This window comes from Mycobacterium sp. NGS29 (assembly GCF_059812965.1).
Map to the genome: position 1 here is coordinate 1 of NZ_JCALDR010000004.1, position 55,277 is coordinate 55,277.

General features: G+C 67.4%; 61 protein-coding genes and 1 pseudogene (1 of these 62 running past the window's edge). 31 read left to right on the forward strand and 31 right to left on the reverse strand.

Features of this window, described 5'->3' with window-relative positions; all coding sequences use genetic code 11:
• The 5 genes from AC5Y5Z_RS06515 to AC5Y5Z_RS06535 form a co-directional block, all read left to right on the forward strand.
• Positions 1-473 (forward strand): alpha/beta fold hydrolase (locus AC5Y5Z_RS06515; protein ID WP_499924040.1); only part of this gene is annotated, 473 nt, incomplete at its 5' end.
• 112 nt (positions 474-585) lie between these two features.
• A complete protein-coding gene (gene nrdF / locus AC5Y5Z_RS06520) occupies positions 586-1,560 on the forward strand; it encodes a class 1b ribonucleoside-diphosphate reductase subunit beta (protein ID WP_463827773.1) in 975 nt (324 codons plus the stop codon).
• Between the two features lie 127 nt (positions 1,561-1,687).
• Positions 1,688-2,797 (forward strand): site-specific integrase, encoded by a 1,110-nt coding sequence (locus AC5Y5Z_RS06525; protein WP_499924045.1) that lies wholly within the window; start codon positions 1,688-1,690, stop codon positions 2,795-2,797.
• 251 nt (positions 2,798-3,048) lie between these two features.
• Positions 3,049-3,255 carry a helix-turn-helix transcriptional regulator gene (locus tag AC5Y5Z_RS06530; RefSeq protein WP_499924048.1) on the forward strand — a complete coding sequence of 69 codons (207 nt, stop codon included), beginning with the start codon at positions 3,049-3,051 and terminating at the stop codon, positions 3,253-3,255.
• On the forward strand, positions 3,252-3,494 hold the full coding sequence (locus tag AC5Y5Z_RS06535; protein WP_463827775.1) for a hypothetical protein: 243 nt from the start codon (positions 3,252-3,254) through the stop codon (positions 3,492-3,494). Before AC5Y5Z_RS06530 ends, AC5Y5Z_RS06535 begins: the two co-directional genes overlap by 4 nt.
• A gap of 398 nt (positions 3,495-3,892) precedes the next feature.
• Here the strand turns inward: AC5Y5Z_RS06535 and AC5Y5Z_RS06540 are convergent, their stop codons facing one another.
• The 3 genes from AC5Y5Z_RS06540 to AC5Y5Z_RS06550 are packed head-to-tail and all read right to left on the reverse strand — an operon-like array spanning position 3,893 to position 6,450.
• The gene (locus AC5Y5Z_RS06540) at positions 3,893-4,228 is read right to left on the reverse strand and encodes an Imm63 family immunity protein (protein WP_463827807.1); all 336 of its coding nucleotides are present in this window, start codon (positions 4,226-4,228) and stop codon (positions 3,893-3,895) included.
• A gap of 58 nt (positions 4,229-4,286) precedes the next feature.
• A complete protein-coding gene (locus AC5Y5Z_RS06545; RefSeq protein WP_499924050.1) occupies positions 4,287-6,104 on the reverse strand; it encodes a glycohydrolase toxin TNT-related protein in 1,818 nt (605 codons plus the stop codon).
• A 16-nt stretch (positions 6,105-6,120) separates the two neighbouring features.
• The gene (locus tag AC5Y5Z_RS06550) at positions 6,121-6,450 is read right to left on the reverse strand and encodes a hypothetical protein (RefSeq protein WP_473138993.1); all 330 of its coding nucleotides are present in this window, start codon (positions 6,448-6,450) and stop codon (positions 6,121-6,123) included.
• 768 nt (positions 6,451-7,218) lie between these two features.
• Between AC5Y5Z_RS06550 and AC5Y5Z_RS06555 the strand changes: the two are divergent.
• Positions 7,219-7,311: pseudogene (locus AC5Y5Z_RS06555) on the forward strand (hypothetical protein); the annotation flags it as partial.
• A gap of 6 nt (positions 7,312-7,317) precedes the next feature.
• Here the strand turns inward: AC5Y5Z_RS06555 and AC5Y5Z_RS06560 are convergent.
• Complete coding sequence (locus AC5Y5Z_RS06560; RefSeq protein ID WP_499924052.1) at positions 7,318-8,079, reverse strand: DUF1684 domain-containing protein; 762 nt, start codon at positions 8,077-8,079, stop codon at positions 7,318-7,320.
• Positions 8,080-8,107: 28 nt separating this feature from the next.
• The gene (locus AC5Y5Z_RS06565; protein ID WP_463827156.1) at positions 8,108-8,335 is read right to left on the reverse strand and encodes a hypothetical protein; all 228 of its coding nucleotides are present in this window, start codon (positions 8,333-8,335) and stop codon (positions 8,108-8,110) included.
• A gap of 152 nt (positions 8,336-8,487) precedes the next feature.
• Between AC5Y5Z_RS06565 and AC5Y5Z_RS06570 the strand changes: the two genes are divergently transcribed.
• The gene (locus tag AC5Y5Z_RS06570) at positions 8,488-8,880 is read left to right on the forward strand and encodes a DUF3349 domain-containing protein (RefSeq protein ID WP_463827195.1); all 393 of its coding nucleotides are present in this window, start codon (positions 8,488-8,490) and stop codon (positions 8,878-8,880) included.
• Here AC5Y5Z_RS06570 and AC5Y5Z_RS06575 read toward each other — a convergent pair.
• Both AC5Y5Z_RS06575 and AC5Y5Z_RS06580 read right to left on the reverse strand, forming a co-directional pair.
• Entirely contained in the window at positions 8,869-9,909 is a 1,041-nt protein-coding gene (locus tag AC5Y5Z_RS06575; RefSeq protein WP_463827155.1) for an NAD(P)-dependent alcohol dehydrogenase, read from the reverse strand. The genes AC5Y5Z_RS06570 and AC5Y5Z_RS06575 overlap by 12 nt on opposite strands.
• A 174-nt stretch (positions 9,910-10,083) precedes the next feature.
• Entirely contained in the window at positions 10,084-11,178 is a 1,095-nt protein-coding gene (locus AC5Y5Z_RS06580; RefSeq protein ID WP_499924057.1) for an iron-siderophore ABC transporter substrate-binding protein, read from the reverse strand.
• Positions 11,179-11,375: 197 nt separating this feature from the next.
• On the opposite strand from AC5Y5Z_RS06580, the gene ctaD reads away from it, so the two are divergent.
• The 15 genes from ctaD to AC5Y5Z_RS06655 all read left to right on the forward strand — a co-directional run bounded on the left by ctaD (position 11,376) and on the right by AC5Y5Z_RS06655 (position 27,182).
• Positions 11,376-13,136, forward strand: coding sequence for an aa3-type cytochrome oxidase subunit I (gene ctaD, locus AC5Y5Z_RS06585; protein ID WP_463827153.1), 1,761 nt, complete (start codon positions 11,376-11,378; stop codon positions 13,134-13,136).
• A gap of 15 nt (positions 13,137-13,151) precedes the next feature.
• Positions 13,152-14,387 carry a phosphoserine phosphatase SerB gene (gene serB / locus AC5Y5Z_RS06590; protein ID WP_463827152.1) on the forward strand — a complete coding sequence of 412 codons (1,236 nt, stop codon included), beginning with the start codon at positions 13,152-13,154 and terminating at the stop codon, positions 14,385-14,387.
• Positions 14,388-14,481: 94 nt separating this feature from the next.
• The gene (locus AC5Y5Z_RS06595; protein WP_499924060.1) at positions 14,482-14,805 is read left to right on the forward strand and encodes an ArsR/SmtB family transcription factor; all 324 of its coding nucleotides are present in this window, start codon (positions 14,482-14,484) and stop codon (positions 14,803-14,805) included.
• On the forward strand, positions 14,802-15,281 hold the full coding sequence (locus AC5Y5Z_RS06600) for an NADH-quinone oxidoreductase subunit B family protein (protein WP_499924061.1): 480 nt from the start codon (positions 14,802-14,804) through the stop codon (positions 15,279-15,281). Before AC5Y5Z_RS06595 ends, AC5Y5Z_RS06600 begins: the two co-directional genes overlap by 4 nt.
• Positions 15,278-17,218, forward strand: a complete 1,941-nt coding sequence (locus AC5Y5Z_RS06605) for a proton-conducting transporter transmembrane domain-containing protein (protein WP_499924062.1) — start codon at positions 15,278-15,280, stop codon at positions 17,216-17,218. The genes AC5Y5Z_RS06600 and AC5Y5Z_RS06605 overlap by 4 nt, the downstream gene beginning before the upstream one ends.
• 14 nt (positions 17,219-17,232) lie before the next feature.
• Entirely contained in the window at positions 17,233-18,183 is a 951-nt protein-coding gene (locus tag AC5Y5Z_RS06610; protein WP_499924570.1) for a respiratory chain complex I subunit 1 family protein, read from the forward strand.
• Positions 18,184-18,187: 4 nt separating this feature from the next.
• Positions 18,188-18,847, forward strand: a complete 660-nt coding sequence (locus tag AC5Y5Z_RS06615) for a hypothetical protein (RefSeq protein ID WP_499924064.1) — start codon at positions 18,188-18,190, stop codon at positions 18,845-18,847.
• On the forward strand, positions 18,848-20,314 hold the full coding sequence (locus AC5Y5Z_RS06620) for a proton-conducting transporter transmembrane domain-containing protein (RefSeq protein ID WP_499924065.1): 1,467 nt from the start codon (positions 18,848-18,850) through the stop codon (positions 20,312-20,314).
• Positions 20,311-21,789, forward strand: coding sequence for a hydrogenase large subunit (locus AC5Y5Z_RS06625; protein WP_499924571.1), 1,479 nt, complete (start codon positions 20,311-20,313; stop codon positions 21,787-21,789). Before AC5Y5Z_RS06620 ends, AC5Y5Z_RS06625 begins: the two co-directional genes overlap by 4 nt.
• 58 nt (positions 21,790-21,847) lie before the next feature.
• On the forward strand, positions 21,848-22,681 hold the full coding sequence (locus tag AC5Y5Z_RS06630) for an ABC transporter ATP-binding protein (protein WP_463827146.1): 834 nt from the start codon (positions 21,848-21,850) through the stop codon (positions 22,679-22,681).
• On the forward strand, positions 22,678-23,496 hold the full coding sequence (locus tag AC5Y5Z_RS06635) for an NUDIX hydrolase (RefSeq protein ID WP_463827145.1): 819 nt from the start codon (positions 22,678-22,680) through the stop codon (positions 23,494-23,496). Before AC5Y5Z_RS06630 ends, AC5Y5Z_RS06635 begins: the two co-directional genes overlap by 4 nt.
• Positions 23,493-24,260 (forward strand): enoyl-CoA hydratase, encoded by a 768-nt coding sequence (locus AC5Y5Z_RS06640; RefSeq protein WP_499924067.1) that lies wholly within the window; start codon positions 23,493-23,495, stop codon positions 24,258-24,260. Before AC5Y5Z_RS06635 ends, AC5Y5Z_RS06640 begins: the two co-directional genes overlap by 4 nt.
• Before the next feature lie 10 nt (positions 24,261-24,270).
• Positions 24,271-25,245 (forward strand): class I SAM-dependent methyltransferase, encoded by a 975-nt coding sequence (locus AC5Y5Z_RS06645; protein WP_463827143.1) that lies wholly within the window; start codon positions 24,271-24,273, stop codon positions 25,243-25,245.
• Complete coding sequence (locus AC5Y5Z_RS06650) at positions 25,203-26,420, forward strand: class I SAM-dependent methyltransferase (protein WP_463827142.1); 1,218 nt, start codon at positions 25,203-25,205, stop codon at positions 26,418-26,420. The genes AC5Y5Z_RS06645 and AC5Y5Z_RS06650 overlap by 43 nt, the downstream gene beginning before the upstream one ends.
• Before the next feature lie 72 nt (positions 26,421-26,492).
• Complete coding sequence (locus AC5Y5Z_RS06655) at positions 26,493-27,182, forward strand: esterase (protein ID WP_463827141.1); 690 nt, start codon at positions 26,493-26,495, stop codon at positions 27,180-27,182.
• Positions 27,183-27,230: 48 nt separating this feature from the next.
• Here the strand turns inward: AC5Y5Z_RS06655 and AC5Y5Z_RS06660 are convergent, their stop codons facing one another.
• Positions 27,231-28,490 (reverse strand): outer membrane protein assembly factor BamB family protein, encoded by a 1,260-nt coding sequence (locus tag AC5Y5Z_RS06660; protein WP_499924573.1) that lies wholly within the window; start codon positions 28,488-28,490, stop codon positions 27,231-27,233.
• 111 nt (positions 28,491-28,601) lie between these two features.
• Here AC5Y5Z_RS06660 and AC5Y5Z_RS06665 point away from each other — a divergent pair, with 111 nt between their 5' ends.
• Positions 28,602-29,339 carry an acyltransferase gene (locus AC5Y5Z_RS06665; protein ID WP_463827140.1) on the forward strand — a complete coding sequence of 246 codons (738 nt, stop codon included), beginning with the start codon at positions 28,602-28,604 and terminating at the stop codon, positions 29,337-29,339.
• Between the two features lie 83 nt (positions 29,340-29,422).
• On the forward strand, positions 29,423-30,055 hold the full coding sequence (locus tag AC5Y5Z_RS06670; RefSeq protein ID WP_463827139.1) for a hypothetical protein: 633 nt from the start codon (positions 29,423-29,425) through the stop codon (positions 30,053-30,055).
• A gap of 13 nt (positions 30,056-30,068) precedes the next feature.
• Here AC5Y5Z_RS06670 and AC5Y5Z_RS06675 read toward each other — a convergent pair whose 3' ends face one another.
• The 4 genes from AC5Y5Z_RS06675 to AC5Y5Z_RS06690 all read right to left on the reverse strand — a co-directional run bounded on the left by AC5Y5Z_RS06675 (position 30,069) and on the right by AC5Y5Z_RS06690 (position 34,603).
• Entirely contained in the window at positions 30,069-30,605 is a 537-nt protein-coding gene (locus tag AC5Y5Z_RS06675) for a DUF4333 domain-containing protein (RefSeq protein WP_463827138.1), read from the reverse strand.
• A gap of 79 nt (positions 30,606-30,684) precedes the next feature.
• Positions 30,685-32,025: a cryptochrome/photolyase family protein gene (locus AC5Y5Z_RS06680; RefSeq protein WP_499924071.1), complete on the reverse strand. Its 1,341-nt coding sequence runs from the start codon at positions 32,023-32,025 to the stop codon at positions 30,685-30,687.
• Between the two features lie 8 nt (positions 32,026-32,033).
• On the reverse strand, positions 32,034-32,513 hold the full coding sequence (locus tag AC5Y5Z_RS06685; protein ID WP_463827136.1) for a TspO/MBR family protein: 480 nt from the start codon (positions 32,511-32,513) through the stop codon (positions 32,034-32,036).
• Positions 32,510-34,603: an MMPL family transporter gene (locus AC5Y5Z_RS06690; RefSeq protein ID WP_499924575.1), complete on the reverse strand. Its 2,094-nt coding sequence runs from the start codon at positions 34,601-34,603 to the stop codon at positions 32,510-32,512. The genes AC5Y5Z_RS06685 and AC5Y5Z_RS06690 overlap by 4 nt, the downstream gene beginning before the upstream one ends.
• Before the next feature lie 56 nt (positions 34,604-34,659).
• Between AC5Y5Z_RS06690 and AC5Y5Z_RS06695 the strand changes: the two genes are divergently transcribed.
• On the forward strand, positions 34,660-35,169 hold the full coding sequence (locus AC5Y5Z_RS06695) for a MarR family winged helix-turn-helix transcriptional regulator (protein WP_499924072.1): 510 nt from the start codon (positions 34,660-34,662) through the stop codon (positions 35,167-35,169).
• A gap of 30 nt (positions 35,170-35,199) precedes the next feature.
• Here the strand turns inward: AC5Y5Z_RS06695 and AC5Y5Z_RS06700 are convergent, their stop codons facing one another.
• Both AC5Y5Z_RS06700 and AC5Y5Z_RS06705 read right to left on the reverse strand, forming a co-directional pair.
• Positions 35,200-35,604, reverse strand: coding sequence for a hypothetical protein (locus AC5Y5Z_RS06700; RefSeq protein ID WP_499924074.1), 405 nt, complete (start codon positions 35,602-35,604; stop codon positions 35,200-35,202).
• Between the two features lie 30 nt (positions 35,605-35,634).
• Entirely contained in the window at positions 35,635-36,057 is a 423-nt protein-coding gene (locus tag AC5Y5Z_RS06705) for an STAS domain-containing protein (RefSeq protein WP_463827133.1), read from the reverse strand.
• 484 nt (positions 36,058-36,541) lie between these two features.
• On the opposite strand from AC5Y5Z_RS06705, the gene AC5Y5Z_RS06710 reads away from it, so the two are divergent.
• From AC5Y5Z_RS06710 to AC5Y5Z_RS06720, 3 genes are read left to right on the forward strand one after another with little or no spacing between them, the layout of a single operon-like run.
• Positions 36,542-37,198: an SOUL family heme-binding protein gene (locus AC5Y5Z_RS06710; protein ID WP_499924075.1), complete on the forward strand. Its 657-nt coding sequence runs from the start codon at positions 36,542-36,544 to the stop codon at positions 37,196-37,198.
• Positions 37,199-37,204: 6 nt separating this feature from the next.
• Positions 37,205-38,251 (forward strand): type 2 isopentenyl-diphosphate Delta-isomerase, encoded by a 1,047-nt coding sequence (gene fni, locus AC5Y5Z_RS06715; protein ID WP_499924076.1) that lies wholly within the window; start codon positions 37,205-37,207, stop codon positions 38,249-38,251.
• Positions 38,252-38,265: 14 nt separating this feature from the next.
• Positions 38,266-39,564: a glycosyltransferase gene (locus tag AC5Y5Z_RS06720; protein WP_473138979.1), complete on the forward strand. Its 1,299-nt coding sequence runs from the start codon at positions 38,266-38,268 to the stop codon at positions 39,562-39,564.
• On the opposite strand, the gene AC5Y5Z_RS06725 is transcribed toward AC5Y5Z_RS06720, so the two are convergent.
• The 13 genes from AC5Y5Z_RS06725 to AC5Y5Z_RS06785 form a co-directional block, all read right to left on the reverse strand.
• Positions 39,487-40,065 (reverse strand): MarR family winged helix-turn-helix transcriptional regulator, encoded by a 579-nt coding sequence (locus AC5Y5Z_RS06725; protein ID WP_463827129.1) that lies wholly within the window; start codon positions 40,063-40,065, stop codon positions 39,487-39,489. The two genes, AC5Y5Z_RS06720 and AC5Y5Z_RS06725, sit on opposite strands and share 78 nt — an antisense overlap.
• 75 nt (positions 40,066-40,140) lie before the next feature.
• Positions 40,141-40,476 (reverse strand): DUF3140 domain-containing protein, encoded by a 336-nt coding sequence (locus tag AC5Y5Z_RS06730; protein ID WP_463827128.1) that lies wholly within the window; start codon positions 40,474-40,476, stop codon positions 40,141-40,143.
• Positions 40,476-40,694 carry a hypervirulence associated TUDOR domain-containing protein gene (locus AC5Y5Z_RS06735; protein ID WP_463827127.1) on the reverse strand — a complete coding sequence of 73 codons (219 nt, stop codon included), beginning with the start codon at positions 40,692-40,694 and terminating at the stop codon, positions 40,476-40,478. Before AC5Y5Z_RS06735 ends, AC5Y5Z_RS06730 begins: the two co-directional genes overlap by 1 nt.
• Position 40,695: 1 nt before the next feature.
• Positions 40,696-41,124, reverse strand: coding sequence for a DUF2784 domain-containing protein (locus tag AC5Y5Z_RS06740; RefSeq protein WP_463827126.1), 429 nt, complete (start codon positions 41,122-41,124; stop codon positions 40,696-40,698).
• A 30-nt stretch (positions 41,125-41,154) separates the two neighbouring features.
• Positions 41,155-42,156: a Rieske (2Fe-2S) protein gene (locus AC5Y5Z_RS06745; protein ID WP_499924080.1), complete on the reverse strand. Its 1,002-nt coding sequence runs from the start codon at positions 42,154-42,156 to the stop codon at positions 41,155-41,157.
• Positions 42,153-43,676, reverse strand: a complete 1,524-nt coding sequence (locus tag AC5Y5Z_RS06750) for an FAD-dependent oxidoreductase (RefSeq protein ID WP_499924084.1) — start codon at positions 43,674-43,676, stop codon at positions 42,153-42,155. Before AC5Y5Z_RS06750 ends, AC5Y5Z_RS06745 begins: the two co-directional genes overlap by 4 nt.
• Complete coding sequence (locus tag AC5Y5Z_RS06755) at positions 43,673-44,392, reverse strand: class I SAM-dependent methyltransferase (RefSeq protein ID WP_499924086.1); 720 nt, start codon at positions 44,390-44,392, stop codon at positions 43,673-43,675. The genes AC5Y5Z_RS06750 and AC5Y5Z_RS06755 overlap by 4 nt, the downstream gene beginning before the upstream one ends.
• Positions 44,385-44,705 carry a lycopene cyclase domain-containing protein gene (locus AC5Y5Z_RS06760; RefSeq protein WP_473138975.1) on the reverse strand — a complete coding sequence of 107 codons (321 nt, stop codon included), beginning with the start codon at positions 44,703-44,705 and terminating at the stop codon, positions 44,385-44,387. Before AC5Y5Z_RS06760 ends, AC5Y5Z_RS06755 begins: the two co-directional genes overlap by 8 nt.
• Entirely contained in the window at positions 44,702-45,025 is a 324-nt protein-coding gene (locus tag AC5Y5Z_RS06765) for a lycopene cyclase domain-containing protein (protein WP_463827121.1), read from the reverse strand. The genes AC5Y5Z_RS06760 and AC5Y5Z_RS06765 overlap by 4 nt, the downstream gene beginning before the upstream one ends.
• Complete coding sequence (locus AC5Y5Z_RS06770; RefSeq protein WP_499924089.1) at positions 45,022-45,987, reverse strand: phytoene/squalene synthase family protein; 966 nt, start codon at positions 45,985-45,987, stop codon at positions 45,022-45,024. Before AC5Y5Z_RS06770 ends, AC5Y5Z_RS06765 begins: the two co-directional genes overlap by 4 nt.
• A complete protein-coding gene (crtI, locus tag AC5Y5Z_RS06775) occupies positions 45,984-47,504 on the reverse strand; it encodes a phytoene desaturase family protein (RefSeq protein ID WP_499924091.1) in 1,521 nt (506 codons plus the stop codon). Before crtI ends, AC5Y5Z_RS06770 begins: the two co-directional genes overlap by 4 nt.
• Before the next feature lie 16 nt (positions 47,505-47,520).
• Entirely contained in the window at positions 47,521-48,657 is a 1,137-nt protein-coding gene (locus AC5Y5Z_RS06780; RefSeq protein ID WP_499924094.1) for a polyprenyl synthetase family protein, read from the reverse strand.
• A gap of 304 nt (positions 48,658-48,961) precedes the next feature.
• On the reverse strand, positions 48,962-49,402 hold the full coding sequence (locus tag AC5Y5Z_RS06785; RefSeq protein WP_463827117.1) for a hypothetical protein: 441 nt from the start codon (positions 49,400-49,402) through the stop codon (positions 48,962-48,964).
• 94 nt (positions 49,403-49,496) lie between these two features.
• On the opposite strand from AC5Y5Z_RS06785, the gene AC5Y5Z_RS06790 reads away from it, so the two are divergent.
• Entirely contained in the window at positions 49,497-50,174 is a 678-nt protein-coding gene (locus tag AC5Y5Z_RS06790) for a catalase family protein (protein WP_463827116.1), read from the forward strand.
• A 57-nt stretch (positions 50,175-50,231) separates the two neighbouring features.
• On the opposite strand, the gene mbp1 is transcribed toward AC5Y5Z_RS06790, so the two are convergent.
• Positions 50,232-50,462, reverse strand: coding sequence for a microaggregate-binding protein 1 (gene mbp1 / locus AC5Y5Z_RS06795; protein ID WP_463827115.1), 231 nt, complete (start codon positions 50,460-50,462; stop codon positions 50,232-50,234).
• Between the two features lie 238 nt (positions 50,463-50,700).
• Here mbp1 and AC5Y5Z_RS06800 point away from each other — a divergent pair, with 238 nt between their 5' ends.
• Complete coding sequence (locus AC5Y5Z_RS06800) at positions 50,701-50,922, forward strand: hypothetical protein (protein WP_463827114.1); 222 nt, start codon at positions 50,701-50,703, stop codon at positions 50,920-50,922.
• Here the strand turns inward: AC5Y5Z_RS06800 and AC5Y5Z_RS06805 are convergent.
• Positions 50,919-52,274 (reverse strand): TIGR01777 family oxidoreductase, encoded by a 1,356-nt coding sequence (locus tag AC5Y5Z_RS06805; protein WP_463827113.1) that lies wholly within the window; start codon positions 52,272-52,274, stop codon positions 50,919-50,921. The two genes, AC5Y5Z_RS06800 and AC5Y5Z_RS06805, sit on opposite strands and share 4 nt — an antisense overlap.
• A 62-nt stretch (positions 52,275-52,336) precedes the next feature.
• Between AC5Y5Z_RS06805 and AC5Y5Z_RS06810 the strand changes: the two genes are divergently transcribed.
• Complete coding sequence (locus AC5Y5Z_RS06810; RefSeq protein WP_463827112.1) at positions 52,337-53,296, forward strand: SDR family NAD(P)-dependent oxidoreductase; 960 nt, start codon at positions 52,337-52,339, stop codon at positions 53,294-53,296.
• 15 nt (positions 53,297-53,311) lie between these two features.
• Here AC5Y5Z_RS06810 and AC5Y5Z_RS06815 read toward each other — a convergent pair whose 3' ends face one another.
• Both AC5Y5Z_RS06815 and AC5Y5Z_RS06820 read right to left on the reverse strand, forming a co-directional pair.
• Positions 53,312-54,556, reverse strand: a complete 1,245-nt coding sequence (locus AC5Y5Z_RS06815; RefSeq protein ID WP_499924577.1) for a glycosyltransferase family 4 protein — start codon at positions 54,554-54,556, stop codon at positions 53,312-53,314.
• Between the two features lie 94 nt (positions 54,557-54,650).
• Positions 54,651-55,277, reverse strand: the 3' portion of a protein-coding gene (locus AC5Y5Z_RS06820) for a 1,4-alpha-glucan branching protein domain-containing protein (RefSeq protein ID WP_463827190.1). It continues 924 nt past the right edge of the window; the window shows 627 of its 1,551 coding nt (coding positions 925-1,551); its start codon lies off the right edge, out of view; its stop codon occupies positions 54,651-54,653.

Consider the following 55,277-nt stretch of genomic DNA (forward strand, 5'->3'; position numbering starts at 1 on the left):
CCGGAACGATGGTGGCGCTGGATCCCGGTGGGTTCTGGACCGATACCGAGGTGAGGGTGTTCGGCGCGACGGTGGGTGCGTCCATCGCGCTGGTGCGCCGGATCCAACCGCTGCTGCCCGCTCTGACGCGCAGCAGGGTCGGGCGCACGGCGCTGCTGGTGCAGTTCTCGGCCAAGCCGTGGCGACTGCCGCCCGCACTGGTCCTGCAGGAACTGCGCAGCTTTGCTCGCGCGACGCGGCTGGACGAGGCGCTGAGCACGTTGGTGCACGGTCCCAAGCAAGCGGGTGGCTCGGTCAACGGCCGGGTGGTGATCGGCTGGGGACGCAACGACCGGGTGACCTCGCCGCGCCAGGCCGAGCGGGCCCAGCGGGCCTTCCCGGATGCGACGCTGCACTGGTTCGAGGATTGTGGGCATTTTCCACACTGGGACCAGCCCGAACGCGCAGTTCAGTTGATTCTGCAGCCGACGTAGCGACACGCCCTCAACACAAGTTCTTGTGTTGCCACGGCTTGTTGGACCCCAGGGGTAGTGTCTGTGGCCTAAGCAACACAGCCCTATTCGTTTCGGTGAAGTGGAGTTCGGCGTGACTGGAAATGCAAAGCTGATCGACCGCGTCTCGGCGATCAACTGGAACCGCCTGCAAGACGACAAAGACGCCGAAGTGTGGGACCGGTTGACCGGTAATTTCTGGCTGCCGGAGAAGGTCCCGGTGTCCAACGATATCCCGTCCTGGGGCACGCTGACCGCCAACGAGAAGCAGCTCACCATGCGGGTGTTCACGGGTTTGACCATGCTGGACACCATTCAGGGCACCGTGGGTGCGGTCAGCCTGATTCCGGATGCGCTGACCCCGCACGAGGAAGCGGTGTACACCAACATCGCGTTCATGGAGTCGGTGCACGCCAAGAGCTACAGCCAGATCTTCTCCACGCTGTGCTCGACCGCCGAGATCGACGACGCGTTCCGCTGGTCGGAGGAAAACCCCAACCTGCAGCGCAAAGCCGAGATCGTGCTCGAGTACTACCGCGGTGACCAGCCGCTCAAGCGCAAGGTGGCCTCGACGTTGCTGGAGAGCTTCCTGTTCTACTCCGGTTTCTACCTGCCGATGTACTGGTCGAGCCGGGCCAAGCTGACCAACACCGCCGACATGATCCGGCTGATCATCCGCGACGAGGCTGTACACGGCTACTACATCGGCTACAAGTACCAGCGCGGTCTGGCGTTGGAGGATGCGGCCACGCAGCAGGAACTCAAGGACTACACCTACGAGTTGCTCTTCGAGCTGTACGACAACGAAGTGGAGTACACCCAGGACCTCTACGACGAGGTAGGCCTGACCGAGGACGTCAAGAAGTTCCTGCGCTACAACGCAAATAAGGCGCTGATGAACCTGGGCTACGAGGCGCTGTTCCCGCGCGACGAGACCGACGTCAACCCGGCGATCCTGTCCGCGTTGTCACCCAACGCCGACGAGAACCACGACTTCTTCTCCGGGTCCGGGTCGAGCTACGTGATCGGCAAGGCCGTTGTCACGGAGGACGAGGACTGGAACTTCTAACGGCACAGTTCAGAGCTTTAACAATTGCGGTGTGTGCATCGTCAGCTAACTCAATGCGCCCGCGCCTTTCCCGGCGTAGCGGTACTCTTGCCCACATTTTGCCCACATTCGAATTACCGTTGTGGGCATGGCGGTCGTGCAGGCTTACGAGACCAAGCAGGGTAAGCGCTACCGCGTTAGGTACCGCACGCCGGACAATCGGCAGACTGATAAGCGCGGGTTCAGAACCAAGCGCGATGCCCAGCGGTTCGCCAACACCGTCGAGGTGGCCAAGTTCAAGGGCGAGTACGTTAACCCTGCTGATGCCCGCAGGACGCTCGACGACCTCGGGCAGGCCTGGCTCGACCGGCAGAAGGGTTACCTCAAGCCGTCCGGTTACGCCGTCATGGAGACGAGTTGGCGCATGCGGGTCAAACCACGCTGGGGCCAGGTGGCGCTCGGCGACATCAAGCCGACCGCCGTTCAGGGATGGATGACTGAGCTGGGCCAGGCCACCGAGAGCACCAAGGCCCTCGGTCCCGCTGCGATTAAGCGCGCCCACTACGTGCTGTCCCAAATCCTCGCCGACGCCGTGACCGACAACCTGATCCCTAAGAATCCGGCAGCCGGTCTGAAGCTTCCCAAGACCTCGCGCAAGAGGCCGGTGTACCTGACCCATCGGCACGTTAACGACCTGGCCGACGCAGCGGGGGAGTACAGGACTCTGGTGTTGCTGCTGGCATACACCGGGATGCGCTGGGGTGAAGCCATCGGCCTGCGGGTGGCGGACCTGGATCTGTTGCGCAAGCGTGCCGTAATCCATGAGAACGCCGTGCAGTCGGGCAACAGCATCCATGTCGGTACGCCCAAGTCGCACAAGCAGCGTTCAATCCCGCTGCTGGAGTTCCTGGTGCCGCTGCTAGCGCGCCAGTGCGAGGAGAAGGGCAGGGGAGACCTCTTGTTCGGCGATGGCGATCATGTGCGCCGCCCGCACCCCGTGTCTGGGTGGCTCGCCAAGGCGGTCACCGCGTCTAAGGTGCCTCGGGTGACGCCGCACGACTTGCGGCACACTGCCGCCTCGCTGGCGGTCTCAGCTGGCGCCAACGTGAAGGCGGTGCAGCGGATGCTTGGTCACGCCAGCGCCGCCATGACGCTGGACTTATACGCCGACCTGTTCGACGATGACTTGGAAGGGGTCGCTGTTGCCTTGGACAAAGCCCGGACAGAAACGGTAACGAAGCATCAAGCGAGCACCTAATTACCTATAGCGGTTTGGCAAGTTCAATAAGGAAAATTGCTATCTTAAGACGTTTTCTCAATCGTTGGGAGCACGTAAATACGCAGGTCATAACTCGCCATACCTCAGCGCGACTACGTCCGAGCGACCAAAAGCTATAGTCACCCTGTAGCACAACATGTTTCGGCCTGACTCAGGGGTCTGAATCGTGTCGTAGCGTGTCTCTCAACAACCGCAGAAAATTTGCGGTTTGCGAATTGAGAGGACGTTATATGACCACCAATCGCACAGGCAGTCGCGAGCGCGAACCGTTGGTCAAAACTGCCCAAGTGGCTGAGTTTCTCGGCACTAAAAGCAATCAATTGATCCGATTGCGTTTTGAGGGTAAAGGGCCGAAGTTTGTCCGGCTCGGACGCTCTGTCCGCTACCGGTGGAGCGACGTCGACGCATGGGTCGCAGCGCAGGAAGTGTCGGCATGACCGCCCACGCCAGCCCCGCAGCCCGACAGGCTCGTCAGCTGCGCGAGGCCGTCAGCGGTGATTTGACGGGGCTTGAAGACCGTGCACGGCGGCTGGCCGAGCGCCTTGCTACTAGTACGCAGCAACTCGCCGCTGCCTACCAGGACTCTGCGCTCACGCGCACGAATCACGTTGCACGATTGAAGCGGCTGCGCAGCCAAATCGACGTCGGCATCAATGCCTTGGACGGTGTGCGATGAGTACACCTAGCCGCATCGAATTGGCTGACGTGGGTCGCATCGAAAATTACCTTCTTGCGAGTGGCGATCGCACGAGCGACAAGGAGGCGGTCCAGCCTATCGAGGGCGGGGAGGAGGAAGCGGACTCGGCCACGACCTGCGGCGACGATGACGCCGGAACGGGCGCTGACGGCGAGGAAGAGCCAGGCGACGATGTCGACGAGATGATCGGGTCGCTTCCTGGGCTCCCGGACGAGGACTACGGGCAGAGGTTCGAGGCTCCTGCTCCATCTCGGTGGTCGTTGCCGTGGTCCTGGTGCTCGGCGGCTACCGGCTGGACGAGGCGCAGAGGCCCGCTTTTCAGACAGGCCGAGGAACCCGCCGCCTCACCATATAGCTGTAGCTAGTTAATTGAACCGCTATAGGGTCTCGCCGATGTCGGGTAGTAAGGCAATATCCTGAACTTTTCCGTACCTGCGAAACATGTCAGCCGTCTCGCGGACGTTTCTCTTTGCCCAATCGACACTTAATTCGCTGAGCACTTGGTACTCGTACCTGAAACGCTCCGCTCGATCTCCGACCCGTTTGGCGGCTTGAGTGCTGACAACGCTTTGGCAATACCAATACAGAAGATCGTCGAGGCTGCCTGCACGGTCGAAGCCGAGTTTGCCGCGCTCGTAGTAAGTAAAGTGATAGGAACCGTCATCAGCCACGAAGATGTTCAGATCATCATTTGTCCTCAAACCTACTGGCATCGGGCGCACGCCTAATATTTCTGATAACCGGTTGATCTCGTACTGCAGATCGTCTGATTTAGCGTCCAAGGGGCGGTCCGTAGTTGTCCAGAATGCCTAACCTCACTAATTCATCAACAGTCGGTCTTACCCCGTCAGGAGCCAAGATCATGTATTGCCGGGCGCTCGGCGACGGCGTCTGGCCGAACCACGGTGCTACCGGCCCTTCCACAATTCTCCATCCCGGAGGCAAAGGCTCAGAGGTCACCATGTAGCGGTTGTAGTTGCCTCCCACCGATTCTGGCATCAGCGCACGATCTGCGAAAGGAGTGCCATCGGGTGCAAGGTACTGACCAAATGGGGAGCCGAAGCGGTCAATAATCGTTCCTTCGGGTAAATGGGCGGGTTGCGGGACGTAGCCAGGGGGGAACCCATCATTCGGCGGCCAGGGACGTGCTCCCGGAATGCCGAACTGAGTCTCAAAGTCGTGCCATGACAGTCCGCCTACAGGATCCCAGCCGCGCAGGACAGCTAGAGGTGCCCCGCCTTCGGTGACGATTTCGGCGGGAAGTCCGGCCCGCACCATTGCTCCTTCGCCACCGAAGAGAAGGGTCGGTGCGGTCATTGCCGCGTCGGCTGCGTGGCCTCCTGCGTAATAGGCAGGACTCGGTGAGTCGAGGAACCCGGTGACCTCGTTTCTGATTGCTGCCGCGGGCATACCGAGGGGATCGCTGAATTGTTGAGCTAGACCTTTCGCAAGCCCGGCCCAGGACTGGAGGACGCCCGGGTCTCCGGGCCCGCCCACCCCGAGCAGGTTGTGGATCATCCTTTCGTTGGCACGCCAGCGGTCTCCGAATGCTTCGGCGAAGCCAGGGCCTGGTGGCGCTGGCCCGCGTGATTGCGGTTGAGGAGTGAGGTTGTGGTGGCCGTACCCCCAGGCCTGCGCTTGGGCAACAACCGCGTTGAGTCGCTGTTCGATTTGCTCTGGTGGCACGCCCTCTTGGCGGAGTGCCTCGCGGATGATGCTCTTGGCGGCCTCAAGTTCCTGCGGTGATGGCTGCGGCAGGGTAGGGCGTGCCGCACCGGGTTGCAACAGCTGGCTATACGCTTCGCGGAGGCTGCCTGGCGGATGCCGCCTATCTTCTTTGCCATTGGGTCCGGGCGCTGGAGACGGCATTAACATGTCGCGCAACCCTGGTGGACCGTTTCCCGGTTCTGCACCTCCGGCCCCGAGCAGGTCTGCGAGCCCGGTGGGTTCACCTGTTTGCGGCTCGGTCGGGATCGGCGGATAGACAGCCTGTTGCGCGCCGGGCGGTGGTCCAGGAGGACGAGTCGGCGGCATCGCCCGGTGGGGATCGAACAGGGCGGCCCCGAAGTTGAGGTTGTTGCCGATGCTGGATTCTGCGTCCCGGATCTGGGTGGCGACCTCGTTCTCGGCGGCCCACCATTTAGTGGCTTCGGCCTTGAGTTCGGCCTCGGCGGCGGCGACGGTCTTGGCGTTGGCGTCGGCGGAATCCTTGCTGGTGCCTTCCGGTGGGGTGTAGCTGATCGATAAGTCTTCGTTGACGTGCACGCCCGCGTGGGACTCAGCGTTCTCGATGATGTGCTTGGCATTGGTCAGGGGCGGCATCAGCTTGGAGCTGACCGTGTTGCTGATCCGCTGGGCTGCGGCGTCTACGGCTTCGCGGACACCGACCACCGCTTGAAGGTCCTGGCTGGCACGGGCCTGGGCCGCTTCGGCAGTCCGCCCCTCCCAGGATGAACCTCCGGGGCGCTGAACACGGCGGAGGTAGTCTTCGGCGTGCTGTTCCAGGGCGGCAGCGGTGGACTTCCAGCCGTCGATCAAATCGAGAACCCGGTGTGGATCGGTGTGCAGGATCTGCGACTTGGTCGGCATTGACGAACAGAGCTGCTTAGGGACGGGGTGAGGGGCGCTGCAGAGTGGGAAGCGTGTTGACCGCCGTCAGGAGCTGTTCGTCGCTAGTGATGAAGCCTTGGCGGGCCAGTTCGATCATGTCGGCGAGCTTGCTGACCCGAGCCGCCACCATCACTTGGACGACCGGCAGGGTGCGGGTTGACATCTCCTGGGCGGCTGCCAGCGACGGCACCGCCCCGGCATCCACTGTCCCCCCGGTAGGGATCTCATGCGGTACTCCCTGGGCCACTTGCGCGGCCAATACCGTCAGTTCTGGGTGCAATCGACCCAAAGCATCCAAATCCGCTTGCAGCACCTGATCTGTCACACCGGTCCCCTCACGAACACTTCCCCTTAGCCGGTGAAGCTTACCGAGGAGCGGGGCACATTACGGCGAGAATGTTGAGTCGGGCGCTGCGGGCAGATGCCGTTACGCTTGGCAAGTGGGGATCCTCAGTCGGGTAACGGCGCGCCAGCGCCTCCGCCGGGCCACCCAGGAGAGCCTGACGGTACCCCCGTTCAACGCTCCGCCCGATTGCGCGCCCTGGGTGGTCGGAGGCCTGTGGCCTGTCGCGTTATCGCACCGCGTATCGAAACCGAATCCCTCGCAAGCTATCTCAAAGCCGACCTGCACCGGATCGCCCACTCGGCCAACGAAGATCTGCGGGCCATTGGACGAGCAGGGATGACGTATTCGGCGCGCCGCCAAGCCGAGGCCAGGGTGATCGAGGAGGCCCGTGCGCTGGCGGTGCGCCGTGTCGAGTCGACGTTGCGTCAGGTGCGCCAGGCAAACGGGCGCACACCTACTGATCACTCAGCTCGGCAACCCCGAGAGTCGTCCAACGCCCCTCGACCGGATCTGGCCAAGACGGAAATCTCGTCTCAGAACCGTAGCTTTGGAGTCTGCTGTATCCAGGGAGATATTTACTGAGCTTCGGATCCGGTGACTGTCCCATGGAAGACGGAGTGGATCTTCCTGGCCGACGATCCGTGCCCACATTTTGCCCACACTTTGCCGATAGTTACAGGTATCGGCAGGTGTCAGGAGGTGGGTATTTTTGCAGGTGAGAGTCCGTTGCGCCGCTCTGGCCAGGTGTCTGACGAGAACCACCACTTCTTCTCCGGCTCGGGGTCGAGCTACGTGATCGGCAAGGCCGTGGTCACCGAAGACGAGGACTGGGACTTCTGAGGTAGCTCAGCGCGGGTTCTGCTCGCCCGCCTCGACTGCCACCGAGAGCCTGTTCTGCGGCGGTGCCACCGGGCACGTCGCATAGTCGGTGAAGGAGCAGGGCAGGTTCGCCGCCCGGTTGAAGTCGAGTGTCACCTTGCCGTCGGGTGCCGGTTCGGCGATCGACAGCGACCGGGCGCCCGGGTATGTGGTCACGCCGCTGGTGGCATCGGTGAACAGCACCTGCAGCGCTCCTGAGGCCGCGCCGAACGCGACGAGTTGCTGAGCGACGCCGCCGAGTTCGAAGTCGATGACGCCCACCGCATTGAGACGGTGTTCGAGTCCTTCGACGACGGCGCCGGTCGTCACGGTGCGAGGTTGCTCGTACGGGGTGAATGTGCCTGGCACTGACCATCTTTCGTCCGGCGCATAGCTGGGGATGCCGGCGTAGGCCTCCAGGTGCGGCGACTTCGGGTCGTGCACCCGCAACGCGGCCGAACCGGTCCGGCGAATGACTTCGATGCGCCGATCCCCGGCGTCGACGAGCAATCCCGGTGCGCCCTCGACAGGCTCGAGCCGATCGGCGCCGTCGATGCCCTGCACGTACACCGCGTCCGCGTCGGCCCGCCAGCGACCCGGGAGATCTGCGACATCCTGGAATTCCCCGGTGAGCCAATACAACCCGGTGAGGCTCACCCAGCCCAGCGGGTCGGCGAAGTAGCGTTCCCGCTCGTCGTGCCAGCGCTGCCAGGCCGCCGCGAAGGTCTCGGTGTCAGGTGTCGCCGTCATATTTCCTCGAACCCGGTGTCTGCCCGGTTCATTCCCCGCGGGTGCTGCTGCCCAGGCCGTCGTCGGCCAGGTAGGTGACCACGTACCACCGGCTGCCCGAGGTGGGATCCTCGTCGGCCGCGGTTGCTCGCTCCAACCGGACGTCGGTCAGCTGGGGATGCTGTGCGCGCACAGCGTCTTCCAGTGCCGCGTGCAGCGCTTCACCGGCCAGCGATGCGCCGGCCGGCGCCCTTCCTTCGCGTCGTGTCCAACTCACGTCCGCTATCTTGCTCCGGCCCGCACTCCTGGGCGCCCGCGACTGCGAAACGCAGGTGTGCAGGTCGTGAACGCCGCGTGAAATGTCGCTGGGGCGTGCCCTCGCCGGTGGCGCCGGCGGCGGGCCGTCGTGAGACTGTGGGCGTGAACAATCTGGCGAAACCCACGTTCTCTCCGGTCAGCTTCCTCAATGCTGTGCTGCGGTGGTTGCAGCTCAGCTATCCCGAAGGGGTTCCCGCGACGGATCGCGTCGCGCTGTTCGCGCTGCTGCGCAGCACCCCGCTGACCGAGGAGCAACTCAACGAGGTGGTTGCCCACATCACCGCAGACGGATCGCCGTACCTGGCCGACGGCGTGATCGACCGCACCGAGATCGCCGAATCCATCACCGAGACCACCCACCGCGACGCCGGCCCTGAGAACATCGCCCGAGTGGCCGCCCGGTTGGCTGCGGCCGGTTGGCCGCTGGCCGGCGTCGACGTCAGCGAGGTCGACGCCAGTGACGAATACGGGGAAGCCGCCGAGGCGGCTGCCTCACATGCGTGAGATGTCGATCACGAAGCGGTAGCGCACGTCGCTGGCCAGCACCCGCTCGTAGGCTTCGTTGACGTAATCCGGTGCGATGACCTCGATTTCGGGCGTGACGTTGTGCTCGGCGCAGAAATCGAGCATCTCCTGGGTCTCGGCGATACCGCCGATGTTGGACCCGGACAGGCTGCGCCGCGCCAACGCCAGCCCGAACGCCGGCACCTCCATGGGGTGCTCGGGGATGCCGAGTTCCACCATGGTGCCGTCCACGTCGAGCAGGTTCAGGTACTGGCCCAGGTTGAGGTTCGCCGAGACAGTGTTCAGGATCAGGTCGAAGCTGCTGCGCAACTTCTTGAAGGTCGCCGGATCGGAGGTGGCGTGGTAGTTGCTCGCACCCAGCCGCAATCCGTCTTCCATCTTCTTCAGTGACTGCGACAGCACGGTCACCTCGGCGCCCATCGCCGCACCCAGCTTGACGCCCATGTGGCCCAGGCCGCCCAGGCCGATGATGGCAAGACGCGTGTCCTTGCCGGCCTTCCAGTGCCGCAGCGGCGAGAACAACGTGACACCCGCGCACAACAGCGGCGCCGCGGCGTCCAGGGGGAGCGAGTCGGGAATGCGGACCACGAAGTTCTCGTCGACCACCACCGCCTGGCTGTAACCGCCCTGCGTGGGTGTGCCGTCCTTGTCGATGGAGTTGTAGGTGAAGGTCGCGCCCTTCTTGCAGTACTGCTCGAGCCCGGCCTGACAGCTGCTGCACTGCCCGCAGGAGTTGACCATGCAGCCGACGCCGACATGGTCGCCCACCTTGTGCTTGGTCACCTCGTCGCCGACGGCGGTCACCACGCCGGCGATCTCGTGTCCAGGAACCACCGGGTAGTTGGGTTCGCCCCATTCGGCCTTGACGGTGTGGATGTCGGAGTGGCAGATGCCGGCGAACTTGATGTCGATCGCGACGTCATGCGGGCCCGGGTCACGGCGTTCGATGGTGGTCTTGGTCAGTGGTTCTGTGGCCGACGTGGCGGCGTAGGCGGAAACAGTGCTCATGTGCGGTATCCCTCTTCAGATCTGAGTCTCTCCCGAAAAGCTTAGCTAAGGTAAGGGTTTTTGGCCAACTGGGCTGGGTGGGCGAAGACCGCGATCGGCCCGCATTGGCTCTGCGGTGAGGTCACACGCTTCGCGCATTTCTGCGCCGTGGGCGCAGCGTCAACGCAGAGACGATTAGTTGATCGGGGCGTTGACCCAGCGCAGATCACTCACGATTCCCCGAGCGGCGATCAGGCCCTGGCCCGTCTGCCAGACCTCGTCGTTGACGACGAAGACCCGGTTGTCGCGGTTGGCGCCCAGCTTGCGCCACGGACCGCTGTCCAGCACGCTGGCGGCGCGGTCGGTGGCCTCCTGCGACGCGAACGACACATAGATGATGTCACCGTCGGCGGCCGACAGGTCCGGATCTTTGGCCAGGTCGGCGTCGGTGGCGCCGAACTCCAGGTAGGGCTTGTCGGTGAATCGCTGCGGTCCGGGCCGGTCCACCTTGACCGCGGCGAGCACGCTGGCCGGGAAGTTGCTGGCGCCGTAGACCCGCAGCGTAGTGGCGGTCAGTTGGACCACCGACACCTGATAGTGGGCCGAGTCGTGCTTGACGCCGACGTCGGTGGCGCGCTGGGTGAAGCCGTCGACCAAGGCGTTCACCGCGCCGCTGCGGGCAGTCGCGGCGCCGACCCCGCGCAGGTTGTCCAGCCAGGCCGCCCCGGGTGCGCCGGTGAACACCGTCGGGGCGATCGCCGCCAACTGCGGATACAACGCCGGCGTCAGCGCGACGGAGCCCAGGATCAGGTCCGGGTGCGCTGCGGCGATCGCCTTCAAGTCGGGCGCACTGCGGGGTCCGACCCCCGGCACGTCGTGCAGCACTTTGCCCAGGTAGGCGGGTTGGTTCGGAACCCCGTCGGGCATCGCGGCGCCGACCACCCGTGATTGCAGGCCCAGCGCGCACAACGCGTCGAGCTGATCACCGGAGAGCACCACGATGCGCTGCGGGTCCGCCGGCACCTTGGCCTCATCCGGGGTGCTGCCCGCGGCGTTGCGCGCCGCGCGGATCGGGGGTCCGGGATCGGGTGCGGCCGCGTCCCGCGCGCACGACTCGTCGGGCTTGCGGTCGTTGCCGAGCACACCGGCGCCGGCGATCTGGGTGGTGGGGTTGACCAGGGATCGCGAGGTCGCGGCAGAGGGATCATCAGCGCCGCAGCCGCCGCAGGTCAGCACGACAGCGGCCAGGATCACGACGGCCAGGCAGGGTCGCGAGCCGCCGGGTTGCATATGTTCGACGTTAACATCCGGCCTGCTCAGAGCAGCCGAGCCGGGTGGTGGACCGAGCGCCGGCGGACCAATTACGACAGTTTGTAGGACCAGACCTTCCGCCAACCTGATCGCGGGCTAAGATTCACGTAAGTACCGGGGATCGCGGCCCGGTACGGATTGTGGGCCCCTGTCCGGATGGATGTTTGGAGGAGCTGTTGACAGCCGAAGCGCCCCCGCGGGCAGAACTCGAGGCCGTCCGTCCCTACCCGGCCCGGATGGGTCCCAAGGGGAACCTCGTCTACAAATTGATCACCACCACCGATCACAAGCTGATCGGCATCATGTACTGCGTCACGTGCTTCGCGTTCTTCCTGATCGGCGGGCTGCTGGCGCTGCTGATGCGCACGGAGTTGGCCGCGCCGGGCCTGCAGTTCCTGTCGAATGAGCAGTTCAACCAGCTTTTCACCATGCACGGCACGATCATGCTGCTGTTCTATGCCACCCCGATCGTGTTCGGCTTCGCCAACCTGGTGCTGCCGCTGCAGATCGGTGCCCCCGACGTGGCGTTCCCCCGGCTGAACGCCTTCTCGTTCTGGTTGTTCCTGTTCGGCGCGCTGATCGCGACGGCGGGCTTCATCACTCCCGGCGGCGCCGCCGACTTCGGCTGGACCGCCTACACCCCGCTGACCGACGCGATCCACTCGCCCGGCGTGGGCGGCGACCTGTGGATCATGGGCCTGGCCGTCGCCGGTCTGGGCACCATCCTCGGCGCGGTCAACATGATCACCACCGTGGTCTGCATGCGCGCACCGGGTATGACGATGTTCCGGATGCCGATCTTCACGTGGAACATCTTGGTTACGTCGATCCTGGTGCTGATCGCCTTCCCGCTGCTGACCGCCGCGTTGTTCGGCTTGGCCGCCGACCGGCACCTCGGTGCCCACATCTACGACCCGGCCAACGGCGGCGTGCTGTTGTGGCAGCACCTGTTCTGGTTCTTCGGCCACCCCGAGGTGTACATCATCGCGCTGCCGTTCTTCGGCATCGTGTCCGAAGTCTTCCCGGTGTTCTCCCGCAAGCCGATCTTCGGTTACACCACGCTGGTCTACGCGACCCTGTCCATCGCAGCGCTGTCGGTTGCGGTGTGGGCGCACCACATGTTCGCCACCGGCGCGGTGCTGCTGCCGTTCTTCTCCTTCATGACGTTCCTGATCGCCGTCCCCACCGGGATCAAGTTCTTCAACTGGATCGGCACGATGTGGAAGGGTCAGTTGACCTTCGAGACGCCGATGCTGTTCTCGGTCGGCTTCATGGTGACGTTCCTGCTGGGCGGGCTCAGCGGGGTACTGCTGGCCAGCCCGCCGCTGGACTTCCACGTGACCGACAGCTACTTCGTCGTCGCCCACTTCCACTACGTGCTGTTCGGCACCATCGTGTTCGCCACCTACGCGGGCATCTACTTCTGGTTCCCGAAGATGACTGGGCGGCTGCTGGACGAGCGGCTGGGCAAGGTGCACTTCTGGCTGACGTTCATCGGCTTCCACACCACGTTCCTGGTACAGCACTGGGTCGGCGACATGGGCATGCCGCGTCGCTACGCCGACTACCTGGCCACGGACGGGTTCCAGCCGTACAACGTCGTCTCGACCATCGGGGCATTCATCCTCGGGGCGTCGATGTTCCCGTTCGTCTGGAACGTCTTCAAGAGCTGGCGTTACGGCGAGGTGGTCACCGTCGACGATCCGTGGGGCTACGGCAACTCGCTGGAGTGGGCGACCAGTTGCCCACCGCCGCGGCACAACTTCACCGAACTGCCCCGCATCCGTTCGGAGCGTCCGGCGTTCGAGTTGCACTACCCACACATGGTGGAGCGGATGCGCAAGGAGGCCCACATCGGGCGTCACGCGACTGCCGGTGAGTCGCCCAAGGGATTCGGTCCGCGGACTGAACCGGACCGTGCGACCCCTGAGCAGTAACGGCGGCAGTCCCGGGTGATCTCCACACCCAAGGTGTCGGTGCTGATCACCGTCACCGGCGTCGACCAGCCCGGTGTGACGTCCGCTCTTTTCGAGGTGCTGTCCAAGCACGGCGTCGAACTGCTCAACGTCGAACAGGTGGTGATCCGGCGGCGGCTGACGCTGGGTGTGCTGGTCTCGTGCGCGCAGGATGTCGCCGACGGCGCCGCACTGCGCGAGGACGTCGAGGCCGCCATCCACGGGGTGGGACTGGACGTCACGGTCGAACGCAGCAACGACGTACCGATCATCAGCAAACCCTCCACCCACACCATCTTCGTGCTGGGCCGCCCCATCACCGCCGGAGCTTTCGGTGCGGTGGCCCGGGAGGCGGCCACCCTGGGCGTCAACATCGACTTCATTCGGGGCGTCTCCGACTATCCGGTGACCGGCCTGGAATTGCGGGTATCGGTGCCGCCCGGCGCCTTCGCCCCGCTGCAGACGGCCCTGACCGAGGTGGCTGCCGACGAGCGGGTGGACGTGGCCGTGGAGGACTACGGCCTGGCGTGGCGCACCAAGCGGCTCATCGTCTTCGACGTCGACTCCACCCTGGTCCAGGGTGAGGTGATCGAGATGCTGGCGGCCCGAGCGGGTGCGCTGGGCAAGGTCGCGGCGATCACCGAGGCGGCGATGCGCGGCGAACTGGATTTCGCTGAGTCGTTGGAGCAGCGGGTAGCCACCCTGGCGGGCCTGCCGGCCTCGGTGATCGAGGAAGTCGCCGGCCAGTTGGAGCTGATGCCCGGTGCACGCACGACCATCCGCACGTTGCAGCGGCTGGGTTTTCGTTGCGGTGTGGTCTCGGGTGGCTTCCGGCGCATCATCGAACCGCTGGCCGCCGAACTGAAACTGGACTACGTCGCAGCCAATGAGCTGGAGATCGTCGACGGCAGGCTCACCGGCCGAGTGGTGGGGACGATCGTGGACCGGCCGGGCAAAGCCGAAGCGCTGCGTGAATTCGCCCAGCAATACGGCGTGCCGATGGAGCAGACGGTCGCCGTGGGCGACGGCGCGAACGACATCGACATGTTGGCGGCGGCGGGAATGGGGATCGCGTTCAACGCCAAGCCGGCGCTCCGCGAAGTCGCCGACGCGTCGTTGAGCCATCCCTACCTGGACACCGTGCTGTTTCTGCTGGGTGTCACCCGCGGGGAGATCGAAGCGGCCGACGCCGTCGACGGCGTGCTGCGTCGCGTGGAGATTCCCGCCGACTAGGTGTGTGCGGAGTCATACCCGGCTGGGGTGCCAGCCTGCTTAACAGATGATAAATTCTTCAATTGTTAAATCGTTAAACTCCGAGCGAGGTCTGGTGTCGCAGCCGCTGTACACGCTGAAGGCAGAGTTCTTCAAGACACTGGGTCACCCCGCCCGGGTCCGGATCCTGGAGCTGCTCTCCGAGCGCGACCACACCGTGGCCGAACTGCTGCCCGAGGTCGGCCTGGAAGCCTCCAACCTGTCCCAGCAACTTGCCGTGTTGCGCCGCGCGGGCGTCGTCACCGCTGCCAAAGAGGGCAACAGCGTGACCTACTCGATCACCTCGCCGCTGATCGCCGAGCTGATGGCCGTCGCGAGACGGGTGCTGACCGGGCTGCTCAGCGGCCAGGTCGCCATGCTCGAGGACTTGCGCGAATGAGCTGGCTGGGCAGGATATTTCGGCTGGGCCGGGTCGCCGAATGCGCCGGCCCCCGGCCGGATACACCGGCGGTGCCACCCGCCGGAGTGGCTGGATCGCTGCAGATCCGGCACGTCGACGCCGGTTCCTGCAACGGCTGCGAGGTGGAGATCGCCGGGGCGTTCGGACCGGTCTACGACGCCGAGCGATTCGGCGCCCGGTTGGTGGCGTCGCCGCGGCACGCCGACGCGCTCCTGGTCACCGGAGTGGTGACGCGCAACATGGTCCAGCCGCTGCGCAATACCTTGGCAGCCACGACGCAACCGCGGGTGGTGATCGCCTGCGGCGACTGTGCCATCAACCGGGGGGTGTTCGCCGACGCCTACGGGGTGATCGGTGCGGTCGGTGAGGTGGTCGCGGTCGACGTCGAAATCCCCGGCTGCCCACCTTCGCCGGACCAGGTGGTCGCGGCTCTGCGGTCGGTGACGGGGCGGTGACGCGACCGTTGTCCCACTCGGGGACGGGTGCGGCCCTCAGTGGTGTGGCGACGGCTGGAATCGGTGCCACCGGGGTGGTGCTGGGGCTGGCCGCGCTGTCCGGCGGGCAGACCCGGGTGCGCGTGCCCTGGCTGCTGCCGCTGTGCGGCGTGGAGTTCGACGTCGGCCGGTTGGGCGGCTACTTCATGGCCCTGACGGGCGCGGTCGCTGTCGGCGTCGGCATCTACAGCATCGGATACCTGCGACGTGAGCGGCTCGGTCGCGTCGTACAGGTGACGCTGCCGCTGTTCGTCGCGACGATGCTGCTGGTGCCTGCCGCGGGATCGGTGAGCACCTTCTTGCTGACCTGGGAGCTGATGGCACTCACGTCGCTGATCCTGCTCGCCACCGATCACCAGCGCGCCGAAGTCCGCTCCGCCGCAGTGTATTACGTGGTGCTGACACAACTCGGTTTCGCCGCGGTGCTGCTCGGACTGATGGTGTTGGGCGCGGCAGCCGGTACGGAGCGGTTCGCCGACATGTCCGGGGTGCCGGATGCGGCACGAACTGCGGTGTTTCTGTTGACGCTGGCGGGTTTCGGTTCCAAGGCCGGCCTGCTGCCGGTGCATGCCTGGTTGCCCCGCGCGCACCCGGAGGCGCCGAGTCCGGTGTCGGCATTGATGAGCGCCGCCATGGTCAACCTCGGTATCTACGGGATCATCCGGATCGACGTGCAGATACTTGGTCCTGGGCCGCGGTGGTGGGGTGCGACGCTGCTCGCCGTCGGTGCCGTCTCCGCGCTGTACGGGGTGCTGCAGGCATCGGTGGCCGCCGATCTCAAACGCCTACTTGGATATTCGACGATCGAGAACATGGGTCTGGTGGTGTTGGCATTGGGCGCGGCCACCTTGTTGTCGGCGTCCGGGGCAGCTGCTGCCGCCGTTGTCGCGATGACGGCAGCGTTGCTGCACCTGGTGGCGCACGCCGCGTTCAAAAGCCTCGGGTTCATGGCCGCCGGGTCGGTCCTGGTGGCGACCGGTCAGCGCGATCTGGACCGACTGGGTGGTCTGGCCCGCAAGATGCCCTACACCACAATGCTTTTCGCACTGGCTGCGCTGGGCGCGTCCGGTCTGCCGCTGGGTGCGGGATTCGCCAGCGAGTGGCTGCTGGTGCAATCACTGATCCACGCCCGTCCCGAACACACCTTCCTGGGCCTGGTGACACCGCTCGGCATCGGCGTGGTTGCGCTGACCGCCGGCCTGGGGGTGGCCGCGATGGTGAAGGCGTTCGGCACCGGCTTCCTGGCGCGGGCGCGGTCGGCGGGCGCCGAGCAGGCATGCGAGTCGCCAGTCAGCTTGCTGGCCGGCATGGCCGTCGCAGCGATCGGTTGTGTCGCCGTCGCCGTCGTGCCGTTCATACTCACCGGCACTCTGCAGTCGGTGCTGGACACCATCCCGTCCTTCCGGCGCGCCGACCTCACCGGCCTGGGCGTGGTGCTGCGACTGCCCGGCTTCGGCAGTTCGATCGCGCCCACCCTGCTCGCCGCCGCGTTGGCCGCGGCGGTACTGATCGTGCTGGGCCTGGCCCGCTGGGGATCGCGGCACCGCCCCGAGTCCCGGCAGTCACCGTTGTGGGCCTGCGGATCCGATCAGTTGAGCCCTCGGATGCAATACACCGCAACAGCTTTCGCCCAACCCCTGCAGCGGGTCTTCGAGGATGTGCTGCGGCCCGACACGGGCATCGAAGTGACCCACCTGGAAGAGACCCGCTATCACGTCGAACGCATCGCCTACCGCGCCAGAATCTCCGACGCCATCGAGGACCGGCTGTACGCGCCGGTGTTGGCCGCCGTCACGGCGTGCGCCGAGGCGGTGCGGCGCGCCCACAACGGCAGTGTCCACCGCTACCTGGGCTACGGCGCGTTGGGCGTGCTGGTCATCCTGGTGGTGGCGCGTTGACCGCCGTGACCGCGCTGTCCGTGGCGGCCGGTGCAGCACAGATCGGTGCCGTGCTGGCCGGAGCGCCGCTGGTGCTCGGATTGATGCGCCAGGTCCGGGCGCGATCGGAAGGTCGTTGCGGCGCAGGCGTTCTGCAGCCCTGGCGCGACCTGCGCAAGCTGTTGCGCAAACAGCAGATCACGCCCGAGGGCACTACCTGGGTCTTCGCCTGCGCGCCAGTGGTGTTGGCGGCCACCACCGTGCTGATCGCTGCGATCGTTCCGCTGGTGGCGATGGGTTCGCCGCTGGACCCGGCCGCCGATCTGTTCGCGGTCGTCGGGTTGCTGTTCCTGGGCACCGTCGCCCTGGCGCTGGCCGGAATCGACACCGGCACCGCCTTCGGTGGGATGGGCGCCAGCCGCGAGCTCACTATCGCGGCGCTGGTGGAGCCGACGATCCTGTTGGCCATTTTCGCGTTATCCGTCCCCGCTCATTCAGCCAATCTGGGTGCGATCGTCGGCTTCACCCTGGGCAATCCCGGGACGGTGGTGTCGTTGACGGGCGTCCTGGCGTTCGTCGCGCTGGTGATCGTCGTCATCGCCGAGACCGGACGCCTGCCCGTGGATAATCCGGCCACCCACCTGGAGCTCACCATGGTGCACGAGGCTATGGTGCTCGAATACGCCGGGCCCAGGCTCGCTCTCGTGGAGTGGGCCGGCGGCATGCGGCTCACCGTGCTGCTAGCGCTGCTGGCGAATCTGTTCATCCCGTGGGGGATCGCCGGAGAAGACCCGACGCTGCTCGGAGTCGGGATCGGCATCGTGGCGATCAGCGTGAAGGTCGCCGTCGCCGCGGTGGTGCTGGCCGGCGCGGAGGTGTTCATCGCAAAGCTGCGACTGTTCCGGGTTCCTGAATTGCTGGCCGGTTCCTTCCTGTTGGCGCTGTTGGCCGTCTGTTCGGCGAACTTCTTTGCGGCGCAGGGGTGATGACGTGACCGATACTTTCGTCGAGGTGCTCGACCTGGCACCGGGTGGGCTGGTGCTGGCCGCGGTGTTGATCGTCTGGCGACGCGACCTGCGTTCCATCGTGCGGCTGCTGGCGCTGCAGGGCGTCGCGCTCGGCGCCATCCCGGTGATTCTTGCTGTGCGGCAGCATCATTGGGAGCTCCTCGCGGTCGGGGTGGCGCTGATCGCGCTGCGCGGGGTGGTGCTGCCGGTGCTGCTGGCGCGTGCACTGGGCGCCGAGCAATATCACCAGCGTGAGGTGACACCGTTGGTGAACACCACCGCCTCGCTGCTGATGGCGGCGGTGCTGACGGTGATCGCGCTGGCCGTCACCCGGCCACTGGTCGACCTGTATCCCGACGCGGCGGTGTCAACCGCACCGGCCGGATTCGCGGTCGTGTTGATCGCTCTGTTCGTGATGGTCACCCGCCAGCACGCCATCTCGCAGGCCGCGGGATTTTTGATGCTGGACAACGGAATCACGGCGACGGCGTTCCTGCTCACCGCCGGGGTGCCACTGATCGTGGAACTGGGCGCCTCGCTGGATGTGCTGTTCGCGCTGATCGTGCTGGGGGTGTTGACCGGCCGGCTGCGGCGCACCTTCGGCGGTGCCGAACTGGACCGGCTGCAGAGATTGCGAGACTAGATGACGGGGGTGATTCTGGCGCCGATACTGGCGCCCGTGCTCGCCGCGCTGATCGCGCTGGTGGGCGGATGGCGGCGGGTCACCGCCGTGCTGACCATGCTGTCCGCCGTGGTCATCCTGGTCAGCGCTGTGACGCTGGCGGTGCTGACCGGTGCCCGACAGCACCTCGCGCTCGGCGGTGTGCTGCGCACCGACGCGTTGTCGCTGACCATGCTGATCGTCATCGGTGTCGTCGGCACCCTGGCCACTTGGGCGAGCATCGGCTACATCGACGCCGAACTCGCCCACGGTCATACCGACCACCGCGACGCGCGACGCTACGGAACCCTGGTCCCGGCGTTCCTGGCCGCCATGGCAGTTGCGGTGTCGGCCAACAACATCGGCGTGATCTGGGTTGCGATCGAGGCAACCACGGTGATCACTGCGTTTCTGGTGGGGCATCGCCGTTCCGCCACGGCGCTGGAGGCCACCTGGAAGTACGTGGTGATCTGCTCGGTCGGAATCGCGGTGGCTTTCCTCGGCACGGTGCTGCTGTACTTCGCCGCCCTGCACAGTGGCGCCGACGCGTCGAGCGCGCTGAACCTCGACGTCCTGGCTGCCCTCGGCGCACACCTCAACCCGGCGGTGACCCGCCTGGCCGGCGGTCTGCTGCTGATCGGGTACGGAGCCAAGGTGGGGCTGGTGCCGTTCCACGGCTGGCTGGCCGACGCGCACAGCCAGGCGCCGGCGCCGGTATCGGCGTTGATGAGCGGGGTGCTGCTCTCGGTGGCGTTCTCGGTGCTGATCCGGCTGCGGCCGATCGTCGACGCCGCGGTGGGCCCGGGATTCCTGCGCGCCGGACTGTTGACCGTTGGGCTGGCCACGGTATTGATCGCCGCATTGTTGCTCTCCGTCGCAACCGATCTCAAACGCATGCTCGCCTATTCGTCAATGGAGAACATGGGGCTGATCGCGGTGGCCGCCGCCGCGGGAACCAAGCTGGCGATCGCCGCCCTGCTGTTGCACGTGCTGGCCCACGGCGTGGGTAAGACGGTGCTGTTCCTGGCCGGTGGGCAGTTGCAGGCCGCGCACGACTCGTCGGCCATCGACGACATCCGTGCCGTGCTGGCGCGGTCCCGGCTGATCGGTCTGGCGTTCGCTGTCGGAATCGTCGCCCTGCTGGGATTGCCGCCGTTCGCGATGTTCGCCAGCGAGGTATCCATCGCCCGGTCGCTGGCCGACGCGCGGCTGTCCTGGGTGCTCGGGGTCGCGCTGCTGCTGATGGTGGTTGCATTCGCGGCGCTGGTCGGCAAGGCGCAGCGCATCCTATTGGGCGCGCCGGACCCGGGCGCGCCGCCGATCGCCGTGCCCGCCACGGTTTCGGCCGCCCTGGTCACCGGGATAGTGGTGTCACTGGCGCTGGGCGTGACCGCGGGTCCGCTGACCGGACTGTTCACCACGGCCGCCGGCCAGTTCGGTGTGGGCTGATGCAGCCGCAGAGACTGCGCCGCGAGGTCCCTGCCGGTGAACTGGCGCAAGCCGTAGGGGAGTTGCTGGACAACGGGTTTCGGCTGGCCCTGGTGGCCGCCCACGACGTCGGCGACTGCCTGCGCGTGGTCTACCTGTTGCTGGCCGCCCGGCCGGACCGCCGGGTCGAGCTCACCCTGACCACCGGTAAGAACAACCCGTCGGTGCCGTCGCTGGGACACCTGTCCATCCCGGCGGGCCGCTTCGAGCGGGAGATGATGGATCTGTACGGGGTTGTGCCCCAAGGACATCCGCAGCCGCGACGGCTGGTCAAACACGCGCACTGGCCGCAGGACTGGCATCCGATGCGGCGTGCCGCCGGACGGCCACCGGAGTTCGCGACGGTAGGCGGGTTTCCGTTCGTGGACGTCGACGGGCCGGGGGTGTACGAGATTCCGGTCGGACCCGTACATGCCGGCCTGATCGAGCCGGGCCACTTCCGGTTCTCCATGATCGGTGAATCCGTGCTGCGGCTCAAGGCGCGACTGTGGTTCGTACACCGGGGGATCGAAAAGCTCTTCGAGGGCCGGCCCGTCGACGCCGGCGTCGAACTGGCCGGACGTGTCAGCGGCGACAGCGCAGTCGCGCACGCCCTGGCGTACAGCCTTGCGGTGGAGGAGGCGCTGGGAATCGAGGTCCCGCAACCCGTGCACGCGCTGCGCGCGGTGCTGGTCGAACTCGAGCGTCTCTACAATCACGCCGGCGATCTGGGCGCACTGGCCAGCGATGTGGGTTTCGCGCTGGCCAACGCCCATGCTCAGCGCATCCGCGAGCGCCTGTTGCGCATCAACGGACGCGTGGCCGGCCACCGGCTGTTGCGCGGCACCGTCACCCCCGGAGGTGTTGTCCTGCAAGCGCTTCCCGATACCGGGGAATTGCGCGCACTGGCCCGCGAGGTGGCCGAGATCAGCGAATTGACGCTGCGCAACTCCGGGATCTACGACCGGTTCGCCGAGACCGCGGTGCTGGCCGGGGCGGACGCCCGCGCCATGGGGTGCCTGGGATACGTGGCGCGCGCCAGCGGCATCGGCACCGACGCGCGCGTCGATCATCCGACGATGGCATTGCCCGTCACCACGGTGATGCGCACCGACGGTGACGTGCTGGCCCGCTACCTGGTTCGGCGCGACGAGTTCGCGGCGTCGGTCGCGTTGCTCTGTGCCGTGCTCGAGCAGCAGGACGGCCCGCTGCGGTATCAGGCGTCGCTGCCCGAAACCGGCGGCAGCGGCGTCGGGATCGTGGAAGGGTGGCGCGGCACGGTGGTGCACCGGGTCGAGATCGACGCCTCCGCCGGGGCGATCACGCGGTGCAAGGTGGTGGACCCGTCCTGGTTCAACTGGCCGGCCCTGCCGGTCGCGATGGCCGACACGATCGTCGCGGACTTTCCGCTGGCCAATAAGAGTTTCAACCTGTCCTATGCCGGCAACGATCTGTAGCTCCCGGGGAGGGCGACCCGGCAACCGAGGCGGTGCCCGGGTACGGCACCATAATCGGGTGGCCGAACTGGACGCCGATCCCGATCTGCTGATCGACTTCAGGAACGTGTCGCTGCGCCGGGGCGGACGCACGCTGGTGGGCCCGCTGGACTGGGCGGTCGAACTCGACGAGCGCTGGGTGATCATCGGCCCGAACGGGGCCGGCAAGACATCGTTGCTGCGCATCGCCGCCGCCACCGAGCACCCGTCGACCGGTGTCGCGTTCGTGCTGGGGGAGCGGCTGGGCCGCGTCGACGTCTCCGAACTGCGATCGCGGATCGGCCTGAGCTCGTCGTCGCTGGCGCAGCGGGTGCCCGACAACGAAGTGGTGCGTGACCTGGTGGTCTCGGCCGGCTATTCGGTGCTGGGGCGGTGGCGGGAGGCCTACGAGGAGCTGGACTACCGGCGCGCGCTGGACACCCTGGAGAGCCTGGGCGCCGAGCACCTGTCCGACCGCCGCTACGGCACGTTGTCCGAGGGGGAGCGCAAACGGGTGCTGATCGCCCGCGCTCTGATGACTGACCCCGAACTGCTGCTGCTGGACGAGCCCGCCGCCGGCCTGGACCTCGGGGGCCGTGAGGAGCTGGTGGCGCGGCTGACCGACCTGGCCGCCGACCCCGACGCGCCGGCGCAGGTGCTGGTGACTCATCACGTCGAAGAGGTGCCGCCGGGTTTCAGTCACTGCCTGTTGCTGTCGGAAGGGCAGGTGGTCGCCTCGGGTCTGCTGCCGGACGTGCTGACCGCCGAGAACCTGTCCGCGGCATTCGGACAGCGGATCGCGCTGGACGTGGTGGACGGCCGGTACTTTGCGCGCCGGGTCCGCGCGCGAGCAGCCCATCGGAGACAACAGTGAACGAACCACAGGTGCCCCTGACACCGCGCCCGGCGTCGACGGTGATGCTGGTGCGCGATGCGCCCGCCGGCCTGAACGTCTTCCTGATGCGCCGGCACTCGCAGATGGAGTTCGCCCCCGGGGTGATCGTCTTTCCCGGCGGCGGGGTCGACGACCGCGACCGCAACGCCGATATCGGCTGGGCGGGACCGCCGCCGCAGTGGTGGGCCGACCGGTTCGGCATCGCCACCGACCTGGCTGAGGCGCTGGTCTGTGCCGCGGCGCGGGAAACCTTCGAGGAGTCCGGTGTGTTGTTCGCCGGGCCGGCCGACGATCCGGACGGCATCGTCGGCGACGCCTCGGTGTACGGCGACGCTCGTCGTGCCCTGGCCGACCACACGCTGTCCTTCGCCGACTTCCTGCGTCGGGAGAACCTGGTGTTGCGCGCCGATCTGTTGCGGCCCTGGGCGAATTGGGTGACCCCGGAAGCCGAGCGCACCCGGCGCTACGACACCTACTTCTTCGTCGCGGCGCTGCCGGAGGGACAGCGCGCCGACGGCGAGAACACCGAGTCCGACCGGGCCGAATGGGCGCTGCCGCAGGACACCATCGCCGATTTCGAAGCCGGCCGTAACGTGCTGCTGCCGCCTACGTGGACGCAGTTGGACGCGCTGGCCGGTCGGACCGTCGCCGACGTGCTGGCCGTGGAGCGGCAGATCGTCGCGGTCCAGCCGCTGCTGGAAAAGCGCGGCGACAACTGGGTGTTCGAGTTCTTCGACTCCGACCGTTATCACCAGGCACGCACAGCGGGCGGCTTCATGGACTGGCCGCTTTGAGCGAATTCGTGAGCGTGGTGGTCAGTGACGGCTCGCAGGATGCCGGGCTGGCCATGCTGCTGCTGTCGCGGGCACCGACCAACGGGCTGACCCGGCAGGTGTACCGGGAGATCATCGCCGCCGCCGACGAACTGGGCCGCCGCGACGACGTCGCCGCGGTGATCCTGTTCGGTGGTCACGACATCTTCACCGCCGGTGACGACATGCCCGAGTTGCAGACCCTGGACGCCGCCGAAGCCGGTACCGCAGCACAGGTCCGGTGCGACGCGATCGACGCGGTTGCCGCCATCCCCAAACCCACCGTCGCCGCCATCACCGGCTACGCGCTGGGCGCCGGCCTGACGCTGGCCCTGGCCGCGGACTGGCGGGTGAGCGGCGACAACGTGAAGTTCGGCGCGACCGAGATCCTGGCCGGCCTGGTGCCCGGCGGCGGCGGGATGGCCCGGCTCACTCACGTCGTCGGCTCCAGCCGGGCCAAGGAACTGGTGTTCAGCGGGCGTTTCTTCGACGCCGAGGAGGCGCTGGCGCTGGGCCTGATCGACGACATGGTGGCCCCCGACCACGTCTACGACGCGGCGGCGGATTGGGCCAGACGCTTCCTGGACGGTCCGGCGCCGGCTCTGGCAGCGGCCAAGGCCGGGATCAACGACGTGTACGGCGCGCCGTCGGAAGCCGAGCGGTTGACCGCCGAACAACGCCGGTACGTCGAGGTGTTCGCCGCTGGTCAGGGCGCCCGGACCGCGGGCAGTCACCGCGCCCGTTAGGCTGCCCTGCATGACGAGGAGTACTGAGGTCCCCGCGCCCAATCCGCACGCGACCGCGGAGCAGGTGGCCGCCGCACGTCACGACAGCAAACTCGCCCAGGTGCTCTACCACGACTGGGAAGCCGAGAGCTACGACGACAAGTGGTCGATCTCGTATGACCAGCGCTGCATCGACTACGCGCGCGGCCGATTCGACGCGATCGTGCCCGACGAGGTGATCAACGAGTTGCCGTACGACCGCGCCCTGGAGTTGGGTTGTGGCACCGGCTTCTTCCTGCTCAACCTGATCCAGGCCGGCGTGGCCCGCCGCGGATCGGTCACCGATCTCTCGCCCGGCATGGTCAAGGTCGCCACCCGCAACGGCCAGTCGCTGGGCCTGGACATCGACGGTCGCGTCGCCGACGCCGAAGGCATCCCGTACGACGACGACACCTTCGACCTGGTGGTCGGGCACGCCGTCCTGCACCACATCCCCGACGTCGAACTGTCCCTGCGCGAGGTGATCCGGGTGCTCAAGCCGGGCGGGCGGTTCGTGTTCGCCGGGGAGCCGACCTCGATCGGCAATGTCTACGCGCGCGAGCTCTCCACGTTGACGTGGCGGGTCGCCACCAACATCACCAAGCTGCCCGGTCTGGCCGGCTGGCGGCGACCCCAGGAGGAGCTCGACGAATCGTCGCGGGCCGCGGCCCTGGAAGCGGTCGTCGACCTGCACACCTTCGCACCGGAAGACCTCGAGCAGATGGCCGCCAACGCTGGCGCGGTCCAGGTTGAGACCGCCAGCGAGGAGTTCACCGCGGCCATGTTCGGCTGGCCGGTGCGCACCTTCGAGGCCTCGGTGCCGCCCGGGCGTCTGGGTTGGGGTTGGGCGAAGTTCGCGTTCAACGGCTGGAAGGCGCTGAGCTGGGTGGACGCCAACGTGTGGCGCCACGTGGCGCCAAAGGGGTGGTTCTACAACGTGATGATCACCGGGGTCAAACCCTCCTGAGCCTTTTCGACCTGGACGCCGTCCGTTATCTGCGGTCGGAGTCCGGTGCCGCCGCGCTTGCGGTGGTCGCCGAACTGGAGTTGAGCGACGCCACCCGGATCACCGATGTCTCCGCGGTGCGCGCCCGCTTCGGTGACCGCGCTGCGGTGCTGGTGGAGACGACGCTGCTGCGCCGCAAAGCGCAGCAGAAGCTGGGCGCGCTGGGCGATGTCGCGGGCTGGCTATGCACCGACGAGGCGTTGCAGCAGGCCACCGCGGCACCCGTCGCGCTGCACCGGGCCGCCCGCCTGGCCGGGCGCGTCGTGCACGACGTGACCTGTTCCATCGGCACCGAGCTGGCTGCTTTGCGCGGTGTGGCGACGCGGGTCATCGGCAGCGACATCGACCCGGTCCGGCTGGCCATGGCCGGCCACAACCTGGGTGAGCACGCCTACCTGTGCCGTGCCGATGCGCTGCACCCGGTCAGCCGCGACGCGGCCGTCGTCGTCGACCCGGCGCGGCGCGGTGGTGGCCGGCGCCGATTCGACCCCCGCGACTACCAACCGGCGCTCGATCAGGTGTTGCAGCGTTACCGCGGCCGGGATCTGGCCGTGAAGTGCGCGCCGGGAATCGATTTCGACCAGGTGGGCCGGCTCGGGTTCGACGGCGAGGTGGAGGTGACCTCCTACCGCGGTTCGGTGCGGGAGGCCTGCCTGTGGTGGGGCGGGCTGGCCGAGGCGGGCGTACGGCGCCGCGCCACCATCCTGGACCGTGCCGAGCAGATCACCTCGGCCGACGCCGACGACTGTCGGGTCCGGCCGGTAGGGCGGTGGATCGTCGACCCCGACGGCGCGGTCGTGCGGGCCGGGCTGGTCCGCCACTACGCCACCCGGCACCGGCTGTGGCAGCTCGACCCCGACATCGCCTACCTGTCCGGAGACCGACTGCCGCCGGGCGTACGGGGGTTCGAGGTGCTCGAACAGGTGGCGTTCGACGAGCGGCAGTTGCGCCGGGCGCTGTCCGCGCGGGACTGCGGCGCGCTGGAAATCCTGGTCCGCGGTGTCGCGGTGGATCCCGACGCGTTGCGCCGCCGGATGCGGTTGCGGGGCGGCGAACCGCTCTCGGTCGTCATCACTCGCATCGGTGCGCGGGCCGGCGGCGCCGCGGTGGCATACGTTTGCCGGCCCTCCCGGTAACGCCGGGTACGCTGACGGCGATTATCTCGATATGGCATCACCGCCATTTTGATCTCGAGGACAGTGACGACGATGCGTTATCTAGTTGCCGCCGCGACGCTGGCTGTCGTGGCGCTGGCGGGCTGGCCGGCCTCCGACACCGCCGCCGCGCCGCCGTCGTGCGCGAGTCTGGGTGGCGCGGTCGAGGGCGCCCAGATCTGCCACATCCACCAGTCCGGTGCCACCTACACGCTGGACCTCACGTTCCCCGTCGACTATCCCGACCAGCAGGCGCTGACCGACTACATCACGCAGAATCGCGACGGCTTCGTCAACGTCGCGCAGGGATCAGGACGGCGCGACCAGCCCTACCAGATGGATGCCACCAACGAGCAGCACAGCTCCGGCCTGCCGCCGCGCACCCGCAGCGTGGTGCTGAAGTTCTTCCAGGACGTCGGCGGGGCCCGGCCGTCCAACTGGTACAAGGCTTTCAACTACAACCTGAACACCAAGCAGCCGATCACCTTCGACACATTGTTTCCGCCGAACAGCAATCCACTGGACGCCATCTTCCCGATCGTGCAACGCGAACTGGAACACCAGAGCGGGATGGGCGGGGGAGTGTCGCCCGGGGCCGGTCACGACCCCACCAACTATCAGAACTTCGCGATCACCGACGACGCCGTGATCTTCTACTTCGCCCAGGGCGAGCTGTTGCCGTCGTTCGCCGGCGCCACTCAGGTCCAAGTGCCGCGCAGCGCGATCCCGCCGCTGGCCGTCTAGGTCCGCGGGAGCCCGGATGGGCCGCGCTGACCAGGGACGATCCCGGGCCTAGGCCGGGTCGAAGGTGTAGACCTGACCGTCGCTGGTGGTAACCACCACGCGGCGGTCCTTACCGACCGCGACCCCGACCGGAGATCCGGTGGCCGCCGGGAGCGGATAGCTGGAAGTCGTGTGTCCGTTGGTCGGGTCGAAGATCAGGACCGACATGCCGGGCTCGCCCTCATGCGGGGCGGTGACCGTGTACGCCACGCTGTCACCGGCCAGCGTCGACGTCGACAGCGGAGCGACATCCTCGCGCCGCCACAGCACCTCGGCGTGCTCACCGGCATCCCGGAAGGTGACCAGCCGGGCGTCGGGGCCACCGCCGGCCACGATCAGTCCCTGCGGGGAGACCGACGGTGGTGTCTGCGCCAGAAACCCCAGCGGCGCAGACCATTTGGGTTTGCCGTCGGCAGCATGCAACGCCCACAACCGTTGGTCGCGGCCGTTGACGTAGATGGTTGATCCGTCCGCGGACAACACCGGACTGGCCAGCGCGCCACCGCCGACGGCCTCGCTGGTCCACTCCCGGGTGAGCTGCCCCCCGTGGTACTTCAGGCCGACCAGACCCGCTGTGGGAGCTCCCGGCTGCCACACGCCGACCACCACCGTCTCGGTGGCCGCGGAGAACGCGGGAGCCGCCGCGACCGGGCAGGCCGGGCGGGCCGGGGCGCAGTCGGCCAGCCCGCGCGTGGCGTCGGCGGGGTCGACACCCTCCACCAGATCCAGCGAGCTGCCGACCACGGCGCCCCGATGGGTGTCGAAGACCAGCAACTGGCCCAGGTGGGTGCTGACCAGCAGGTGGCCGTCACCCAAAAGTCTTGGGGTGCTGGGCATTCCGATGACAGGTTCGCGCCAGCGAGTCCACTGCGTCGGCGGAAAGGAGATGATCGCGCCCGGCTGACCGACGTACAGGTTGTCGAAGCTGTCGAAGAGCGGCCCGCCGAAACCGCCACCCTGGATCAGCCGGATGCACCAGCGCTGGCGCCCGTTGCCGATTTCCCACTCCATGACGGAGCAACCGCCGGGTGTCTGCGCATTCAGGGCGAGAAAGCCTCGCGCACCCAATGCCGGACCGGCTGCCAAGCTGCCCTTGACCGAACGGGTCCAGCGCAGGCTGAGCTTGGTGGCACCGGCCGTCGCGGTGTAGCTGCTGTTGGCGGCGTCGCCGTACTGCGCGGGCCAGCCCGGTGCGGGCGCTGCGTTCACCCACGAATCGGTATTGCCGCATCCGCCGAGGCCGATGGTGAGCACGGCTGCTGCAACGATTGCCAGGAGACGTCGGACGAGCACTCTTTCCTTTCGGCAATCCTTCAGTGGCAAGCAGAGACCGAGTACAGGTGAGGGTAACCCGTAGCTCCACGGGTAGGCTTTCGGGCCATGACGAGCATGTGGGGAGCTCCGCTGCACCGCCGGTGGCGTGGCGCCCAGCTTAGAGACCCCCGCCAAGCCAATTTCCTGACGCTGGCGTCGCTGAAATGGGTGTTGCGCAACAAGGCCTACACGCCGTGGTACCTGGTGCGGTATTGGCGGCTGCTGAAGTTCAAGCTGCAGAACCCGCACATCATCACCCGGGGGATGGTGTTCCTGGGCAAAGGTGTGGAAATCCACTGCACGCCCGAGCTGGCCCAGCTGGAGTTCGGCCGGTGGGTGCACATCGGCGACAAGAACACCATCCGCGCGCACGAAGGATCGCTGCGGTTCGGCGACAAGGTGGTCCTGGGACGCGACAACGTCATCAATTGCTACCTGGACATCGAGCTCGGCGAGTCCGCGTTGATGGCCGACTGGTGTTATGTCTGCGATTTCGACCACCGGATGGACGACATCACGCTGCCGATCAAGGATCAGGGCATCATCAAGTCGCCGGTGCGCATCGGACCGGACACCTGGGTGGGGGTGAAGGTTTCGGTGTTGCGCGGTACCTCTGTCGGACGGGGTTGTGTGCTGGGTTCGCATGCGGTGGTGCGCGGCGTCGTCCCGGACTATTCGATCGCAGTCGGCGCCCCGGCCAAGGTGGTCAAGAACCGGAAATTGTCGTGGGAGACCTCTGCGGCGCAGCGCGCCGAACTCGCTGCCGCCCTCGCCGACATCGAGCGTAAGAAGGCGTCGCGCTAGTCCGGGTTGCCGCGGTTGCGGTGCCGCCCGCCATGCTGTTCGATCAACGGTGGTCGAATCGACAACAGATGACGGGAGCGCCAATGAAGACGCCGACCATTGCGGTGCTGAGTGCGGCCGCGGCGATAGCCCTTGGCGCGTTGGTCCCCGCGTGTGACAGCAAGGACGAAAAGGCGCCGGCTTCGTCGACGACCACATCGGCCGCCGGCTCGGGCAGCGCCAGTTCGTCGCCCGCTGCGACGTCGGGCACGGTCGCGCCCACCGACTACACGAACTTGCTGGTACCGCTGAGCGACCTACAGGCGCTCTCGGGTGACCCGCTCGAGGTCGGGCAGCCGCCCACCCCGTCCAGTGGTAACCCCGGCGTGGACGGCACGTTCCGGAATGCCAAGGGCGACAACATCATCAGTGTCAGCATCGCCGTCCTGCCGGATGCTGCGGCTGCGGTCGAAGCGATGAACGGCACGACGGGGACGCTGAACAACTGGGTGATCGACGGCACCCCCCAACCCGTGGCGGTCGGTAACGGCGGGACCGTGGTGCTGGGCACCTCGCCGGACAAGTCCAAAGCCGTGACGCTGCTGGTGTTCACCGAAGGCAAGGCGTCCGTCACGCTGCATTTCGAAGGTCCCCCCGGCGACGCCGCACCTGTTGATTTCGCCACCGCGGTGGCGCAGAAGCAGGACGCGACCATCAAGAAGAACCTGCCGGCCTGACCACGGCCGGATTTCACTGGGGCTGGTCGTCGATTTCGAAGTTGAAGTTGACCCGGGGCCCGGGCACGTCGGTGACCACCACGTTGACGCCGAATGTTCTGTTGCCGTTGATGAGTTGGCACCGCAGTTTGGTGCCGACCAGACCCTTCAATTCCTCGGGACACGTGACCGACTCGTTGCGTTGCTTGTTGCGGATCATCTTGGCGACCCGATCCTGATCGATTGATTTCAGGAAGTGGTAGATCACCGTCTTGCCGTCGATGTTGGTGACGGTGGCGGTGACGTTGACCTCGTCGGGTGGGCCGTCGATCTTCATCTTGCATTTGACCTGTGCCCCCACCTTGGCCGGCAGACCGGCCGGACAGGCCACCGCCTGCGGCTTGTCGGTGCTGGAGTCGGTCATGTGCGATGCGATCTCGTTCTCCAGCACATGCCTGTCCACCTCGCGAGCGCGCGAGTCACCGTCAGACGAGTGGCAGGCGCCTGCGCCGAGCACCAGACCGGCTGCGGCGCCAGAGACGATCAACATCCGACACAGCGACTGGCTCATACCACCCTCCGGGCTCTGGCGACCGTTGAAACCGTGAACCGGCTGATAATGGCACGGCGCACAGCCTTTGCCCAAGCCTTTAGCTGATGTTGCTGTAACGCCGCAGCGCCTCGGTCCGTTCGGCGGCATGGTCGACGATCGGTTCGTGATAGCTGGCCGGGCGGTCCCCCTTCCGCAGATGCGCATCGGTCGCGGCATCCAGCTCAGGCACCCAGCGGCGAATGTAATCGCCTGCAGGATCGAACTTTTCACCCTGGGTGGTGGGATTGAACACCCGGAAGTAGGGGGCGGCATCGGTGCCGGAGCCCGCGCACCACTGCCACCCGTGCTGGTTGTTGGCCATGTCGCCGTCGACGAGTTGCTCCAGGAACCAGGCCGCGCCCCACTGCCACGGCAGGTGCAGATCTTTGACCAGGAAGGAGGCGACGATCATCCGCGCCCGGTTGTGCATGAACCCGGTCTCGCGCAACTGCCGCATCGCGGCATCGACCATCGGGTATCCGGTCTGGCCGGCTTTCCAGGCCTCGAACCGGCGCTCGGCCTGAGCGTCGGTGTCGGTTTGGATGGCGTCGAAGTGGCTGTTCCAGTTCCACCAGACGCTGTGCGGCCAGTGATGCAGTACCGCGGCGTAGAAATCCCGGAACGCTAACTCCCGCAGGTACGCTGAGTCGCCTTTACGGCGCAGGTTCAGATCCGCGACCATGGTCCGGGGGTGGATGGTGCCGAACTTCAGGTGCGCCGACATCCGGCTGGTGCCGGGCAGATCCGGCCGGTTGCGATCGGTCTCGTAACGCGAAATGCCGTCGTCGATGAATGCCGACCACTGCGAGAGTGCGGCCGCTTCACCGGCTTTCAGGTCGAGTTCGACGCCGCGGTCCGGAATCTCGCACGTCCTGATCTTGACTGCCGACGGGTCGAGCCAGTGTGCGGATTCGGCACCGGTTCTGGCTGGGTCCCGCCATCCCGCGTCGCGCCACCGGCTGAAGTACGGGGTGAACACCTTGTACGGGGTGTCGTCGTCCTTGGTGATCCGTCCGGGCGAGACGAGATACGGAGATCCCGTGGCCACCAGCGGAACCGAATCCAGTGCAGCGCGCACCTTGTCATCGCGGCGGCGGCCGAACGGCGCGAAGTCTTCGGTGATGTGTACTGCGGAGGCATCGATCTTCGTGACGATCTCGGGAATTCGCTGCTCCGGCCGGCCGCGCACCACCAGCAGGCGACCGTCGAGGTCGCTGCTGAGCTGTCGCAGTGAGTCGCCGAGGAACTGCAGCCGGCGCGGCCCGGAGGATGCCTCCAGCCGGGGATCGAGCACGAAGCAGGCGAGCACCTCGCCGGCCGCGTCGTTCTGGGCCGCGGCGGCCAGTGCCGGGTGATCGCGCAGCCTCAGGTCCCGTCGAAACCACAACAGGGTGGGCATGACGCCTCCTAACGGTTGAGTCGCCAGATGTGGGTGGACAGCACGGTGGCGAACCCGCACCACAGCGGATACGGCGCCAGCGCCAGTCCGGCGCGGGGATCGGCTTCGGCGGCGCGTCTGGCGAGATCGGTGCTGCTGGCCGTGAGTGCGGCGGCACCCAGGGCGGCGGCACCTAGTTTGTGGTGGTGGAAGAACAACCAGCTCCAACCGGCGTTGAGCACCAGGTTGATGCCCAGCGCGGTGGCGTACCGGCGGGCCTTGTCCGGCTGCCCGGCCGCACGGAACCGGTCGATGGCCACCGCGGAGGTGGTCGCGATGTCGGTGTAGAGGGCGGTCCAGGCCACCGGGAACACCACGCTGGGTGGCTGATAACGCGGCTTGCGAATTCGGGCGTACCACAACGGCGTTCGGCCCGGACTTGCGATGGCGCCGGTGCCGGCCGCCGCGGCGACGGCCAGTCCGGTCCCGGCCAGAGTTGACTTATTCACGTTGATTCCCTTCGGTTTTGACCCTCGACGTCGGGTCGGGTTCGCCAGACGGCCGCCGGCCACCAGATGCGGTCCCCGCTCAGCGCGAACAGTGCGGGGATAACCAGCGTGCGCACGATGAAGGTGTCCAGCAGAATGCCGAGACCGACGATGATGCCCAGTTGGGTCATCACGATCAGCGGCAGCACGCCGAGCACGCAAAAGACCGCAGCCAGCACAATTCCCGCGCTGGTGATCACCCCGCCGGTGGCCGACACGGCACGAACCATTCCGTCCCGGGCCCCGTGGCCGGCGGCCTCCTCGCGAGCGCGGGTGACGAGGAAGATGGTGTAGTCGACGCCCAGTGCGGCCAGGAACAGGAACGCGTAGAGCGGAGTGGTGTTGTCCAGGGCGGGAAACCCGAACACCTGCATACTCGACCAACCGCCGAGACCGAGTGCAGCCAGCGCGCCCAGGATGGTCGCCGCCAGCAACATCGGCGGCGCCAGGGCCGACCGCAACAGGACGTAGAGCACCAACAGGATGACCGTGAGGATCGCCGGAATCAGCACCGTCCGGTCGCGGGTCGCGGCATCGCGCACGTCGAGGGCCTGGGCGTCGGGTCCGCCGACCAAAGCCGCCGAGGTCACGGATTTGGTCGAATGCCGCAGCGCGGCAATGGTGTTGAATGCTTGCGGGGAGGACGGCGGGGCGTCGATCACCACCGAGCATCTGCTCAACCCCGCCGCCGGAGCGCCTGCAGGTTCGGCCGAGACGACGCCGGGGGTGGCGGAGATGGCCTGCTGCACCCGGGCGGACTCTGCGGTGGGGGCGATGACTTCAGTCGGATTGGCCGAACCGGCCGGGAAATGCGCCGCGACGATGTCGAACCCGGTCACCGAATCCGCTGTGACGCGAAACTGTTCGGTCTGGGAAAGGCCGATGCGCACGGTGAACAGCCCGGTCGCCAGCACGGCCAGCAGCAGGATCGTGGTGGACGCGACCAGTGCCGGTCGACGGGCGACGTGTGCGGCAACCCGGTGCCAGAGTCCGGTATCGACGGCGGTGGTGTGGTCGGGTTGCGGGATGAACGGCCAGAACAGCCGCCGTCCGAACAGCGCCAGCAGGGGTGGCAGCAACACCAGCACCGAGACCGCGGCGACGACCAGACCGCACGCCGCGAGTGCGCCCAGACTGCGGGTGCTCGGTGTGACGGCGAAAATCAAGGTGAGCAGCGCCAGCACCACGGTGGCATTGCTGGCCACGATCGCCGGACCGGCCGTCCGGACGGCTCGGCGTAGCGCGTCGCGGTGCTCGGCGTGCAGCCGAAGTTCCTGCCGGTAGCGCGAAATCAGTAGCAGCGCGTAGTTGGTGCCGGCGCCGAAGACCAGCACGCTGGTGATTCCGGACGTCGCCCCGTCGAAACTGAGGCCGGTCATGGACGCCACCGCGGTTCCCACCGCCGCCGCGACCCGGTCGGCCAAGCCGATCACAGTCAGCGGTACCAGCCACAGCACCGGCGAGCGGTAAGTGGCGATCAGCAGGAACGCCACCACGGCGGCGGTCACAATCAGCAGGGTGATGTTGGCATTGCTGAACGCGTTGGCGATATCGGCACCGAAGGCCGGCCCGCCGGTGACATGAGCCGAAAATCCTTCGGGCAAGCCATTGTTGGCTGCGGTGCGCAACGTGGCGACAGCATCGTGCAGGTCCAGTCCGGAAAGGCCGGCACTGATCGGCACCACCCCAATGCCTGCCTTGGCGTCAGCCGAGACGAATGCGGGCACCGGAGCCGTTGCCGGTCGGGCGACGGCACGCATCCGATCGCGGGCCTGTTCGGTCGCGCGCTGCAGCGCGGCGGGGTCGGGTGCACCGGCCTCGGGACTGCTGACCACCACGATCAGCGGTACCTGGTCGCCACCGGGAAACTGGGCGGACAGTTTGGCTACCTTCGCTGAATCCGAATCTGTCGGCACCGATGACGGCGCCTGGCTTGCCGCTGCGTTCCCACCGATGAGTGCCATGAAACCGGCCGCCAGCAGAAAGACCCCTAGCGCGAGAATCCACGAGCGTCGGGCGGTCACTGTCGCAGCGAGTCTATCCCACACCAGCCAAGCATTTCAGTCGCTGAAACATTAATCAACTGAACTGAGGGCCGAATCGCGCTATGCTCCGGATCGCCATGGATCCGCACGTGCAGGCTGACGGACGCGACGCGTTGGAGTCGCAGATTTCGGCTGACCTGCGGGAGCTGACGAACGAGTCCGACCAGATCGGCCGGCATTTCGCGGTCTCCCATGATGTGCGCCCCAATGATTTTCGCGCCCTGCTGCACATCATGGTCGCCGAAACCGCCGGCGAGCCGATGACATCGGGTGACCTGAGTCAGCGCATGGGCCTCTCGGGTGCGGCGATCACCTACCTGGTGGACCGGTTGATCGACTCCGGTCATGTTCGCCGCGATTCCCATCCCGACGATCGGCGGAAGGTCATCCTGCGCTATGCCGACCCGGGTCTGGTGACCACCCGTTCCTTCTTCACCCCCCTGCGCCGGCACACGCAGTCGGCCCTGACGGACCTGCCCGACGCCGACCTGGCAGCCGCGCACCGGGTGTTCACGGCACTGATCGCCGCGATGCGCCGCTTCCAGCAGGAGATGGGATCCCCGAAATCCTGAGTCAAGGCGTTGTCGCGCAGACAGATTCGATCAGGTGCGGTCGTCCGCGTTGAGGCTCGCAGCGAGACCTTCGGGGTCGGCGACGGTCACCGTGAGCGCCGAATGGTCCTTGAGTCCGATGACGCGCGGGATGCTCGGCTCGAAGTGGATGCACACCCCGGCCCGGGCGTTGGTCCCGAAGGTCAGTCCGTCGTCGACGAACGACAGGCGCGGCCCGACCGCGGTCCACCAGCGGTACGGGCCGGCCACGTGCGCCTCCCGCACCCAGGAGAGCGGCACGTCGACGCGAAACGGCCCGTAGCGCGCCAGGAATCGGCCGTCGTCGGTCAGTGTCACGCCCTGGCCGCCCGGCCACCGGAAGGGCAGCCAGAGTGCTGCCAGCCGGCCGTCGTAGCGGTAAGGGAAATGCCGGCCGGGCTCGTCCTGGAATTTCATCGCACCACTCCGATCACAGTTCGCGGACGGTTACCTGGCCAGTCGCTGAAGCATCTGCCGGCGCCCCACCAGGGCGTCGTCGATGAATTGCAGTGCTTCGGGCACTGATCTGACCAGTGAAAGACCGTGGTCGCCGACGATCCGCAGCAGCGGACGCAGGGCGACACCGCTGACGATGCCGCAGTAGAGGCCTGCGGTGTGGTGCTCGTGGTGCAGAGCCAGCAGGCGCTGGAAACCGTCCAGGCCCAGAAACCGCAGCCGGCTCAGGTCCAGAATGAGTGGCGTGCCCACCTTGGTGAATCGGCGCAGTTCCATGGCGAAGCGGTCAGCGTTGGCCGCGTCGACTTCGCCGTCGACGCACACGACGGTGGCCAGGCCGCGCGAATACACGAACAGGTGCGCCTCGCCGCAGTCGACGACGTAGCGGAGACGGTTTTCGGCGGGTGAATTCACAGCGTGCATCGGTGGGCCTATCGAGTGGTTTTGAGAATTAAGGGGCCGGGCGGGAAGTCTGCTCGTCCCGTGGATGTCAGCTGCGTACTCAACTGTGTACAGCGTAGCCGCAGTTGCGGAAGTGCGACCGGCCGGCGCTGCGATATATGCGCAATAACGCTGCCGCACAGCCAATTACGGAGATATGAATGCAGAGCCGACCGCCGCGGCAGTTGTCGGGGAACGATGCCGCGGCGGACGGCTCTGGGCAACTGAACGGCCCCCGGCTGCGGGGTCGGTTTCAGTCATCGCCAGCATAATCAAAGTTTCTTAACCGTTCAACAAATTAACAGCTGTCCGAAGTGCCGGGTAGGGTTGATTTCGGCGCACCAACGCCCAGGGCCGGGGTCGGCCCGCTCGCCCGCAGTACTCGCGTCAGGGCTGGGTCTGTCCCGTTCGAGAGTGGGTACTACCAGATGATGGACGGTGGGGAAACGATATGTCGGTGTTCGGATCACTCGGATCGATGATCGGTCAGATCATCGAGGGTGTGGGCTCCGTGGTGGGTTACCGCCGCGGCACTGAGGAGCCGGCTTACAGCGCGCAGAAGCTGTCCGACGCCGTGGAGATCCGTACCTACGGAGCGCGCATCGCCGCGCAGACGACGGTCACTGCCGACGAGGAGGCGGCGCGCAGCATGGGCTTCCGTCGGCTCGCCGGGTATATCTTCGGGGCGAACCACGTCCGCGAGAAGATCGCGATGACGGCCCCGGTAGCGCAGCAATCCGCCGGCGCGCAGCGGACACGGAGCGGTGCGAAGATCCCGATGTCGGCGCCGGTCGCGCAGGAGTCCGCCGGTGAGGGCGAGTGGGTGATCCGGTTCTTCATGCCGTCGGCGAAGACGATGGACACGCTGCCGGAGCCCGACGACGACCAGATCTCGTTGGTCACGGTGCCCGAGCAACACATCGCGGTCCGCCGCTTCAGCGGCAGCCCGGCTCGCCGGGAGGTTGCCGCGCAGACCGCAAAGTTGTTGAACACGTTGCGCGAGTTCGGATTCGAACCGACCGACGCGCCGGCGGCATGGTTCTACGATCCGCCCTGGACCATTCCGGCGCTGCGCCGCAACGAAATCGCCGTGCCCGTCAGCGCGAGCGCCTGAGGTCCCATGACCGGTGACCGGGGTGAGATGAGGACGCGAAAACGTCGCCACATCGACGTGTGCCTCGCCGAGGACGTGTCCTACCACCAGGTGACGACGGGGCTGGAACGCTACCGCCTGCCCTACAACGCGTTGACCCAGACCAACCTCGAGGACGTCGACCTGTCCGTGGACTTCATGGGCAGCCGTCTGTGCGCGCCGGTGTTGGTGGGCGCCATGACCGGCGGTGCCGAACTGTCCGGGATCATCAATCGGAATCTGGCCACCGCCGCGCAGCGGCTCGGTATCGGAATGATGCTCGGTTCACAACGGGTGATGCTGGACAGTGCGCGGGGGGAGCGGGCAGCCGGCAGCTTCGCGGTGCGCGACGTCGCGCCCGACGTGCTGCTGTTCGGCAACATCGGGCTGTCGCAGTTCACCAAGGACGCGGTGCCCGACATCGTCGGCGCGCTCGACCGGGTGGGAGCCGATGTGCTTGCGGTACACACCAATCCGTTGCAGGAAGCGATGCAGCAGCACGGCGACACCGACTTCGCCGGGTCACTGGACCGGCTGCACGACGTGGCCCCGATGCTGGACTATCCGGTGCTGCTGAAGGAAGTCGGTCACGGGATCGGGGCTGCGGCCGTCGCCCAATTGCTGCGTTGCACGGGTGAGCAGCCGGTGGCGGGCATCGACGTCGCGGGCGCCGGCGGCACCTCGTGGTCGCGCGTCGAGCAGTTGGTCCGCTACGGCGAGTTGCGCCATCCCGATCTGGCCGAGTGGGGCATCCCCACTGCCCAGGCGCTGCTGGAGGTCCGTGCGGCGCTGCCGGAGATCCCGTTGGTTGCCTCCGGCGGAATTCGCACCGGGATGGACGCCGCCAGGGCGCTCGCGCTGGGCGCCGACGTGGTGGCGGTGGCGCGGCCGCTGCTGGGCCCGGCGATCGAATCTGCCGGTGCCGCAACGGATTGGCTGCAACGGTTCATCGACGAGCTGCGGATCTGTCTGCACGGTTGCGGGGCGGGGGATCTGCGTGCACTACGCGGCCTCGGCGCGCGGCTCGTCATCTGAGGTATGGCCACGGTATGGCGGTAATCCTGGCTTACGGCTCGCCGGCCCTGGGGCACCTGTACCCGATGGCCGCGCTGCTCGTCGAACTCGTCGCGCGCGGCCATCAGGTGCACGTGCGCACCATGGCAAGCGAAGTTGTCACCATGCGCCGGGTCGGCGTGCGGGCCGAGGCGGTCGACCCCCGCATCGAGTCCGTAGTAGCCCACGACTGGCTGGCCGGCGGTGCTCTGGGCGTGCTGAAGAATTCGATCGACGTGCTGTGCCGCCGGGCGCTGTTCGAGGTCGACGATGTGCGCGACGCGGTCGCACGGGTGCGGCCCGACGCGCTCATCGTGGACGCGAACTGCTGGGGTGCCATCTCGGCGGCTGACGCCGGCGACATTGCGTGGTCGATCTTCTCACCGTTCACGCCGTATCTGCGGTCGCGGGGGACGCCGCCGTTCGGCCCGGGTCTGCGACCGCTGCCCGGAGTCCTGGGCGCCGCGCGCGACGCGACGTTACGGCCCGTGGTCCGCCATCTTTTCGATCGCCCGGTGCTGCCCCGGATCAATGCCCTGCGCGACCGACTGGGCGTGCGGCCGATCCACTCCGTAGACGAGCTGATGCGTCGGGCGCCGCTGCTGCTCGGCGTCGGCGGTGAGCCGTTCGAGTATCCCCACCCGGACTGGGGTGATGCGGTGCATTTCATCGGTGCGTGTGTCTTCGAGCCGCCCGCCGCGCGGGCGCCCGGCCGGCTGACCGATAGCGAGGGTCCCCTCGTACTGGTCAACACGTCGTCGATCGCCCAGGGCGATGCGAAGTTGGGTGAGACGGTGTTACGCGCGTTCGCCGATCAGCCGGTACATGTGGTCGCGACTTTCCCGGCCGGCGTCCCCGCCGATCTGTGCCGGCCGGCCAATGCCACCGTGCGCCGGTTTCTGCCGCACGGGCCGCTGCTGGATCGCGCGATCTGCGTCGTCACGCACGGCGGGATGGGAACGACGGTGAAAGCCCTCGACCGGGGGGTGCCGGTGTGCGTTGTGCCGTTTGCGCGCGACCAGGCCGAAGTCGCGCGCCGGGTGCAGGTCGCCGGCGCCGGCACCCGGCTGCCACCGAGACGGCTGACCCCGGCACGGTTGCGCAAAGCCGTGCTGGAAGCGGTCGCGATGGCACCGGGGGCCAAGCGGGTCGCGGCGGGTTTCGCCGCCACCGGCGGCGTGCCGCGCGGCGCGGAGCTGGTCGAACAGCGGCTGCTCTCAGCCGCGCGGCGCGGCGCTGCGGGCCGACCCCTGCCGTCGTCGCGGACGTGTGCCGTCGCGTCCGAGCTCGGCTGAGGCATCCGGCTTGCGCAACTCCTCCTCGAACGTCGACATCGCTGCGAGCATGCTTTGGAAGACGCGGTGTGCGGCGGTGAGGTCGGTATCGCTCAGGTCGGCCATGGCCGCCCGCAGATGAGCGCCGAGTGGGGTGAAGAATGCGTGGGCCAGCGTCATTCCGCTGTGCTCGTAACGCAGCAACCACTTGCGCCGGTCGTCGGGGTCGGGTTCGCGCCGGATGTGTCCCGCCTCGATCATCCGGTCGACGAGATAGGTGATGGCCGGCGGCGAGACGTTCATCCGCTGCCGTAGTTGCGCCAACGTCAGGGGCTTTCCTGCGGTTTCGGCCACCATGATGTGCAGCAGGGCGTGAAAATCGCTGCTGCTGACGTCGTTTGTCCGCGCGAAGTGCCGCCCTATCCGATCCGATTTCGCGGTGATCGCCCGCATATCGGCCGACAGCAGCTTCTCCAACTCCGCCCGCGCGGGCGCAGCCTCATTGGCGCGGTTTTTCGTCAACGACCTGGATCCTCCATCAGATGCTTAGGGTACGCGGTCTGAGCAGGGCAGGTGGGTGCGGCGCAGGTCCGGACGCTATGTCCGGGTCGGGTCGTGACCCCAGTTCATCAACGAGTAGCGCCACCGCGAGTCCTCGATGCGGCCCTGCGGGCGCTGCGCCAGGTGCCGTTTGGCGTAGCCGAGCACCTTGCGCATGTGCTTGTAGTCGTCGTCGTCGAGGTCGGCCCGCTTGGTGCGCAGGATGTCGACGATCCGCCGACCGCTGGCGTGACCGGTGGCCTCGCTGCTTTGTCGTTTCTGGCCCACGGAGCGTGATTCGTCTGAGTCAAGCCACTTCTCGAGCTCGCGTGCCGTCATGTTGACGGTCTGCTTGAACTCCTTCCAGGTGGTTTCGTTGTCCTTGGCGGCCATCACTTGCCTCGTCGCTTCAGCGCACCGGGCTTGTGGACGGCGTCCTTTCCGGTCTTGTCACTGCGCACCTTGTACTGCGGCTCGTCCTTGGACGCCTTGACTTTTCGGCCGGCCGTCTCGGTCTCCGACGTGATCTTCTTCTCGACCTTGCCTTTGACGTTCTGCCCGTGGCTCTTCCACTCGACTTTGTCACCTTTGCTCAATCGCTTGTCGCTCAATTCAATTCACATCCTCCACTGGCGATTTCCGGTCGGATACCCGGCTCCGGTTCGGTGAAACTGATCGGCGGGCCCGGGTGTGCGCAACACCCAGTGCGACCCAGGAGACCGCGGCGGCGACGAAGGCCAGCAGTTGGGCAGTGCCGGTGCGATGTGCGGGGTACATGACCCCCGCGACATAGCGATCGGTGAAGCCGGTGGTAGGCAACGAATCCATGCCGGCCCGGGCCCTGGCCCACTCTTCCAGGGTGGTCAGGGGACAGGGATAGTTGCGGGTGACCACCGCCGCTCCCCAGCACACCGTCGGCACGTGCAGCCACAGGGTGCGTCGCCACCGCAATGCCAGAAAGCCACCGCTGGGCAGATAGAGGAGATAGGCCAGATGCGTGGCGACGGTGCAGACCACGAGGGCCGAATATGCTTTTCTCATCGCAGCTTCCCGGCGGGCTGGGGGCAGACGTCAGCCGGCGCTGTCATGGCGCAACCGATAGCGGCGCTCGGCGTAAGCGAGGTCGTCGCGCCACAACCGGTTCGCTGCGTGGCGCATCAACGGAGCGATCAGCGGCGCGACCTTGAGTGCCGCCTGGAACCCGGGACGCTGGGACTGGGCGACGACAGCTTCGATCACCGCGACACGGGGCAGCCCGTCCGTACCCGAACCGATTGGCGTGGCATGTGTTTCGACCACGCTACCGGCGCCCTCGCCCTCCACGATGCGCATCACGATGGTGCGCGCGTCCGGACAGCTGAATTCGGCGATCGTCGGCACGCCCAGCCGTCCGATGCGGAAGGTGACCGAGACCAGGAAGCGGTCGTCTTCCTCGGTCGGTGTGGTGAGCACCTCGAGCTGGGTGAACGAATAGGGGTGAAACCAGCTGCCGTGCCACGGGTCGAGCCGGTTGGCGATGATGTCGCACGGCTCGCAGGTGCCGACCAGCCGGGTAACGGCCGGCAGGGTGTCGCCGGTGGGCCGGGCGGGCACCACCGGCATGTCCCGCGGCGCTTCCCCGCCCACCGAATCCAGCCGCACCCAGGCCAGCACACCGTCGTCGAAGCTGGGCAACGGTGCCCAGCCGAACTTGCAGGTGCTGCCGTCGAGGGCCAGCCCGTGCCAGCGGCAGAACAACACCCCGTCGGAGACGGTCCCGGTGGCCAGCTCGGCACCGAGGTGCGGGCAGCTGCCGGGTCCGACCCGCAATAGACCCCGCCGATCGCGCCAGGCGACGATCTCGACGCCGGCGACGCGCGCGCCGTGGGCGCGACCGGTGCGCACGTCGCGACTTGCCGCGAAGACATACCAGTTGCCGGTCGCCCGGCGCTGGGATCGATCCAGCGCGTCCTCGATGATGCGGGGCTGCGCCTGGCCGTAGGTCGGTCGTTGGCGCGTCCACGGCGTAGGTGGAATCACTTGCAGCGGCCAATCTTTCGGCCACCGACGGCGGATCTGGTCACCAGCGCTCATGGCCACCTGCGTCCCTGTCGGCCCGCGAGCGACCGCAGCAGCGCCGATCGGCCGCGGACCGGCACGGTGCACAGTTCGTGGCCGTGCAGGCCCCAGTGCGCAAGCAGGTGGTTGGCCGCCAGCCAGCCGGTGGTGGCGGCGCGCTCCATCAACGCCACCGGCAGGTCCACCCGGATCCCGTCACCGGCCAGCGCCAGCCCGGGCTGCGGGGTGACGACCGTCGGCCGTCGGGTGTAGGTGCCCGGGGTGAACAGCGGGCAGTCGCTGCGCCGCAACACCTGCTGATGCACGATGCCGGCCGCGGCGGTCTCGGGATACAGCTTGTGCAGCTGGCGGATTGCGTCGTCCGTGGTGAACGTCGGATCCATTGCATAGCAGTGCAATTCGACAACGGATCCGTTGTTGTCGCGGGCCCAGCCGGCGGCCTGGCTTTCGTAGCGCTCCAGCACGCTGATGTTGTCCAGCGGGGGATGACCGGACGTCCCGAGGAAGGGCGGTCGGTCGGCGCGGACCGGGCGGTTCAGCCAGAGGCGGTGCACCACGAACGGGGGAGCGGTACGCAACCGGCGGATCTGGCTGCGCCACAGTTCGCTGCCCAGCTCGTTCGACGCGGCCACAATGTGCTGCAGCCCGCGCACGTCGGCGGCCAGGACCACCCCGTCGGCATCGAGCGGATCGGACGAATCCGTGTGCACGCGATACGCTTTCGGGCCGTCGGTGTCCAGGTGTTGAACTTCGGTACCGAGCCGGAACCGTACCCCACGTTCACTCAGGTAGTCCCGCAGCGGATTCCACAGGCTCGTTTCGAAATTGGCGGCGGCGACGTCGAAGATCAATCCTTCGCTGGACCCCAGGAAGTAGATGTGGAACATGGTCGCCAACTCCCCGGCCGAGAGCTGCGCGGGTTCGGCGAAAAAGCTGCGCGAGAAAACCTCGAACGCGAGATGCCGTGCCGATTCCGGGAAATTGATGCTCTTCAAGAAGGTGTCGGCGTCGAGGTGATCCAGCTGGTGATAAATCTCCGGCACCGAGACGGCCGCCAGCGGCGCCGCGGCCGCGGGGTCCAGCCGCACCAGGTCGGCCAGCCGAAACGTCGGGCTGCGCAACGCGAACAGCAGTGCGTTCCACGGTGGTGTGCGGGGCAGCCCCCGGAAGGTGTCGCGCCGGCCCGCGCCGTCGATCAAGGGGTAATCCTCGACCGGTGTCAGCATGCGCAGTTGCGGATCGACCCGTCGCAGCAGCTCCCTGAGGTTGTAGTACTGGCGGAAGAAGGCGTGAAAGCCACGGTTACAGGCCAGTTCGGCACCGTCGATCTGCTCGGTCCAGCCACCCACCCGGCCGCCGAGGTAGTGCTCTTTTTCCACCACCTCGACCGCGATACCGCGCTCGGCGAGCCCGGTCGCGGCGGCCAGCCCGGCGATGCCACCGCCGATCACGACCACGCGTGGCTGCGCCGAAAGCGCTGTGGCGTCGGGCAATCCGGGCGAGGCGGGGTGGGTGCACCGGCGGCGATCGGTCATTGCGGTGCCTTGCCCAGGAAAGTGTGCACGATATTGCGTTCCCAGCCCGGCATGGTCTCACTGCGTACCGCGCCGAACCCGGCGTCGGACATGCGGCGCCGGAACGCGGCCGCGCCATCGAAGGCCAGCACACTGCGCCACAGGTGACGGTAGAGCGTGGTGCTGCGGGTTCGCCACAAGCCGGCCGGGATGATGATGCCCCAGCAGACGGCGTGCCAGATGCGGGTGGCGACGGCCGAGTCGCGCACCGAGTATTCGTGCACCGCCAGGGTGGCGCCAGGCTTGAGCAGGGTCGCGAAGGCGCGCAGTTGGGCGTCCGGATCGGTCAGATTGCGCAGCAGGTAAGCCGCGAAGATGCCGTCGAACGGCCCGGTGATGTCGTGCTGGCCGAGGTCTTCGATGCGCGAGTGCACGAAGCGGACGTTGGCCGGCCACGATTTCGCCCGCGCTGCGTCCAGCATGCCGCCGGCCGCGTCGACGGCGATGATGTCCGCCTCCGGAGCGGCGGTGAGCAGCGCAGCCGTCGACGCGCCGGTGCCGCAGCCGGCGTCCAGGATGCGCAGGCCACGTCCGCGGTCCGGAATGCCCATGCGGCGCACCGAAAGTCGCAGGTTGCTGTGATAGCCGGGGTTGGCGCCCACCAATCGGTCGTAGGCGTCAGCGCCGACGTCGAAGGCGGCGGGGACGTCGCCGCGGGACAGTCCCGTCTTATTCATGGTCACCCCGTTCCCGTTGCCGCTCCCACAACAGCAGCACTGCGGTGACCAGTGCGAAGCCGAACAAGAAGTCCTCGATCGGGATGTCGAACGGGAAGCGCAGGCCGCTGGTCTGTCGTTCGTTGTAGATGACGATCGGTGCGCTGAGCTTGGTGAGCCAGCCGTCGACCGGGATCTGGAAACCCAGCACGATCACCATCGACAGCCAGTAGGCGGGTCGTCGGAACAGTCCGGTGCGCAACACCGCCAGTTCCAGTGCGCACACGCCCACCACCGCGACCACCGCGGGCAACGTGTAACCCAGACCGGTCATCGGCGCCTGCTCCAGTCCAGGATCGTGGACACCGCGTTGTAGGTCAGCAACCCGCACAAGGGAATCACCACGAAGAACAGCACCTCCTCGAGGGGAATGCGGGGCGGGACGTGGATGCCGACGATGTACCTGTCGTCATACGTCCAGATCCCCAAGGCTATCGCCACCGCATCCCACACCAGAAACACCGCGGCCACCGGCAGCAGCGAGCGGACGACCCGGCCGGCCCTGCGGTACACGCCACGGCCGAAGATCTCCAGCGGCGCGGTGATCAGCAGGCACAGGCCGAGCACCACCAGATACTGCCAGCGATCGCTCATGCGGCACCGGACCTTCGGCGCTGCGGGCCGGTCCCGGCGTGGGTGAGGCGCGCCCGCCACGACCGCAACAGTGCGCCCCCGGCGACCTGAAGCCGTCGCGTCGTTGCGACGGTCGCGCGTTGGCTGAACACCGAGAAGTCGCTGTCCTCAATGCAATCCAGGATCTCCGAGTACAGCGTCAGCGCGGTAGCCACGCACGGACGTGACCGGGGTGCCAGCAGCGGAATGCCGCCGGCGGCGAATGCGTAGATGTCCCGGGTGATCTCGTGCTGCGCTGCCAGGGCGTTGCGCACCCGGGCATCGGTGCGGCGGTGGTCGTGGCACCACCACAGCAGTTCGCGGTCCACGCCGTGCGCGGCGAGTTCGTCGGCCGGCAGGTAGATCCGGTTGCGCAGCAGGTCCTCGTCGACATCGCGCAGGAAATTGGTGAGCTGGAACGCCTGGCCCAGCGCGGCCGCGTACGGCGCGGCCACGTCCCGGTCGGCGACAGTGCCGAGCACCGGAAGCATCTGCAGGCCAATGACTTCCGCGGAGCCGCGCATGTAGCGGTTGAGCGCGGCCCGATCGGGATAGTCGGTGACGGTCAGGTCCATTCGCATGGAAGCGAGGAAGTCCTCGAACAGATCGTTGGCGATTTGGTAGCGGCGCACGGTGTCGTCGACCGCGATGAGGACGGGTTCGTCGCGGCACCCGGCGCCGGCGAAGAATTTCTCCGAAAGTTGTTGCAGCCGATCGGCCCGCGCGTCCACATCGAGATCGGCGTTGAATTCGTCGAGGATGTCGTCGGCGTGGCGGGCGAAGGCGTACAGCGCGTGCACCGCGGGACGCTGGTCGGGCGCCAGCAACCTGGTGGCCAGGAAATAGGTGCGGCCGTGCTCGGCGGCGATCTGCCGGCAGCGCCGGTAGGCGGCGCGCAACCCGGGATCGTCGATGCCTGCGGCGTCCAATTCGGTGCGGATCACGGCAATCGGGCTTTCAGGTCGATCGTGCTCGGCGACCGGGCCGGAACCCCGGTGATGCGGTCGGCGGCCAACCGTCCGGAGATCAGCGTCGTCGGAACACCGACACCCGGCACGGTCGACGACCCGGCCAGCACCGCGTTGTCGATTCCGCGTACCAGGTTGGCCGGCCGGAAGGGACCGGTCTGGGCGAAGGTGTGCGCGAGCGCAAACGGACTGCCGGCCGTCATGCCCTGCCGGGCCCAGTCGGCGGGCGTGTCGAGGTGCAGCAGTTCGACCCCGTCGCGCAGGTCCGGCAGCAGCCGTTGCGCCACCGCCTCGAGCATGCTGTCCGCGTAGGGGTGCGCCGCGGTGGACCAATCGACCCGCCGCTGGGACAGGTTCGGCGCCGGTGCCAGCACATAGAGCAGGTCGCGATCGGCCGGTGCCAGGCTCGCGTCACTGGCGGTCGGACGAGTCACCAGCAGGGACGGATCCCGCATGACCCGGCCGTCGCGGACGATGTCGGTGAAGGTCTGCTCCCAGGCGTCCCCGAACAGGATCGTGTGGTGCGCGGTCCGGGACGGCACGGCGCGACAGCCGACGTGCAGGACCACCGCCGACGGCGCCGCGCGAAATGGCAGGATCCGTCGTGGTCGCCGGCCCAGTAGCCGGTAGGTGAGCGGCAGTTCGGTGGTCAACACCACCGCGTCGCACGGTATGCGCTGGCCGTCCTCGGTGAGTGCCGCGGTCACCCGCCCGTCGCTGCGCTCCAGATCGGTCACCGTTGTCCGGTAACGAAATTCGACACCGGCGCCGGCGGCCACCGCGGCCAGTGCGTCCGGCAGTGCCCGCACGCCGCCGCGCGGGAAGTACACCCCCGAGACGGTGTCCATGTAGGCGATGACGGCGTAGACCGCCAGCGCGTGCTGCGGTGCGACCCCGGCGTAGAGCGACTGGAAGGTGAACACGCGCCGCAACAGCGGATTGCTGATGTGTCGTTTGACCATCGTCTCCCAACGGCGGAATCCGCCGATGGCCGTCAGCTTGGCCAGCTGCGGAGTCAGCATGGACAGCGGCGAATCGAAGTTGGCGTCGATGAATCCGGCGAACTCGGTGCGGTACAAGTTGTCCAGCCATTGCCGCAGGGCACGGTAGCCCGCCGCCTCGCCCGGGCCGCCGAACTCCTGCACCGCCGCGGCCATCCGGTCGGCGTCGCTGTGGACGTCGATGCTGCTGCCGTCGGCGAACTTCGCCCGGTACGCCGGATCGATGTGCAGCAGCTCCAGGTGCCGGTCGCTGGATTCGCCGACGGCGGCGAACGCCTCGTCGATGATGTCGGGCATGGTGAGCACCGTGGGCCCGGTGTCGATCTGATAGCCGCCCACGTCGCGCCGGCCGGCCCGCCCCCCGGGCCAGGGCTCGCGCTCCAGCACCGTGACCTCGCGGCCGCGGCCGGCGAGATGCAACGCCGCGGACAGTCCGGAGAACCCTGCGCCCACGACAACGACGCGGTCCGTCTTCCCTGGCACCGTGCGCATCAGCGGTCCCGCGGACTCATGCCGCCCGGCGCGTGCACACGCCGGCCATCTCCGTCAACGCGGTCTTGAGCACAGTGTCGATTCCGCTGCGGTCCAAGGATTTCAGTGCCGCATCGACACGGGTGGCGATCAGCTCCTCGATCCACTGCACCGCTCCGGTGGAGAAGATCAGACCGCGCCAGTAGTCCACCGCCGCGTCGTCGAGCTGGTCGACGTTCATCAGTTCGCCGAACTCGCGGCGGGTCGGCACGTCGGCCATCTCGTAGGCGGCGACCACCACGCTGGTGGCTTTTCGTTCCAGCAGATCCCCGCCGTTGGGTTTGCCGGTGCTCGCCGGTGATCCGAAGATGCCGAGGATGTCGTCGCGCAGCTGGAATGCTTCACCGACGGCGAAACCGTACTCACCGAGCCTGGTCAGCGTCAGCTCGTCACAGCCGGCCATCGCGGCGCCGATCTCCAGGGGCCTGCGCACCGTGTAGTTGCCGGACTTGCGTCTGGCCACCCCGAGCACCGAGTCGATTTTGGGAAAGTTGCGCATATCCATTGCCAGATCGGCGAATTGGCCGACGGCCAGTTCGGTGCGCATGGCGTCGTAACGGGGCCAGGCCCGCTGCAGATAGTGATGGCCGAGGCCGGAGTCGCGCAGCATCTGCTCCGCCCAGATCAGGCACATATCGCCGAGCAGGGTTGCGGCGGACTCGCCGAAACGCCGCGACGAGCCGGACATGCCGTGCGCCTGATGCCAGTCGGTGAACTGGATGTGCGCCGCGGGCCGTCCGCGCCGGGCGGGGGAATCGTCCATGACGTCGTCCTGCAGCAGCGCGAACGCGTGCAACAACTCCAGGCTCGCGGTGGCCGACAACGCGGCTGCACTGGGTGGTGCGCCGCACAGCCAGCCCAGGTACATGAAGGTCGACCGCAGGCATTTGCCACCCTTGACGAACTCCAACAGGATGTTGCCGGCCACATCGACTCCGCAGTCGCCCAACTCGTCGGCGCAGCGCGCGGACACGAACTCGGCGACCTCGGCGAGCACCTCCTCGCGCAGGCTGGTCCGCCAGGTGTCGAACTGATCGATCGGAGGCAGGGTGGCCGCTCCGGTCAGGCTGGTCCGGGCCAGGCGCACCCGCGGGAATTCACGCACAGCTTGCACCGAAGCCTCCTTGTCAACGTCCGTGAGTCGCTGAACAGAACGGCTCTGATTCACGCTTCGTACCCCCTCGCCGGGAAAACAAACCAGTGGCTGTGCCCAGCCGGCGGTCCGTCCACGCTCGCCTCTGCACTCTCTTCATGGGATTAATCGTTAATTTAGTGAATGATCATCGGACACGCCAGTCGGGTCTGGCCTGCCGGTGGCGATCCGAGTCGGCGGGGCAGGTCGGACGGACGCTGCGGCGTGCTGGATTCGATGTGATCGCCGGTAACTGACGCCGAATGTGATTGCCGGAGTGGGCTGTTCAGTCTTCGGCAGGGTCTGCGTCTGCCGGCGTCGCCACGTGGTCCGGGTGGCTGTCGGTGCGCCGACGCTCCTTCATCTCGGCCTCGAACACGTGTCGATTGCCCCCGGTGAGTTGATCGCGGATCGCCTTTTCGGTCTTGTGGAAGCATCGGTAATAGCCGTCGTCGAAGTCCTCAACGACCTGGAAGCTCCACCTGCCCGGCAATATGTTGCGGCCGATCAACTCGCGGCTGATCGCATCGGCCAGCCCGAGGTCTCCGCTTTCTCGCAGCAGTTCCACCGCGGCATCCAGCTGCAGGTCGGCGTGGCCGATGAGCTGGTGGAACGAATACAGGTGGCCGCGGGCCCGCTCGATGGTCTCGAGTGCCTCAGAGACCTTGCCGGCGGCTCGCACCGCGGCGTCGGGAGTGCCCGGCGGACGACGATCACACAAACCCATTACCTGCTCCCCGGGTACGACGGCATGCCATCGACAGTAATAGTCGAAGCGCGATGCGCTGTTTCGCCGTGGCCGACCGGGGAACACCTCGCAGGTGGACATCTCTGATCGCCTCGCCCTGCCCTTCCAGTGGGGAGCGGCACTTCGGCGTCGCAAAGTTTTTCACCCCACCGGCGTGCTGGCCGCCGGCACCCTGCAGCGCGTCGCTCCGGCGAGCCAGGGACTACCGGTTCCGACCTGCGCCGTGGTGGCGAGATTCTCCAAGGCTGTCGGGATGCCGGGAGCGGTTCCCGACGCGATCGGACTCGCGCTGCGCATCCCGCCGCAGGTCGACGCCGGCGGACCGTGGGACGTACTGCTCGTCTCCGCCGGATCCGGTGTGCTGACCCGGGTCATCGGGCTGCATCCGGTGACCTCGTGGTCAGCGCAGACACTGACCAGCCTGATGCCGCTGCGCTACCAAGGCGCGAACTGGTGGCTCAGGGCTCGCATCGTCAGTGACATCGCCGGACGCGGACTGTCACTCGAGGACGTGCGAGACAGCATCCGGAACGGCGGAATTCAGCTGCAACTCGATCAGGCGCGCGGAACCGGAGACTTCGATTCGCTGGGTCGGCTCAGCTTGAACGAACTGGAGCCTGAGTCCGAGGCCGACTTCTCGTTCGACCCGGTGCGTAACAGCGCGCCCGGGGTGGAGTTGTATCCGGGGTGGCTTGCGGGTCTGCGCAAGAGCGCTTATGCGCGCAGCCGCGAGGGCCGCGACGCGGATTGAACCTGATGCGCGAAAGGGGCCCGGCCATAGGACCGGGCCCCTTTGCTCAGCTACGTGCTACTGGTTGGCCTTCTGGCGACCTTCGGCGGCCTTGGCGCCGGCCCGAGCGGACTCGGCGGCCGCTTCCTTCTTGGCGGCCTCGCGCTGCGCGTCGGCCTTGTCCTGCTGGGCCTTGGCCTCTTGGGCCAGCTTCTCGTTACCGAAGACGAGACCGATGACCTGCTTGATCAGGCCCTTGATGCCCTCGACAACGCCACTGACAGCTTCCAGGGGTCCGCTCTTAGCCATGACTACCTCCATATATCGGTTGACTACTACCGGTGCTCGCGCGACTCTGCCGCGTTGAAACAGAGGGTTCCCGCTGCCCTCGCCCAGCAACCACGGCAAACGATGCCGCATAGGTTAGCGGTGCTTATGGCACGTCATCAGCAGGACTGACCTGGCGGCAACGTGATCGACATCTCACCGTCGGCAAAGGGCCGCCGGGCCCCGGTTTCAACATATCGGCACCGGGTACATCCGAGGCGTGAATACGACCTTGCACCGCCTCCGGCGCGGCGAGCAGAAAGTGGTACGTCTGCAGCGGCGGTTGTGGCTGATCCAACTGCTGTTCTGGCCGACGATGATCGTCGGCGCCGTGCTGGCCGTGGCGGCCGCCTGGTCGGTGTGGCAGCGCAAGACCCAGCCCCGCGCGGTGCCGTCTGCTGCGCCGGCGGACCGGCCCGAACAGGGTACGGTTGCGGGCTAACCGGTGCGACCGAGCAGGTGCCGCAGCGCCGGCTCCAGCCCGGGATGGCGGAACGGGTGCTCGGCCCCGACCAGTCGCGCCGGACTCACCCGTTGACTGGCCAGCGCGAGTTCACGCGCGCCCTGGGCGCCCAGCAGTATCCGGGGACCCAGCGGCGGCACCGGCAACACCGCCGGCCGATGCAGGACGCGGGCCAGCGACCGCGTGTACTCCTTGTTCCGAACCGGTTGTGGGGCAACGGCATTCACCGCACCGGACAGGTCCGAATCCCACAGCGCCCGGTGATAGATGTCGATCAGGTCGTCGATCCCGATCCAGGACAGCCACTGCCGACCGTCACCGAGCCGGCCGCCGAGTCCGGCGGTGAACAGCGGCCGCATCAGGTGCAGGGTGCCGCCGCGGGGGGACTGCACGATGCCGGTGCGGACCAGCACCACCCGGGTACCGGCCTGCCGGGCCGGGGACGTCGCGTCCTCCCAGTCGGCGACGACGTCGGCGAGGAACCCGTCGCCGCGCGTGCTGTCCTCGGTCAAGGGCTCGTCGCCCCGGTCAGACCCGTAGAAGCCGATCGCCGAGGCCGAGATCAGCACCCGCGGGCCGTCGGCGGTGCGGGCCACCAGCTCGGCCAGCCGGCGTGTCGGCCCGATTCTGCTGTCGTAGATGGCTTTTCGATGCTTCTCGGTGAACCTGCCGACGATCGAGGCACCCGCCAGGTGGATCACCGCGTCGACCCCGGCGAGCAGTTCCGGGTCCGGCTCATCGGTGTCCCACCGTCGCTCATCCGGACCGTGTGCGCTACCCCGAACCAGTCGGATGACGCGATGGCCACCGGTGCTCAGCAGCGCGGTCAACGCGGTACCCACCAGTCCGGACGCGCCGGTGACGGCGACGGTCGCCGGGGACAGGCCGTGCTCGGCCGCCCGCGTGTGCGCGGCGAGGTCGTCGGCCAACTGGCGGTGCCGGTAGACGAACATCGGGCGCAGCATCGTGGGCGGGACCGGCGTGTCCACCCGGTCGATCACCCGCGTCTGGTTGTCCCCGACCTCCTCGAAATCGTGGGTGTGTCGCCACCGCCGGATCAACCGCGGCGGTAACGAAGCCAGCCCATCGCTGGTCAGCTCGTCCACGAAACGCCTTGGCGGATCGTAGAAGTCGGCTTGATGCTGAGCCAGCCAGCGCAGACCGCCGGGCAAACCCAGCGTGGCGCGCCCGTCGGCGAGTGACTCGGCCTCGGAGATCAACCGCATCGGCGACCAGGGCGGCGAGAGGCGGGCGAAGGCGCCGGGTCGGGAGTGCCAGGCGAACACCTGGTCGCGGGGCGCGTTGACGACGCTCGAGAAAGTGAGGCCCATCTCACGACGCTACCTGCGATCCCACAGGTGTGTCGGTGCGGTTTGAGGGAACAGGACCCTGCATGGATGTACTCGGCGGTGTGCGGAACCTGGTCGACACCGCCATGGACCGGTCGGTGGTCGCGGGCTACACCCGGGTGGGGTACCGGGTCCGCAATCTCGACTGGGCGGACGACCCGCCGGCGCTGGCGCTGCGGGGCCGGACCGCGGTGGTCACCGGGGCGAATCGCGGCATCGGCAAGGCGATCGCGTCCGGGCTGGCACAGTTGGGCGCTGAAGTCCTGTTGACCGTGCGGGACCGGGAGAGGGGCGAGCAGGCCCGTGCCGAGCTCGTCGAGGCCAATCCCGATGCCGACATCACTGTCGTGGTGTGCGACGTGTCCGACCTGACGGCGGTGCGGGCCTTTGCCGCCGGGCTGGCCGGCCGCCGCCGGCTGGATGTGCTGGTGCACAACGCCGGGGTGTTGCCCGAGACGCGCACCGAGTCGGCGGACGGGCACGAGCTGACTTTGGCCACCCACGTCCTGGGTCCGGTGTTGCTGACCGAATGTCTGAGTCCACTGCTGGCCGAGTCCGCCGATCCGCGGGTCATTCTGATGTCGTCCGGCGGGATGTACACCCAGCCGCTGGCTGTCGACGATCCCGAGTACCGCCGCGGCAGATACCGTGGCGCCATCGCGTATGCCCGCACCAAGCGGATGCAGGTGGCGCTGACCCCGGTGCTGGCCCGCCGGTGGGCCGGAATCCGTTGCTATGCAATGCATCCCGGCTGGGCGGACACGCCCGGTGTGGCGGCGGCGCTGCCCGGGTTCCGGCGGGTCACCGGTCCGCTGCTGCGCTCACCCGAGGAGGGCGCCGACACCGCGGTGTGGCTGGCCGCGACCCGGCCCGCACCGCCGACCGGCCGCTTCTGGCATGACCGGCGGGTGCGCCCGCAGCACTATCTGCTGTCCACGCGCCACAGCCAAGACGCCCGGGAACGGTTGTGGCGCTACTGTGCCGATGCGATCGGACTGCAGTAGGGCACTGACCCGCCGTCAGCGATCCGGCAGGGCGTGCTCGGCGATGGGCAGCCGCGGCTGTGGTTGCCGCTCACCGCGTTTGGCCGCCAGATACACCTGAGCGGTCTGCTCGGCCACTGTCTGCCAGTCGAAGTCGGAGGTCAGGCGCTCGCGGGCGGCGCTTGCGCGGCGCTGCGCGGCCGCGGGATCGTCGAGCACGGTGCGCACCGCCCCGGCCAGCCCGGGGAGGTCGCGGGGTGCGAACGAGACCCCGGTGACGCCGTCGATCACCGCTTCGCCCAGGCCGCCGATGTTCGACGTCACCAGCGGCGCGCCCGCCGCGGCGGCTTCGAGCGCGGCCAGCCCGAACGGCTCGTAGTGGCTGGGCAACACCGCCGCGTCGGCGCGGTGCAGCAACTGCAGTAACTCGTCGTGCTCGCAGTGCCCGACGAATCGGGTTGCCTTGCGCACCTTGTGTTTCCGTGCCTGCTCGATGAGCCAGTCCTGCTGGGTGCCGGTGCCTGCGACCGTCAACGTGGTGCCCGGATGGGTACGCCTGATCCGCGGCAGCGCGGCAATGGCGTCGTGCACGCCCTTCTCGTATTCCAGCCGTCCGACGTAGAGCAGTTCGGCGGGTCCGGTCCGGGGGCGCCGCGCGGCGAACGGCCAACGCGCCGCGTCGATCCCGTTGGGGATCACCGTCGTCTCTGCCAGGCCGGGACCGAAGAGCTCGGTGATCTCGTCGCGCATCGAGGCCGAACACGTGATGAGCGAATCGGATTCGCGAACCAGCCAGGACTCCACGGCGTGCACCTGACGGCTGATGGCGCCGCTCACCCAGCCGGAATGCCGACCCGCCTCGGTCGCGTGCATCGTGGAAACTATTGGCACGTCGTAGAACTGGGCGAGCGCAATGGACGGGTGGGCCACCAGCCAGTCGTGTGCGTGCACCACGTCGGGGCGCCAGGGGCGGTCGCTGCCCGGTCTGGTGAGGGACAAGCCGGCGCGGATCATGGCGTGGCCCATCGCCAGCGTCCAGGCCATCATGTCGGTACTGAAGCTGAAATCGTGCGGGTCGTGCGCGGCCGCGATCACCCGGACGCCTTCGCTGATCTCGTCGGATGACGGATGGGTGCTGGGGTCGGTACCGGTGGGGCGCCGGGACAGCACCACGACGTCGTGACCCGCGGCGGCCAGCGCCGTCGCGAGGTGGTGCACGTGCCGGCCCAGCCCGCCGATCACCACCGGCGGGTACTCCCACGAGACCATCAGGATCTTCATGCGCAACCGCCGTCCGGCCTCGAGCGCCCCCGAATTGCCGTCTGCAGCGGCGTGTCGCCGCACAGATGAGGCCGCTCGCGGCACGGACGGCAACTCATTGGGGGAGCCTACGGGCATCCAGCGCACCGAACAGTCCGTCCGCCCGGTTCCACCCGTCGGCCAGGCGCGTTGCGGCATCGCGCCGGCCGGATGCCAGTGCCCCGGCGATCTCGCGGGTGGCATGCGCATGCAGGTGCGCGCGGTAGCGGGCGTAGTCGGCGGCGGAGTCCTTGCTGACCATGAACGGCCAGTCGCTCGACACCGTCAACAGCGTCTCGCGCAGGATCTGGTCGGCGACGTGGTCCCGGGGGATAGGTCCGTCCAGCGACGCCGTCTGGGCCAGCGCCTTGTCCACGGTGGCCAGCGCGGTGTCGACGACTTCAGCGTTGAGCTGGACCAGATCGGCCACCTTCTCGCCGTTCCACACCTGCCAGTCCTTGCCGGAACCCCAAGAGCTGGGCGGTAATTCGACCGGGCCGCCGACGAAGCCCGCGTCGATCGCGTCGTGCAGCGTGCCCACCCGGATGCCGGCTGCCGGCAACGCCCGAAGCACCCGCGCCAGCCAGGTCGGTCCTTCGTGCCACCAGTGGCCGAACAGTTCGGTGTCGAACGCCGCGACCACGTGGGCCGGCCGGCCGATCCGCTCGGATTCGGACGACAGCCGGTTGCGCACCACCTCGAC

Excerpts from the sequence above, each read along its gene's own strand:
- AC5Y5Z_RS06575 (WP_463827155.1), bottom strand. The coding sequence starts at position 9,909 with ATGAGCACTGTTTCCGCCTACGCCGCCACGTCGGCCACAGAACCACTG.
- AC5Y5Z_RS06580 (WP_499924057.1), bottom strand. The coding sequence starts at position 11,178 with ATGCAACCCGGCGGCTCGCGACCCTGCCTGGCCGTCGTGATCCTGGCC.
- AC5Y5Z_RS06620 (WP_499924065.1), top strand. The coding sequence starts at position 18,848 with ATGACGGGGGTGATTCTGGCGCCGATACTGGCGCCCGTGCTCGCCGCG.
- AC5Y5Z_RS06785 (WP_463827117.1), bottom strand. The coding sequence starts at position 49,402 with ATGGGTTTGTGTGATCGTCGTCCGCCGGGCACTCCCGACGCCGCGGTG.
- AC5Y5Z_RS06600 (WP_499924061.1), top strand. The coding sequence starts at position 14,802 with ATGAGCTGGCTGGGCAGGATATTTCGGCTGGGCCGGGTCGCCGAATGC.
- mbp1 (WP_463827115.1), bottom strand. The coding sequence starts at position 50,462 with ATGGCTAAGAGCGGACCCCTGGAAGCTGTCAGTGGCGTTGTCGAGGGC.
- AC5Y5Z_RS06540 (WP_463827807.1), bottom strand. The coding sequence starts at position 4,228 with ATGCCAGTAGGTTTGAGGACAAATGATGATCTGAACATCTTCGTGGCT.
- AC5Y5Z_RS06765 (WP_463827121.1), bottom strand. The coding sequence starts at position 45,025 with ATGAGCGATCGCTGGCAGTATCTGGTGGTGCTCGGCCTGTGCCTGCTG.
- AC5Y5Z_RS06675 (WP_463827138.1), bottom strand. The coding sequence starts at position 30,605 with ATGAGCCAGTCGCTGTGTCGGATGTTGATCGTCTCTGGCGCCGCAGCC.
- AC5Y5Z_RS06730 (WP_463827128.1), bottom strand. The coding sequence starts at position 40,476 with ATGGCCGCCAAGGACAACGAAACCACCTGGAAGGAGTTCAAGCAGACC.
- AC5Y5Z_RS06535 (WP_463827775.1), top strand. The coding sequence starts at position 3,252 with ATGACCGCCCACGCCAGCCCCGCAGCCCGACAGGCTCGTCAGCTGCGC.
- AC5Y5Z_RS06525 (WP_499924045.1), top strand. The coding sequence starts at position 1,688 with ATGGCGGTCGTGCAGGCTTACGAGACCAAGCAGGGTAAGCGCTACCGC.
- AC5Y5Z_RS06815 (WP_499924577.1), bottom strand. The coding sequence starts at position 54,556 with ATGAAGATCCTGATGGTCTCGTGGGAGTACCCGCCGGTGGTGATCGGC.
- AC5Y5Z_RS06695 (WP_499924072.1), top strand. The coding sequence starts at position 34,660 with ATGCTCCGGATCGCCATGGATCCGCACGTGCAGGCTGACGGACGCGAC.
- AC5Y5Z_RS06720 (WP_473138979.1), top strand. The coding sequence starts at position 38,266 with ATGGCGGTAATCCTGGCTTACGGCTCGCCGGCCCTGGGGCACCTGTAC.
- AC5Y5Z_RS06560 (WP_499924052.1), bottom strand. The coding sequence starts at position 8,079 with ATGACGGCGACACCTGACACCGAGACCTTCGCGGCGGCCTGGCAGCGC.
- AC5Y5Z_RS06745 (WP_499924080.1), bottom strand. The coding sequence starts at position 42,156 with ATGAGCGCTGGTGACCAGATCCGCCGTCGGTGGCCGAAAGATTGGCCG.
- AC5Y5Z_RS06750 (WP_499924084.1), bottom strand. The coding sequence starts at position 43,676 with ATGACCGATCGCCGCCGGTGCACCCACCCCGCCTCGCCCGGATTGCCC.
- AC5Y5Z_RS06530 (WP_499924048.1), top strand. The coding sequence starts at position 3,049 with ATGACCACCAATCGCACAGGCAGTCGCGAGCGCGAACCGTTGGTCAAA.
- AC5Y5Z_RS06740 (WP_463827126.1), bottom strand. The coding sequence starts at position 41,124 with ATGAGAAAAGCATATTCGGCCCTCGTGGTCTGCACCGTCGCCACGCAT.
- AC5Y5Z_RS06760 (WP_473138975.1), bottom strand. The coding sequence starts at position 44,705 with ATGACCGGTCTGGGTTACACGTTGCCCGCGGTGGTCGCGGTGGTGGGC.
- AC5Y5Z_RS06545 (WP_499924050.1), bottom strand. The coding sequence starts at position 6,104 with ATGCCGACCAAGTCGCAGATCCTGCACACCGATCCACACCGGGTTCTC.
- AC5Y5Z_RS06645 (WP_463827143.1), top strand. The coding sequence starts at position 24,271 with ATGACGAGGAGTACTGAGGTCCCCGCGCCCAATCCGCACGCGACCGCG.
- AC5Y5Z_RS06665 (WP_463827140.1), top strand. The coding sequence starts at position 28,602 with ATGACGAGCATGTGGGGAGCTCCGCTGCACCGCCGGTGGCGTGGCGCC.
- AC5Y5Z_RS06680 (WP_499924071.1), bottom strand. The coding sequence starts at position 32,025 with ATGCCCACCCTGTTGTGGTTTCGACGGGACCTGAGGCTGCGCGATCAC.
- AC5Y5Z_RS06755 (WP_499924086.1), bottom strand. The coding sequence starts at position 44,392 with ATGAATAAGACGGGACTGTCCCGCGGCGACGTCCCCGCCGCCTTCGAC.
- AC5Y5Z_RS06805 (WP_463827113.1), bottom strand. The coding sequence starts at position 52,274 with ATGGGCCTCACTTTCTCGAGCGTCGTCAACGCGCCCCGCGACCAGGTG.
- AC5Y5Z_RS06810 (WP_463827112.1), top strand. The coding sequence starts at position 52,337 with ATGGATGTACTCGGCGGTGTGCGGAACCTGGTCGACACCGCCATGGAC.
- fni (WP_499924076.1), top strand. The coding sequence starts at position 37,205 with ATGACCGGTGACCGGGGTGAGATGAGGACGCGAAAACGTCGCCACATC.
- AC5Y5Z_RS06670 (WP_463827139.1), top strand. The coding sequence starts at position 29,423 with ATGAAGACGCCGACCATTGCGGTGCTGAGTGCGGCCGCGGCGATAGCC.
- crtI (WP_499924091.1), bottom strand. The coding sequence starts at position 47,504 with ATGCGCACGGTGCCAGGGAAGACGGACCGCGTCGTTGTCGTGGGCGCA.
- AC5Y5Z_RS06655 (WP_463827141.1), top strand. The coding sequence starts at position 26,493 with ATGCGTTATCTAGTTGCCGCCGCGACGCTGGCTGTCGTGGCGCTGGCG.
- AC5Y5Z_RS06700 (WP_499924074.1), bottom strand. The coding sequence starts at position 35,604 with ATGAAATTCCAGGACGAGCCCGGCCGGCATTTCCCTTACCGCTACGAC.